This is a genomic window from Neoluteolibacter marinus, assembly GCF_014904755.1.
In the GTDB taxonomy this organism is placed as follows: domain Bacteria; phylum Verrucomicrobiota; class Verrucomicrobiia; order Verrucomicrobiales; family Akkermansiaceae; genus Haloferula; species Haloferula marina.
This window is the reverse complement of sequence record NZ_JACZFQ010000079.1, coordinates 1-57671: the sequence shown is the minus strand read 5'-3', so window position 1 is coordinate 57671 and position 57671 is coordinate 1. Positions and strand designations below refer to the sequence as shown.

39 protein-coding genes and 1 tRNA gene (1 of these 40 running past the window's edge) are annotated in these 57671 nt (G+C 65.0%); 30 read left to right on the top strand and 10 right to left on the bottom strand.

The genetic code is table 11. The features are described 5' to 3' along the window. Window positions 1-1652, top strand: partial view of a purple acid phosphatase family protein gene (locus IG178_RS15475; protein ID WP_193213472.1) — the 3' portion only. Its footprint begins 1111 nt before the window's first position; 1652 of the gene's 2763 nt are visible here — the last part of the coding sequence; the start codon falls outside the window, past its left edge; the stop codon is at window positions 1650-1652. Here the strand turns inward: IG178_RS15475 and IG178_RS15470 are convergent. Further along, complete coding sequence (locus tag IG178_RS15470) at window positions 1628-2953, bottom strand: DUF5690 family protein (RefSeq protein WP_193213471.1); 1326 nt, start codon at window positions 2951-2953, stop codon at window positions 1628-1630. The genes IG178_RS15475 and IG178_RS15470 overlap by 25 nt on opposite strands. 67 nt (window positions 2954-3020) lie before the next feature. Beyond that, complete coding sequence (locus tag IG178_RS15465) at window positions 3021-5738, bottom strand: endonuclease/exonuclease/phosphatase family protein (protein WP_193213470.1); 2718 nt, start codon at window positions 5736-5738, stop codon at window positions 3021-3023. A gap of 127 nt (window positions 5739-5865) precedes the next feature. On the opposite strand from IG178_RS15465, the gene IG178_RS15460 reads away from it, so the two are divergent. Both IG178_RS15460 and IG178_RS15455 read left to right on the top strand, forming a co-directional pair. Beyond that, window positions 5866-6327: a rhodanese-like domain-containing protein gene (locus IG178_RS15460; RefSeq protein ID WP_193213469.1), complete on the top strand. Its 462-nt coding sequence runs from the start codon at window positions 5866-5868 to the stop codon at window positions 6325-6327. A 136-nt stretch (window positions 6328-6463) separates the two neighbouring features. Further along, window positions 6464-6538, top strand: a tRNA-Cys gene (locus IG178_RS15455). Window positions 6539-6748: 210 nt separating this feature from the next. Here IG178_RS15455 and IG178_RS15450 read toward each other — a convergent pair. Then, window positions 6749-7909 (bottom strand): GntR family transcriptional regulator, encoded by a 1161-nt coding sequence (locus IG178_RS15450; protein WP_193213468.1) that lies wholly within the window; start codon window positions 7907-7909, stop codon window positions 6749-6751. 262 nt (window positions 7910-8171) lie between these two features. Between IG178_RS15450 and IG178_RS15445 the strand changes: the two genes are divergently transcribed. From IG178_RS15445 to IG178_RS15400, 11 genes are all read left to right on the top strand, one after another. Beyond that, window positions 8172-9269, top strand: a complete 1098-nt coding sequence (locus tag IG178_RS15445) for a GntR family transcriptional regulator (protein ID WP_193213467.1) — start codon at window positions 8172-8174, stop codon at window positions 9267-9269. A gap of 29 nt (window positions 9270-9298) precedes the next feature. After that, window positions 9299-10624 (top strand): sugar porter family MFS transporter, encoded by a 1326-nt coding sequence (locus tag IG178_RS15440; protein WP_193213466.1) that lies wholly within the window; start codon window positions 9299-9301, stop codon window positions 10622-10624. Window positions 10625-10755: 131 nt separating this feature from the next. Beyond that, window positions 10756-12891: a glycoside hydrolase family 32 protein gene (locus tag IG178_RS15435; protein WP_193213465.1), complete on the top strand. Its 2136-nt coding sequence runs from the start codon at window positions 10756-10758 to the stop codon at window positions 12889-12891. Window positions 12892-13078: 187 nt separating this feature from the next. Further along, window positions 13079-13204, top strand: a complete 126-nt coding sequence (locus tag IG178_RS25955) for a hypothetical protein (RefSeq protein WP_255518979.1) — start codon at window positions 13079-13081, stop codon at window positions 13202-13204. 134 nt (window positions 13205-13338) lie between these two features. Continuing rightward, entirely contained in the window at window positions 13339-13491 is a 153-nt protein-coding gene (locus IG178_RS15430) for a hypothetical protein (RefSeq protein ID WP_193213464.1), read from the top strand. A gap of 143 nt (window positions 13492-13634) precedes the next feature. Then, window positions 13635-13847, top strand: coding sequence for a hypothetical protein (locus IG178_RS15425; RefSeq protein ID WP_193213463.1), 213 nt, complete (start codon window positions 13635-13637; stop codon window positions 13845-13847). Between the two features lie 108 nt (window positions 13848-13955). Further along, window positions 13956-15380, top strand: coding sequence for a 3-isopropylmalate dehydratase large subunit (leuC, locus tag IG178_RS15420; RefSeq protein ID WP_193213462.1), 1425 nt, complete (start codon window positions 13956-13958; stop codon window positions 15378-15380). Window positions 15381-15419: 39 nt separating this feature from the next. Beyond that, a complete protein-coding gene (leuD, locus tag IG178_RS15415) occupies window positions 15420-16022 on the top strand; it encodes a 3-isopropylmalate dehydratase small subunit (RefSeq protein WP_193213461.1) in 603 nt (200 codons plus the stop codon). Window positions 16023-16100: 78 nt separating this feature from the next. Further along, window positions 16101-16976 carry a hypothetical protein gene (locus IG178_RS15410; protein WP_193213460.1) on the top strand — a complete coding sequence of 292 codons (876 nt, stop codon included), beginning with the start codon at window positions 16101-16103 and terminating at the stop codon, window positions 16974-16976. A 98-nt stretch (window positions 16977-17074) separates the two neighbouring features. Beyond that, on the top strand, window positions 17075-17680 hold the full coding sequence (locus IG178_RS15405; protein WP_193213459.1) for an N-acetylmuramoyl-L-alanine amidase family protein: 606 nt from the start codon (window positions 17075-17077) through the stop codon (window positions 17678-17680). A 55-nt stretch (window positions 17681-17735) separates the two neighbouring features. Further along, window positions 17736-19202 (top strand): NAD(P)H-hydrate dehydratase, encoded by a 1467-nt coding sequence (locus IG178_RS15400; protein ID WP_193213458.1) that lies wholly within the window; start codon window positions 17736-17738, stop codon window positions 19200-19202. An 11-nt stretch (window positions 19203-19213) separates the two neighbouring features. Here the strand turns inward: IG178_RS15400 and IG178_RS15395 are convergent, their stop codons facing one another. The 4 genes from IG178_RS15395 to rdgB all read right to left on the bottom strand — a co-directional run bounded on the left by IG178_RS15395 (window position 19214) and on the right by rdgB (window position 22325). Continuing rightward, window positions 19214-20296 (bottom strand): PIN/TRAM domain-containing protein, encoded by a 1083-nt coding sequence (locus IG178_RS15395; protein WP_193213457.1) that lies wholly within the window; start codon window positions 20294-20296, stop codon window positions 19214-19216. Between the two features lie 142 nt (window positions 20297-20438). Beyond that, window positions 20439-20915, bottom strand: coding sequence for an RNA recognition motif domain-containing protein (locus tag IG178_RS15390; protein ID WP_193213456.1), 477 nt, complete (start codon window positions 20913-20915; stop codon window positions 20439-20441). 180 nt (window positions 20916-21095) lie between these two features. Next, a complete protein-coding gene (locus IG178_RS15385) occupies window positions 21096-21704 on the bottom strand; it encodes an NlpC/P60 family protein (RefSeq protein ID WP_226895483.1) in 609 nt (202 codons plus the stop codon). A gap of 24 nt (window positions 21705-21728) precedes the next feature. Continuing rightward, window positions 21729-22325 (bottom strand): RdgB/HAM1 family non-canonical purine NTP pyrophosphatase, encoded by a 597-nt coding sequence (gene rdgB, locus IG178_RS15380; RefSeq protein WP_193213455.1) that lies wholly within the window; start codon window positions 22323-22325, stop codon window positions 21729-21731. A gap of 78 nt (window positions 22326-22403) precedes the next feature. Here rdgB and IG178_RS15375 point away from each other — a divergent pair, with 78 nt between their 5' ends. After that, window positions 22404-22862 (top strand): thioredoxin family protein, encoded by a 459-nt coding sequence (locus IG178_RS15375; protein ID WP_193213454.1) that lies wholly within the window; start codon window positions 22404-22406, stop codon window positions 22860-22862. A gap of 117 nt (window positions 22863-22979) precedes the next feature. Continuing rightward, window positions 22980-23420, top strand: a complete 441-nt coding sequence (locus IG178_RS15370; protein WP_226895482.1) for a thioredoxin family protein — start codon at window positions 22980-22982, stop codon at window positions 23418-23420. A 25-nt stretch (window positions 23421-23445) separates the two neighbouring features. On the opposite strand, the gene IG178_RS15365 is transcribed toward IG178_RS15370, so the two are convergent. The 3 genes from IG178_RS15365 to IG178_RS15355 are packed head-to-tail and all read right to left on the bottom strand — an operon-like array spanning window position 23446 to window position 27812. Continuing rightward, complete coding sequence (locus IG178_RS15365) at window positions 23446-24768, bottom strand: TAXI family TRAP transporter solute-binding subunit (RefSeq protein WP_193213452.1); 1323 nt, start codon at window positions 24766-24768, stop codon at window positions 23446-23448. Beyond that, on the bottom strand, window positions 24765-26849 hold the full coding sequence (locus tag IG178_RS15360) for a hypothetical protein (protein WP_193213451.1): 2085 nt from the start codon (window positions 26847-26849) through the stop codon (window positions 24765-24767). Before IG178_RS15360 ends, IG178_RS15365 begins: the two co-directional genes overlap by 4 nt. Window positions 26850-26903: 54 nt before the next feature. After that, window positions 26904-27812, bottom strand: a complete 909-nt coding sequence (locus IG178_RS15355; RefSeq protein ID WP_193213450.1) for an oxygenase MpaB family protein — start codon at window positions 27810-27812, stop codon at window positions 26904-26906. 386 nt (window positions 27813-28198) lie between these two features. Here IG178_RS15355 and IG178_RS15350 point away from each other — a divergent pair, with 386 nt between their 5' ends. The 14 genes from IG178_RS15350 (at window position 28199) to IG178_RS15285 (ending at window position 57646) form a co-directional block, all read left to right on the top strand. After that, the gene (locus IG178_RS15350; protein WP_193213449.1) at window positions 28199-28684 is read left to right on the top strand and encodes a hypothetical protein; all 486 of its coding nucleotides are present in this window, start codon (window positions 28199-28201) and stop codon (window positions 28682-28684) included. 120 nt (window positions 28685-28804) lie between these two features. Further along, on the top strand, window positions 28805-36679 hold the full coding sequence (locus tag IG178_RS15345) for a S8 family serine peptidase (RefSeq protein ID WP_193213448.1): 7875 nt from the start codon (window positions 28805-28807) through the stop codon (window positions 36677-36679). Between the two features lie 137 nt (window positions 36680-36816). Beyond that, complete coding sequence (locus IG178_RS15340) at window positions 36817-39201, top strand: leucine-rich repeat domain-containing protein (RefSeq protein ID WP_193213447.1); 2385 nt, start codon at window positions 36817-36819, stop codon at window positions 39199-39201. A 50-nt stretch (window positions 39202-39251) separates the two neighbouring features. Beyond that, window positions 39252-39548 carry a hypothetical protein gene (locus IG178_RS15335; protein WP_193213446.1) on the top strand — a complete coding sequence of 99 codons (297 nt, stop codon included), beginning with the start codon at window positions 39252-39254 and terminating at the stop codon, window positions 39546-39548. Window positions 39549-39934: 386 nt separating this feature from the next. Next, the gene (gene leuS, locus IG178_RS15330; RefSeq protein WP_193213445.1) at window positions 39935-42478 is read left to right on the top strand and encodes a leucine--tRNA ligase; all 2544 of its coding nucleotides are present in this window, start codon (window positions 39935-39937) and stop codon (window positions 42476-42478) included. Between the two features lie 34 nt (window positions 42479-42512). Beyond that, on the top strand, window positions 42513-45893 hold the full coding sequence (locus tag IG178_RS15325; RefSeq protein ID WP_193213444.1) for a DEAD/DEAH box helicase: 3381 nt from the start codon (window positions 42513-42515) through the stop codon (window positions 45891-45893). A gap of 356 nt (window positions 45894-46249) precedes the next feature. Continuing rightward, window positions 46250-46834: a hypothetical protein gene (locus tag IG178_RS15320; protein WP_193213443.1), complete on the top strand. Its 585-nt coding sequence runs from the start codon at window positions 46250-46252 to the stop codon at window positions 46832-46834. 63 nt (window positions 46835-46897) lie between these two features. Next, on the top strand, window positions 46898-48286 hold the full coding sequence (locus IG178_RS15315) for a 3' terminal RNA ribose 2'-O-methyltransferase Hen1 (RefSeq protein WP_193213442.1): 1389 nt from the start codon (window positions 46898-46900) through the stop codon (window positions 48284-48286). After that, a complete protein-coding gene (locus IG178_RS15310) occupies window positions 48283-50838 on the top strand; it encodes a polynucleotide kinase-phosphatase (RefSeq protein ID WP_193213441.1) in 2556 nt (851 codons plus the stop codon). Before IG178_RS15315 ends, IG178_RS15310 begins: the two co-directional genes overlap by 4 nt. A gap of 87 nt (window positions 50839-50925) precedes the next feature. Continuing rightward, entirely contained in the window at window positions 50926-51798 is an 873-nt protein-coding gene (locus tag IG178_RS15305) for a hypothetical protein (RefSeq protein ID WP_193213440.1), read from the top strand. 100 nt (window positions 51799-51898) lie between these two features. Then, window positions 51899-53200 (top strand): hypothetical protein, encoded by a 1302-nt coding sequence (locus tag IG178_RS15300; RefSeq protein WP_193213439.1) that lies wholly within the window; start codon window positions 51899-51901, stop codon window positions 53198-53200. Between the two features lie 67 nt (window positions 53201-53267). Further along, window positions 53268-54521: an MFS transporter gene (locus IG178_RS15295; RefSeq protein WP_193213438.1), complete on the top strand. Its 1254-nt coding sequence runs from the start codon at window positions 53268-53270 to the stop codon at window positions 54519-54521. Between the two features lie 156 nt (window positions 54522-54677). Next, window positions 54678-56870 (top strand): TonB-dependent siderophore receptor, encoded by a 2193-nt coding sequence (locus IG178_RS15290; protein WP_193213437.1) that lies wholly within the window; start codon window positions 54678-54680, stop codon window positions 56868-56870. Next, window positions 56852-57646, top strand: a complete 795-nt coding sequence (locus tag IG178_RS15285; RefSeq protein WP_193213436.1) for a class I SAM-dependent methyltransferase — start codon at window positions 56852-56854, stop codon at window positions 57644-57646. Before IG178_RS15290 ends, IG178_RS15285 begins: the two co-directional genes overlap by 19 nt. The last annotated feature ends 25 nt before the right edge of the window (window positions 57647-57671 follow it).

Genomic DNA, 57671 nt, shown 5'->3' with positions numbered 1-57671 from the left:
ACGACGACGTCCAGAAGACCATTCCCAACTGGGCCTGGCAACTGATCGAGTTCGACCTCGACGCACGGACCATGGACGTCCGCTGTTTCGCCGAGGCCAACGTCAAGTTCCCGACCAGCACCCGCTGGTCATACAACAGCCGGCTCATCGACCGCTTCAGCCGCAAGCTCGGGCAGGCGCCGCCGGATGCCCCGGCCCTGACGAATGTCTTCGCGAGCCCGGCCACCCTGCCCCTCGTCCTGCAGAGTTCCCCCTTCTCCACCACCACCGGCGAGTCGTTGAACAGCTCGTGGTTCCAGGTCGCGACCGATGCCGCGTTCAGCGACCTGAAAGTGGATGACCTGCGCGACTTCGAGAACATCTACGGGGACACCGGTGCCCCCGACTACGAACCGGTCGACACGCGGGCCGGCATCGACATCCTGCAGAGGACGCTGGCGGCCGACGGGCTTGCGAACGGCAGCTACTTTGCCCGCGTCCGCCACCGCGACAGCAACACGCTCTGGTCGGATTGGTCGCCCGTCGTCGAATTCGGGGTGACCGGCAGCAGCTTCACCGGCGACCCGGCGATCCGCCTGGAGAAGAGCGTTTTCGCGCCCGGTGAAGACATCGCCGTCACCTACGAGGGCGGCCCGGGACTGGCGACCGACTGGATCGGCATCTACAAAAAGGGCCAGAACCCGGGGCCGGTCGCATCGACCACCTGGCAGTATGTCACCGGGACCAGCGGCATCCGCCACTTCACCACCAACCTCCCGGCGGGCGAATGGTTCGCCGCCTTCTTCACCAACGACGGCTACACCGAGATCGCCCCGCGGGTGGCCTTCTACGTCGGCGACAAGCCGGTCCTCGCCCCCGACCGCACCAGCTATGATGAAGGTCAGACCGTAGATCTTTCGTTCTCGAACGCCCCCGGCGGCGCGAACGACTGGGTCGGCATCTACAAGGAAGGCACCACCCCGGGAGCCGCCAACGCCAGTGCCTGGTACTACCTCAATGGCACCCGGACCCCGGGCGGAGCCGGCACAAACAGCGGCTTGATCCCGTTCAGCGGTCTCGCGAAGGGCTACTACTTCGCCGACTACTTCCTGGACGACGGGTACTTCGGGATCGCCGGAAGGGTACGCTTCTCGGTGGGCACCGAGATCACCCAGGTGTCGATGAGTTCCCCGACCGTCCAACCGGGTGCCGACTTCACGGTGAACTTCACCGACGGACCCGGCACACCCAAGGACTGGATGGGCATCTTCAAGAAGGGCGAGACGCCCGGTATCGACGTGCTGACCGCCTACCTCTACGTCGACGGCAACACCCAGGGCAGCGTCACCTTCAGCCTGCCGGATCTCCCGCCGGGCGACTACTTCGTCACGCTGTTCATCAACGACTCCTACACCGAGGTTTCGAACCGCTTCTACTTCAGCGTCCCCGGCAACGAGGCGCTCCATCTCGACCAGTCCAGCTTCGACGGTTCCGCCATGCTCCTCGCCTGGCGCAGCCGGGCCGGCGTCGACTACGAGATCCAAAGTAGCACCGACCTCGACGAGTGGGAACCGGTCCGCACCGTGCGTGGCACCGGCAGCTTGATCGAGGAGACGGTCACCGCGGACCCCGAGGTGCTGCCCAAGCTCTACTTCCGGCTGTCGACCCCCTGAAGCGGCGCCGCGGGTGGACCCTGGCGGACGAAGTAGGCCATCGCCGCCCCCAGCAGCGGAATGCCCGCCAGAACCATCCCGCAGGTGATCCGGTGGAAGAACTCCAGCTTCGCCGAGCCTCCCGCGAACAGGTCTTTGTACAACTGGATCGCCACGGAGCCGGTGTAACCGAGGGCGTCCGCGACATAGATCGCGAAGACCGCGGTTCCGGCGAAGCGCGTCACCGCGATGGTCCGGTCGAACAGCACGCTGCCGAAAGGCACATAAGCCAGGTAGGCGCCCAGGCCGGTTGCGATCATCCACATCTCGCCCCCGAGCCGGCCGCGGTCGAACAGGAACGTCGAGCCGCCCATCAGAACCAGGCCGCTAATCATCACCAGGTAGGTCACCACGAGGCCCGCCCGGTTGTTGCGGATCATGAAAATCAGCGCGAGCACCAGCAGCACCAGGAAGGCGATGGGCCGCTCGGTGCGGGAGAATGCGGCGGGATCGGAGATCCCCATCTCCAGGAAAATGTCGGCCTGGTAGTTGTCGCGGAAGTCGCGGTAGGCGGTGAGGCAGAAATACGCCAGGCACAGTGGCACCAGCCCCGGCAGGAAGCGCCGGATGAAGGCGTGGCGGCTGCTGCGGTCCATCGTGACCCGCTTCGACCTCAGCGCCTCGTCCGCCGCGCTCGGCGCGGGAAGCAGGGCCAGCAAGCCGACCGACAGCGCGAACAGCGGCAGGAACAGCGCCCCGGCCACGAACGGCATCCAGAACTCCGGCACCCCGGCATTCATCAACATCAAGCCCACCCGCTTGACCTCCCCGCTGGAGAGGATGAAGGAACAGGACAAGGCCGCCAGCAACAGCTCCGAGGTCCGCCGGCCTTCCAGGTAGCGGACGACAAATCCCCAGACCAGACCCAGCGGCAGCCCGTTGAGACAGATCGCCGCGACCTTCAGCGGCGCCGGCAGGACCGCGAACAGCAACAAGGAAAACAGCGCGAACAGGATCGCCGCCATCAAGGCCAGGCCGAGGCGCCGGTGGGGCACCTGCGGGCACACCCGCGCGCCCAGGTACTTCGACAGGCAGTAGCCGATGATCTGGGCGATCACGAACAGCGTCTTCGGCTCGATCACCCGTCCGCTCACTTCCAGCGCCAGCGGCACCTCCGCGTAGGTCGCCGCGGTGAACGGCTTGCGGAAGGCATACATGCTGAAGTAGGCCGAAAAGGAGGCGATCGACGTGTAGATTGCCAGCGCGACCGGGCTGCCATCCAGGAAGTGGGTGATTCGGCCGCGCCACGAAGATTTGCTCACTGGCCGGCATTCCTAACCGGCGGCACGCCGGAGTGCCAGCACCGAGACCGGTGACAACATCGACACTTCATCCACCCGCCCGGATCCTCGCGAACAAGCGCCCGGTTTCGGGCAGCACGAACACCGCCGGCGCCCCTTCCCCCGGCACTTCGGCGGAATGGTCCCACGACTCGAGGTCGTCGCACCACTCGATCGTGTAGGTGACCCCTGCTGCACCCGGGAAAGCCAGCGCGAAGCCGTCCGGCGTGGTCACCAACTCCACCCTGAACACCGACCCGGCGTCCAGCGGGTCGGTCCCGAAGGCGATCTCATCGCCGTCGGCCATGCCGTCGTTGTCGTCGTCCGGATCCTCATCGTCTGCAAGTCCGTCGAGATCCCGGTCGGCCACGAAGGTGACGCTGAGGTCGTCGATCGCCAGGCCCTGCGCGGGCAATCCCGGCAAAATGAAGCTTTGCCCCTGGTTCGGTTGTCCCCGGCTGTGTTCCACACCGGTGAACTTCATCCAGCTAAAGTCGGCCGCGCTTCCGCCCGAACCGCTCAGGCCCAGGGCATTCGTCCCCACGGGTTCACTGGTTCCCTGCGCGACCCCGATGTCGGTCGACGTCATGCCATTCGCCGGCCCGTTGCTTGCGGTGAAGCTGCCTTCATACGAGAGGAAACTCGTGACGACACCGTTCACCGTGACCGCGAAGCCATCGGGCGAGCCGTTCTGGATCCCCGCGATCAGCTTCGAGAACAAACGGTGCCCCGAGGCGGTCGTCGCCCCTTCCGTGAAGGAGCTGAGGAAATGCTGACCGGCATCATAGACCTCGCCGTTGCTGCCGTTGTAGAGCACGAGTTCGACCTCGGCGGGATTCCCGGCAAATCCCGGCCCGACCGCGATTTCGACGAACTCGCCGCTATCGGTACTATCGTTGTCGTAGTGAAACTCGTTCACGAAGACGTCCGCCGGCAATGCTCCCGAACCTGGCCCGGGGGTGAAGGTGAAGCGCAGCGTGAATTCCTCGTCCGCGGCGACCGACAATCCGTGGACCCGCAGCATCCTCGCGGTCGCGGCACCGCCCGGCACCGGCCCGGTCGGCAGCGTCGTTGAAGCCGTGAACGCGAGATCAGGCAGCGGCAAGATCCCGCCATCTTTCACCAGGGCGACCTCGATCGTGTCCTCGCTGCCGCCGGACACCGCCCGCCACTGTTCCACCTGATAGGCGACGTCGAGCATTGTCAGGGTTGTCCCGCTGGAGTTGATGAACCGGGCCTCGGCGACCATTCCCGAGGCCCCCGGGAGGAAGCCGAAGGCCACTTCATTTCCCTCACCGTATGCCCGCGCGCCGGAAAGCGGCGACGAGCCGTCGTCGATCCCGGTCCAGCCGCCCCCCGCCGTCGACCACGAGGCTGGGTCATGGGCACCGTCGAAGCCGTCGAAGTTCTCTGCCACCGTTTCGCCGGCCACGGTGAAGACATAGGGCCCGTCGACGTCCAGCACGTTGAGGATCGCCTCGGCCCCGTCGAAGCCGCCCGTGGTCGCGGAAAACGTCACCGCCCCGCTGCCCGACGGCAGGAAGTCGCGGGTGGTCACGATCCCCGTGGTCGCACTGCTTTGCCCGGCGGGAATCACCAGCGACGCCTGCTGCGGAACGGCCCGGGGATCGTCCGAGACGAAGTCCACCGTGACGTTGGAAACCGCCGGTTCCGGCAGGATGACCGTCAAACTCGCGGTGCCAGGCGGATCGCTTTCACGCACCACCTGTGCGGAAAGCGCGAGCCCGAGATCGGAGTAGTCCTGGTCCAGTTCCAGGTCCGCGAAAACCGCGAAGTGGTCCGAGGCCGTGGCACTCGTGGAGGAGGCCAGCGGCGAGCCCGCTTTCGGCAGGCCGATGCTGTTCGAGGTATCGAGCGCCGAGTTGTAGACCTCCTCCGCGTGCGGACGTCCGGCAAGCGCCGGCGAGACGAGCATTACATCCAGGGCATAGCCGTTCCCGCCCGGAAAGGTGACCGGCGAACCATTGGTCTGGCGCGGATCTAGCAGGGTCACCCCGGCCGGGGGAAAGTAGCTCAGCGGATTGGTCGAGTAGGTGATCGGAAACGGGAAATCCGCGCCCAGCACGTAGGTGCTTGGCAAGCTCGACGGAAGGGATTGATAGGTGGTGTTGCCGTAGTTCGGGTTGAGATTGAAGTCACCGGTGACGATGAAGTTGTCGTTCCCGGTCAGGCCCATCCCCGCCACGTGGGCGGCGATCCGCTTGAGCTCGACGCCCCGGCGGAACCGATCGGTGCTGCCCCCCGGCTTGAGATGCGCGGTGACCAGCACCGGGTCGCGATCGGTCCCCGGGACATCGACCTTTACCACTGCCGGCAGCCGGGTGAGTTCCTTCGCCCCGGCCGGCGAGCGGATTTCCGATGCCAACAGGTACGGGAACCGGGACAGGAAGGCCACCCTCAGGTCGGTGTCGAAGGATCCCGACAAGCCGCCCGACGCCGAGTAGGTCGCGACGTGCACATACGGGTAGGCCAGGCTGGCCGCGAGGGCCGCCACATCGTTCGGACTACCCGACATGTCGGCCGAGTCGATTTCCTGCAGCGCCACCACGTCGGCATCGATCCGCGCCAGGATCTGCTTCACCGTTTCATGATCGGGCGTCCCCGGATCACCGAGGCCGAATTCCGGATAGTAAACCCCGCCCGAGCTCTGCGTGAAGTGGGCGCCGACGTTGAACGTTGCCACACGGATCTCCACGGCACCGGCCGGGGCCAGCGCGGCGAGGAACAGCAGGATGGGTTTCAACATGACGCGGATCGTCGCCAACGTAGCAGAACGAATGCCGCTGGCGACCCGCGAAAATCCACCGCCGCGACGGCACTCCGGACGATTCGGATTTGCGGTGTGGGAAGGGAGACGATGGAATCCGCCCGTGATGCCGCGCGCTTGCCTCCTCGTCGCCCTTCTGTTCACCGCCTGCCAGAGGCCCGCCCCGGAACCGCCGGTCGTCCCCGCGCCGCGGCCGGCGCCGACCGTCGTCCGCACCGCCCCGTCCCCCGGCGAACTGACGGCCATGCCTCTCGACAAGCTTTTCACCCGCCAGCAGACCGGCTCGGTCCTGATTTACGACGCCCGGCCGGCATTCGTGTCGTCGTTCGGCGCCATCCCCGGCGCCATCTCGTGGCCGCGCCGCGACTTCAAGCGCGGTCTGCCGCAGCACGAGGAGGAAATCCGCGCCGCCGAGTCCGCCGGCACCCCTGTGGTGATCTATTGCACCGATGCCGACTGCCCCGATGCCAAGACCGTCGCGAAGCAACTGGTCGCGCTCGGCCACGACGTCTCGGTTCTCGAGGGCGGCTTCGCGGAATGGAAAGGCGCCGGCTTGCCCGTCGAGTGAATCCCCCGGCGAGCGGGCGCGGCCAGGCACGATCCCCCCGGGAACCGCGTCATCACCGGGGAATCAAGGAAATCCCGGCATTGACAGCCTCGCGCCCGCGACTTACGGAATCCCCCCCGCACGCGCTGAGCGTCACGGCGGAGTAGCCAAGTGGTAAGGCATCGGTTTGCAAAACCGCTATTCGTGGGTTCGATTCCCACCTCCGCCTCCAGCTTCAATTGCTGGATCTTCGTTCCCCCGGGTCCTGCGGCTTCGCCGTCCCTCGCGATTTTGAACTGAATGGGATGAGACTGCTTTGCTTCCACCCCTGACGATCGCCAGCCTTCTTTTTCGCAGCTGACGTTCTGCGTCTTGCCATAGCGGAAACTCGATCGTTTTGGCGCACAGGAACATCTTCTGCCAAGGTCGCAGACACCAAGGACTAACTGGCAAACGAATACTCCGATGCGGCCGGCTTCTCGTGCCGGACGTAGGCACCGCAGGAATCCCTGACGACGAGGCGGGGTGCCAGCGAGAGGTGGCAGGCGGGATGGCTGGCATCCGACAAGCGGTCCATCATGGTCCGGAATGCCGTCAATGCGATCTCCCGGCACGGTTGCTGGATGGTGGTCAGCGCCGGCGACACGAGGGTCGCGAACTTCACATCGTCGAAGCCGACGACCCGGACCTCGTTGGGGACCCGGATGTGGCAGCGGTGCAGCTCGCGCGACAGCAGGGCCGCGGTGTGGTCGTTGGCACAGACGTAGGCTTCCGGCCGGAGCGGCCCGGTGAGGCTGCGGAGGAACTTGCGGTCCTCCATTTCCCCGATGTGGATCCAGTTCGGGTCGGGCTTCACCTTCCACCGTGCGAGGGCTTCGCGGACCCCGGCAATGCGGGCCTCCACCGTGGGCGCGGACAGCGGACGCGCGACGAAGTGAATCCGCGTGCACCCCAACTTCAGGAGGTGCTCGGCGAGCAGGAAGCCGCCGGCGACGTTGTCGATTCCGACCAGGTCGAAGTCGCTGCGAGATGGAAAGGCCGCGAGGTCGCGGTCGAGCAGGACCACCGGGATCCCGGACTCGCGGAGCATTTCCGCCATCGCCCGGTTGGCCTCTTCCTTGCCCTTCACCAGCTCCCGCGGGGCGAAGAAAACCCCCGCGACCTTGCGCTCGATGAACTGCCGGCACAGCTGCTCGGCCTGGCGCAGGCTCAGATCCGGGTCGCCCTGCGGCTGGTCGGATCCGCCCCACACCAACCCGTAGTCGTGCATCCGCGCGAGGCTGGCGATCTCGCCACAGATGTGCTGGAAAATCTCGGTATTCCCCAACCCGGGCACCAACAGGGCCAGGAGCTTGCTTGCGGGCCCCTCCTTGGGCGCCTTGCGAGCGAAGGTGCCGGATCCGGCCCGCCGCTCCACCAACCCTTCGTCAGCCAGCACCCGCAAGGCCCGTGCGACGGTCGGCCGCGAAACCCCGAAGCGCCGCACCAACTGCGCCTCGCTCGGCATCCTGCCCTCCACGCCGTAGCGGCCGGACAACACTTCGTCGCGCAGCTGCCCGGCGATCTCGGGAAACCGCACACTGGGATTTTTCGGGGACTCCATGGGTTTAATGAGAAACAATCACATTCAATACCGCCGTCAATCTGTTTATCATTTGCGACAAATCAGTCATTTCATCCCTTTGTCAGATCTGACTTCTTCGAGGCCCTTGGACCGAGAAAATAGGCAATTGCAGGCGATTTGAACAACTTCCAGCGGACCGACGTCGGTTCGCGGCTTTTACGACAGGAACCCGTGTGACTGATCATTTTCTTTTCATTTCATCGTGAATTGTCAATCTGCCGCTCCCTCACCCCGGCACACGATGAAGCACAAGCGCGTCTACGATCACCTGCACGACCTGATCACCCGCGGTGAACTGGCGGCAGGCGACCGGCTTCCCACCGAGGTCGAGCTGGCGGAACGCTTCAAGACCTCCCGCCCCACCGCGGCCCGTGCGCTCAACCTGCTGGAGGCCCAGGGCATGATCTTCCGGCGCGCCGGCTCCGGCTCCTTCGTGAGCCGCAGCGCCAAGACCCGGGCGCCCGGCAACCAGGGCACCTTCGGCCTGCTCGTGCACGGCATCGGCCACACGGAAATCTTCGAACCGACCTGCGCCGCCATCGCCGCCGAGGCGGAGCGCGACGGCTGCATCCTGCGCCTGAGCAGCGGTGCCTCCGACAGCCCCGACCTGCTGACAACCTGCCGCCGCTTGATCCGCGACGGGGTCGACGGGGTCTTCTTCGCGCCGGTCGAACTGGACGAGAATACCGGGGAGGCCAACCGCGCGATCATCAGCGAACTCGCCGCCGCCGGCATCCCGGTGGTCCTGCTCGACCGCGACTACCTGCCCTACCCCGGCCGCAGCGAACTCGATCTGGTCGGCCTGCAGAACTATCGCTCCGGCCACGCGCTCGGCAGCCACCTGATCGCCCGCGGGGCGCGCCGGATTGAGTTCCTCGCCCGGCCCGGTTCCGCCGCCACGGTGCGCCAGCGGCACAACGGGATCATCGGCGCGATGTTCGACCATGACCTGATCGGCGGTGCCTCGCCCACCCGCTTCGTCGAGCCGGGCGACCTGAAGGAGCTCCGCAAGCTGACCGCGAAATGGCGCAAGGAGCCGACCGCCGTCGCCTGCGCCAATGACATCACCGCCGGGGAACTGCTGCAGTCGCTCCGCGAGCTCGGCTTCCAGGTCCCCGGCGACCTCATCGTGGGGTCCTTCGACGACGTGCGCTACGCCAAGCTGCTGCGACCGGCGCTGACCAGCGTCCGCCAGCCGGTCGAGGAGATCGGCCGCCTGGCCTACCATGCCATGTCGACGCGCCTCGCCCGGCCCGACCTGCCCGCCCGCGAGATCCGCGCCGAGGGCACCCTCGTCGTCCGCGACTCGACCGCGGGATTCGGAAAGGAATTCCGCTGACACCCGTTCTCAAGACCCAAGCAAAACCCATGAATAAACTGTTCTTCTGGTCCCTGACCTCCGCCCTCGCCGGCTTCCTGTTCGGATTCGACACCGTGGTCATTTCCGGCGCGGAACAAACCATCCAAAAACTCTGGGGGCTCGACAGTATCCTCCACGGCGTCGCGATGGGTGCCGCGCTCTATGGCACGGTGATCGGCGCCCTGGTCGGCGGATGGCCCACCGAGCGCTTCGGCCGGAAGAAGACACTGTTGTGGATCGGCCTGCTCTACTTCGTCTCCGCGATCGGGTCCGCCTTCGCGCCGGAAGTTTATTCCTTCATCCTCGCCCGCTTCATCGGCGGACTCGGGGTGGGCATCAGCACCGTCGCCGCCCCGCTCTATATTTCCGAAATCTCCCCGCCGGACAAACGCGGGCGGCTGGCCGGGATGTTCCAGTTCAACATCGTCTTCGGTATCCTCGTCGCCTTCCTGTCGAATGCCCTGCTGGCGAAGACCGGCGACAACGCCTGGCGCCTGATGCTCGGCGTCGAGGCGATCCCGGCGATCATCTACACGGTGATGACCTTCGCCATCCCGGAGAGCCCGCGCTGGCTGATCGGCAAGAAGGGCGACCGCGAGGCCGGCACCGCGGTGCTGCGGATGGTTTCGCCCCAGTCGTCGCCCGCCGAGGTCGACACCCTGGCGAATGAAATCGAACACCACTATGCCCGCGGCCGCGCCAAGACCCCGTTCTGGTCCTCCCACCTGAAGGTCCCGATCATCCTCGCCTTCCTGATCGCCTTCTTCAACCAGCTCTCCGGCATCAACGCCATCCTCTACTTCGCGCCGCGCATCTTTGAAATGACCGGCCTCGCCAAGGAAGCCGCACTGTTGCAGTCGATCGGCATCGGCCTCACCAACCTGGTGTTCACCTTCGTCGGCCTGTGGCTGATCGACCGCCTGGGCCGTCGAACGCTGCTCTACATCGGCTCCTTCGGCTACATCCTGTCGCTGGGCCTGGTTTCGTGGGCCTTCTACAGCGAGACCTACAGCATTGTCCCCGCCTGCATCTTCGCCTTCATCGCCGCCCATGCGGTCGGCCAGGGCGCGGTGATCTGGGTCTTCATCTCGGAGATCTTCCCCAACGAGCACCGCGCCAGCGGCCAGTCGCTCGGCTGCGCCACCCACTGGATCTTTGCCGCGCTGCTGACGACGGTCTTTCCGAAAATGGTCGACTCCTTCCACCCCGGCGCCGTGTTTTTGTTCTTCGCCGGAATGATGGTGCTCCAGCTCCTGTGGGTGAAACTGATGGTGCCGGAAACCAAGGGCGTGCCGCTGGAAGATCTCGAGGCCAGGCTCCTCGGGAAAAGCTGAGCCGGCCGGCCGCGCTTACAGTTGAGCGCGGCTGTCATGGCAGCTTTGTTGTCCTGTGCTTCCTTTGACGTTCCGCACCCGGAAACCGGGCCGGATGCTTGCCGGCCGAATCACCAAACACCAACCATCTCATGACCCGCCTCAGCCGACTGCTCCTGCTCGCCCTCCTCACCGCCCGTCCCGCGTCCGCCGCGGACGATCTCCTGGTCGCGGATTTTGAATCCGCCGGATTCGGGGATTGGAAGATCAGCGGCGATGCCTTCGGCCGCCAGCCGGCGACCGGCGCCCTCGACGGCCAGATGAAGGTGGAGGGCTTCCTCGGGCAGGGATTCCTGAGCGGCTTCCACGGCGGCGACGACGCCACCGGCAAGGCGGCATCCCCGCCGTTCAAGATCGAGCGCAAGCACCTCAACTTCCTGATCGGCGGCGGCGGCCACGCCGGCGAGACCTGCATCAACCTGCTCGTCGGCGGCGAGGTCGTCCGCACCGCCACCGGCCCGAACGTCCAGCCGGGCGGCAGCGAGCGCCTGGCCTGGGCGACATGGGATCTCTCCGACCTGGCCGGTGAAAGCGCCCACCTCGAGGTCGTCGACACGCGCAAGGGCGGCTGGGGCCACCTGAACATCGACCAGATCGTCCAGAGCGACCGGCCGATGGTGATGGATGTCCGGCGCGAGTTCACCATCAACAAGCGCTACCTCATTTGGCCGGTCAGCCGTGACACCGCGACGCGGGAGCGCTTCTACCTGACCCTCGACGATCAGGACGAGCCCTTCGACTTCTCTTACATTTGCCTCTCCGGGAAGCCCGACTTCTGGGTCTTCACCGACCTGGCCAATTTCCAGGACCGCAAGCTGACCGTCACCGGCCGGATCCCCGGGGCGCTGGCGGAGGCCTGGGACCAGGTGACCCTCAGCGACAGCTTCCCCGGCGAAGAAGACCTCTACCGGGAACCCGAGCGCCCGCAGTATCACTTCACCAGCCGGCGCGGCTGGCTGAACGATCCCAACGGCCTCGTCTATCAGGACGGCACCTGGCACCTGTTCTACCAGCACAACCCCTACAACCACGGCTGGGACAACATGCACTGGGGCCACGCCACCAGCACCGACCTGCTGCATTGGAAAGAGAATCCGGACGCCTTGTTCCCCGACGCCGAGGGCTTCATGTATTCCGGTTCCGGGATCGTGGTCCCGAAGGACAAGACGACGCTCAAGGTGGAGGGCGACAGCGCGCTGGTCCTCGCCTACACCGCGGCCGGCGGCCACAGCTACGTGCCCGGGGTCAAATTCACCCAGGCGCTCGCCATCAGCAATGACGGTGGCAAGACCTTCCAGAAGTTCGAGGGCAACCCGGTGGTTCCGCACCACGTCCATGAGAACCGCGACCCAAAGGTGTTCTGGCACGAACCCACCTCGCACTGGGTGATGGCCCTCTACCACGACGGCAACGAGTACGGCATCTACACCTCGCCCGACCTGGTGAAGTGGACCCGGACCTCGACCTACCAGATTCCCGGCGACGCCGAGTGCCCCGACCTCTTCGAGCTTCCGGTCGACGGCGACCCGAAGAACACCCGCTGGGTCGCCTGGGGCGCCAACGGGAAGTACCTGCTCGGCGACTTCGACGGCCGCGAGTTCAAGCCCGACGGAGCCCCCTTGCGCCACTACTTCGGCAACACCTATGCCGGCCAAACCTACGACAACGCCCCGGACGGCCGCCGTGTCCACTTCGGCTGGATGCGCGAGGGCGGCGGCATGCCCAACTCCCCGTTCAACCTCCAGATGTCGGTCCCGATGGACTTCCAGCTGCGCAAGGTCGACGGCAACACCCGGCTTTGGATCGAACCCTCACCGGAGCTCGCGACCCTGCGCCGCGATTCCCGGGAGTGGAACAACCTTGTAATCGGGAAGGACTCCGATCCTTTCTCCACTTTCACCGGCTCCCGCTTCGAGCTGGAGGCGGTGATCGATGCCAGCACCGTGTCGTCCGAGGCGGGCTTCAGGATTTTCGGCGAGCCGGTCGCCCTGTGGAAGCGCGCCGACCAGAGCTTCACCGGCATGGAAGGGCCGCAGCCTCCGGTCGATGGCAAGCTTCACCTCAAACTCTTCGTCGACACCGTCTCGGTCGAAACCTTCGTGAACGGGAGTTACCACGGCCGCTACCTCACCCCGAAACCCGGCACCCGCACCATTGGCCTGTCCGGGAACGATGGCGTCCGCTTCGAAAGCCTCCGTCTCCACCGCCTCGATTCCGTCTGGAAGTGACCTCCGGGAGGGCCCGCCCACCCCGGCCGGCAGCCCCGGAAATCATTGCAGCGCCTAGCGCCCGCGGCCTCCGCGCCCCCCGGAGACCGGGGAGATTTGGCCTTGCACCAATGATGCAGCCAGTTAGACTCGCCCCTACGGTCGGACTAGTTCCGGTTCGTGCAACCAAACAACTCAAGCAACCATTATGAAACTTGTGAAAATCGCCGTCCTCGCCGCCGCAGCCGCCGGAACCTTCGTCGCCGCATCCTGCTGCTCCAGCAGCCCGGCTCCCGCTCCGGCCGCTCCGACCTACGTCGCGCCCGCCAAGTAAGCCGGCCGGCCCGGCCGTCCCCGGATGGCCGGAAATGACTCAAAGCAGGGTGGCCGGACCGCCGGACCACCCTGCATTTTCTCGGGAAGACATTTTTTCTCGCGAAATCTGAAAAACCTCACTTCACTCCCGCCATGTTCCGCGTAATTGCTGCCGTCTGTGTTTCCGCCTTCGCACTCGTGTCCGCCTCCTGCTGCTGCACCGGGGAGCCCAAGGCCAAGCCGCTTCGCCCCCTGCCCCAGTTCCAAGAGGTTCCGGCAGCGCCCCAAGTCGAGTACTCGAAGTGAGCCTCGTTGCTTGATTCGATCTTTCCAAAACCCCGTCCGAATGTTCGGACGGGGTTTTTCGTTTTCCACGTAAGCGACCTAGCGTGAACGATTCGATGGTTGCCAAATGTCCGATTTTGGGTATCCCACAGAACCTCATACCGATGAAAACCCCAGATTCGCGGCCGCGGTTCCAATCCTCGAACCGGCACTACCACCGCTATCGCCAGGACCAGCCCGAAGAGTGGCGCACCTGGATCGACGGCTCTCATGGGACGCCGGGACGCCGCCGCCGGTCCACGACCCTCGGCCGTTGGGCGATCGCCGCGCTGCTCGCCACCGGCGCGACCGCCGTGGTTTGCTACCACATGCTTTGACCCGGCCGTCCTCCCCCGGGAGCACGGAGACACACTTGATCGCGCTTTGACATTCCCCCGCGGCTGACCCACGTTGCCCGCCCGCCGCGAAAAAGCGGCTCATTGATCATGGGCAAGAGCCTCTACCAAAAAGTGTGGGAAAGCCACGCCGTCAGCACCCTGGCCGACGGCCGGACACAGGTTTTCATCGGAACCCATCTCATCCACGAGGTGACGTCCCCGCAGGCCTTCGGCATGCTCCGCGATCTCGGCCTGAAGGTGAAATACCCTCAGCGCACCTTTGCGACCGTCGACCACATCGTCCCGACGGAGAACCAGGATCAGCCGGTCGACCCGCTTGCCGCGGAAATGATGGCGGCCCTGCAGAGCAACGCCGATGATTTCAACGTCACCTACTTCGACCTGAAGTCGGGCAAGCAAGGGATCGTTCACGTCGTCGGTCCCGAGCAGGGCATCACCCAGCCAGGCACCACCATCGCCTGCGGCGACTCCCACACCGCCACCCATGGTGCCTTCGGTGCCATTGCCTTCGGCATCGGCACCACCCAGGTCCGCGACGTCCTCGCGACCCAGACGATGGCCATGGAAGCCCTCAAGGTCCGCCGCATCGAGGTGAACGGCAAGCTCCGCCCGGGAGTCTACGCCAAGGACGTCATCCTCCACATCATCCGCCAGCTCGGCGCGAAGGGCGGGATCGGCTACTGCTACGAGTATGCCGGCAACATCTTCGACGAAATGTCGATGGAGGAGCGCATGACCGTCTGCAACATGTCCATTGAAGGCGGTGCCCGCTGCGGCTACGTCAACCCGGACGAGAAAACCGTCGCCTACCTCAAGGGCCGGCCCTACGTTGACATGAGCGACTTCGAGGCCACCGCCGCCCGCTGGCTCTCCTTCGCCTCCGATCCGGATGCCACCTTCGATGATGTCGTGAAGATCGACGCCGGCGAGATCGAGCCCACCGTCACCTGGGGCATCTCCCCCGACCACGGCATCGCCATTTCCGAAACCATCCCGGACCCGGCCGCCGCCGCGACGCCGGTCGAGAAGGCGAGCATCGAGGAAGCCCTTGCCTACATGAAGCTGCCCGCCGGCACCCCGATCAAGGGGGTCAAGGTCGACGTTGCCTTCATCGGCTCCTGCACCAACGGCCGCCTCTCCGACTTCCGCGAGGTGGCGAAGTACATCCAGGGCCACAAGGTCGCCGAGGGCGTCAAGGCCATCGCCGTGCCCGGATCCCAGATCGTCGCCCAGCTGTGCAAGCAGGAAGGCATCGACAAGATCTTCACTGCCGCCGGCTTCGAATGGCGCGAGGCCGGGTGCTCGATGTGCCTCGCCATGAACCCGGACAAGCTGGTCGGCGACCAGCTCTGCGCCTCCTCGTCCAACCGGAACTTCAAGGGCCGCCAGGGCTCCCCGACCGGACGCACCGTCCTGATGTCGCCGGTGATGGTCGCCGCCGCCGCCATCCGCGGCAGCGTCGCCGACGCCCGCGAACTCTTCGACCTCGCCCCGCAATCCGCGGTTGCCTGATCCCACCGACTTCCCGTTCCAACCTTTTCATCCGCGACCATGGCACTTGCAAAAGTCACCTCCGTCTCCGGCACCGGCGTCTTCGTCCCGGGCGCCGACATCGACACCGACCGGATCATCCCGGCCCGGTTCATGAAATGCGTCACCTTCGACGGTCTCGGCGAGTTCGCCTTCTATGACGTCCGCTTCAATCCGGAAACCGGCGAGAAGACCGAACACCCGCTCAACGACCCCCGCTTCAAGGAAGCCTCGATCCTGCTTGCCGGCGTGAACTTCGGTTGCGGATCGTCCCGCGAGCACGCCCCGCAGTCGCTGTCGAAGTACGGCTTCCAGGCCGTCATCGCCGAGTCCTTCGCCGAGATCTTCTTCGGCAACTCGACTACCCTCGCGATGCCCTGCGTTACGCTCACCGCCGCGGAAATCGCGCAACTGCGCGAGGCGGTGGAAGCCGACCCCGCGGTTGAGATCACCATCGACCTCGCTGCCAAGCGCGTCCGCTCGTCCGCCGGCCACGACTTCGCCCTGAACATCCCCGAGTCCGCCCGCGATGCGCTGGTCTCCGGACGCTGGGATCCGATCCAGGAACTCCTCGACAACGAGTCCAAGGTGTCCGCCACCGCCGCGGCCCTCAGCTACGTGTAAACCGTAGCAGACGTTAGAAGGAACTTCCGGTCCGTTGGATTGACGGGCCGGAAAGCGTGCGCTAGGGCTTCCCGTCCAATGACCGGAGCACGACTCTTCCTATCACTCGGCGTCCTCTTCCTGCTCGCGGCCAAGGCCTCGGCCCAGATCGACGTGGCCCTCCAGATGGCCCGCAAGACCTTCGTCGCCGGGGAACAGATCTCGGTTTCGGTCAGCATCACCAATCACTCCGGCCAGGACCTGGTCTTCCAGGGCAACGACCGCGCCGGATGGATCGATTTCACGGTGACCTCCAGCCGCGGGGTGCCGATGACTCCCCTCGGCCGCCCGGCCTTCGGAGCGGTGAAGATTCCCCTGGGCCAGACGATGACCCGCACCATCGATCTCTCCAGCCTCTATCCGCTGCAGTCGATGGGGAATTACTCGGTCTACGGGGTCGTCCGCCTTCCCGGCCAGACCACCGACGGATTCATCTCCAACCGCCTGCTCTTCAACGTCAACAATGCCCTGCCCTACTGGACCCAGAAAGTCGGCGTCCCCGGCAAGGCGGGCCAAAGCCGCGAGTACCGCGTGCTGAACTTCACCGGCGGCCAGAAGAACACGCTCTACTCGCAGGTCGTCGACCTGCGAACCGGCACTCCGCTCCAGACCCATTCGCTGGGCGAGGTCCTGATGTTCCGCAAGCCGTCGGTGACCCTCGACAAGAACCAGATCATGCACGTCCTCTACCTGGTGGGCCCCACCGTCTGGGCCCACACCCGGGTTGGCCCGGACGGCTCGCTGCTGGGCAGGGAACTCCACAAGCGCGGCGCCGGCCCCGACCCGCAACTGATCACCACGCCACAAGGCGTCGTCCAGGTGGTCAATGGCATCGCCTACGACCCGAGAGCCGAAGCCGAAGCGCGCGGCCGGGTTCGCAAGGCATCCGACCGGCCCGCTTTCATCTTCCAGTGAGACCCAAATCCCGCTGCAAATCCGATTTGGACTTTACATCGACTACCCCAATATCTAAACATCCCGTAATATTTGGTTAATTTAACCACCATTGCTTCATGAGAAAGCTTTTTCGTCTGTTCCTCCCCCTCTTTGCCCTCCTTCTCTCCAGCGCTGCCCTCCAGGCACGCGGATTCCGCACGGTCGTCATCGACCCCGGCCATGGCGGCCATGACAAGGGAGGCCAATGGGGCCTCGTCTACGAAAAGCATCTCGCACTCGACACGGCCACCCGCTTGGAAACGGAGCTCAAGAAGCGCGGCTTCCGCACGGTGATGACCCGCCGCAGCGACTACTTCATTTCCCTTCCGGAGCGCGTTCGCATCACCAAGCGCTACTCGGACGCGATCTTTGTCAGCGTGCACTACAACTACACTTGGAAGCAGCAGGTTTCCGGCCTCGAGACCTTCTTCTGCACCGGACAAAGCCGCTCCCTCGCCTCCAACGTCCATGCCGGCATGATGTCGAAAGTCCGGGTGGTCAACCGCGGCGTCAAGTTCGCCCGCTTCTACGTGATCCGCAACAATACCTGCCCGGCCATTCTCGTCGAGTGCGGCTTTGTCAGCAATGCCGACGAGCGGGCGCGGATGAAGTCCGCCTGGTTCCGCCAAGCGCTCGCGGAAGGGATTGCCGACGGCATCGTGCGCTATCGCCGGGCTGGTTGAGGCCCCGCATGCAGGCGGCTTGCCGGGTTCCCCCACGGCCTGTTAGCGTGCCGCCATGTCCTTTGTTTCAGCCGCAGTCATGCGGTCGCTTGAAGAAGCGGCTTTCCAACGAGGGGTTGCCGCCGAACGGCTGATGGATCTGGCCGGGAAAGGCATCGCCGGCCGGCTGGCATGTCAGTTTCCAAAACCGGGCCACGCGGTGGCCTATATCGGCAAGGGCAACAACGGGGGAGATGCACTGGTGGCGCTCCGCCACCTCCGGCTCGCCGGTTGGAGCATCTCGGTCAGGAGCGCGTTCCCGGCATCGGAATTGGGAGAACTCCCCGCGCGCAAGCTGGATGAGCTGGCGATCGAACCCAACGCACCGGTTCCCGCCTCGGGTGCCCCCTTGCTCTTGCTCGACGGACTGCTGGGGATCGGAGCACGGGGACCGCTCCGCGATCCGCTCGCCCGGCTGGCCGAGGAAATGGCGACGCTCTGGAGCCACCACGGCGCGACCGTCGCCGCAATGGATCTGCCATCGGGCATGGACCCCGACACCGGGGATGGCGACGGCCCGACCGCGGACCTCACCTTGACCGTCGGCGTCCCGAAACGCGGCCTCGCCACCCCCGCGGGCGTCCTCCGCTCCGGGCGGATCGTGCTGGTCCCGCTTCATGACCTGCCCGTTCCCGCCCCCGGGGACCTCGAGTTCTTTTGCCCCGATACCTCGCCGCCGTTGCTGCCACCGCGGCCCCACGAGTTTCACAAGGGCAATGCCGGACGGGTCGGGCTCCTGGCCGGCTCGCCCGGAATGACCGGCGCGGCGGTTCTGGCAGCCACGGCGGCGGTGAAAGCCGGCGCCGGCCTGGTGACCCTCCACGTGGAACCCGGATTCTTGTCCTCGCTCGCCGCCCCGATGCCACCGGAGGTCATGGTCCGCCCTTCCGATGATCCCGTTTCGGACGCCTCTGATGCATCGCACGATGCCTTGGTCATCGGTCCGGGCACCGGCAACTGCGGGGAGCACTGGCGCAGGTCACTGCTTGAGAAGCTCGCCAGCTGCAACCTTCCCGCCGTTCTCGACGCCGACGCGTTGAACCTGATTGCGACCAAAGGGCGACATGACCTGCTAGGTCCGCACCATCTGATCACCCCCCACCCCGGGGAGTTCCGCCGGCTGGCGCCGGACCTTGAGCCGGATCGCCGCGTTGCCGCGGTTTCCGCGTTCGTGACCCGCCATCCCTGCACCCTTCTTCTCAAAGGCGCGCGCAGCCTGGTCGGCGCCAACGGGTTCACCACCCGCTTCAATCCCACCGGTCACGCCGGCATGGCGTCCGGTGGTCAGGGCGACGTCCTGGCCGGAGTCGCCGGGGCCCTGCTCGCGCAGGGTCTTTCGACCGTGGACGCCGGTTCGCTCGCCGCGTGGCTTTGCGGCCGCGCCGGGGAACGCGCACTGACCGACGGGCCAATCTGCCCCGCAAGTTCCACCCTCACCCGCTTGGGTGCAGCCATGCGGGACTGGCAGACCCGCAGTCGTTAGAAGCGATCCTTCTAAGCCCCCGCCAATTCCGCGAACACCATCAGCCCCCCGCTCGTCTGCAGGGTGCTGATGACCACCACATCCTGGGACGTCCCGATCTTCGAAACCGCATGGTTCACCACGATCATGGTCCCGTCCGGTAGATAGCCGACGCCCTGGTGCTCGTCCTTTCCCCCGCGCACCAGCGCGAGCCTGACCCTCTCCCCCACCCTGACCGTCGGCCGCAGGGCATCTAACAATTCATCGAAATTCAGCACGTCCACGCCGCGCAGTTTCGCCACCTTGCAGAGATTCTCGTCGGTGCTCATCAGCCGCGCGCCGAGCAGCTGCGCCATCTGGACCAGCCTTCCGGTGATCGTTTCATCCCCGCTGACGTCGGACGAGTCCTCGATGCTGATCTGCAGGTCTTTCGCGCCCCGCATCTCTTCCAGGCAAGCAAGCCCCCGCTCCGCCCGCTGGCGCTTGGCCGGGGTCGGCGAGTTGGCGAGCACCTGGATTTCATCCAGCACGAAGCGCGGCACGACCAGGCGACCGCGCAGGAAGCCGGCCCGCACCACCGCCGGAACCCTGCCGTCCATCACGGTGTCCCCGTCCAACACGACGGGCTGGCCCGTGCTGCTGTCCTGGCGAAAGCGGACATAGGGGAGAATGAACGCGAAGTCGTCCCGGCTGCTCCTCAAGGCGAGCACCGCCCCGATGAACCCCAAGCTGGCGTAGAGGATCATCTGGATCGTGAAACTGATCGTGGTCACCAGCGCTTCGCCATCGACGACGTCGGCGGAGTCGCGGGAGGCCAGTTTGTCCCGCACCGCAAGTGAGACGAGATTGGAAATGTCGATCCGGGTGATCAGCCAGGCGCAAAACATTCCAACCAGGAGCCCGAAGGTCGCGGTCGAAAACCCCCGCAAGCTGAACCCCTTGATCAGCGATTCGATCCAAATGAAGAATCCCCCGATCACCAGCCCACCCACCAATCCGGCACCCATCGAGACCTCGGCCGCCGTGCCCTGGGTGCTGAGGGCGATGGTGGCTCCGGCCGCCTCGCAGACCAGGAGATAGATCAAGCGGGCGACGTTGACGGAAGCAGGAGCCATGGATTGGGCGAAGCATTCGGTATTCCCGGCGTGGCCGCAAGCTCAAGCGAGATCATGCAACCTGCGATCCACGGGACACACAAAACCCTGCCCCGGAATCCGGGACAGGGTTCTTGAAATTCGATTCTGCAAAGACAGGGGATCAATCCCAGTCGCCGCCGCCACCGTAGCCGCCCTTGCCGCCACGACGATCGCCACCGCCACGGCGGTCACCGCCGTAGCCACCACCACCACGGCGATCACCACCGTAGCCGCCGCGACGATCGCCGCCGCGGTCACCACGATCTCCACCGTAGCCACCACCGTAGCCACCACCGCCGCCACCGCGACGCTCACCACCGCGACCACCACCACCACCGAAGCCACCCGGGCGGCTTTCGCGCGGCTCGGCCGGGTTGACGCGAAGCGGACGACCGCCCATTTCCTGGCCGTCAAGCGCTCCTGCCGCTTCCTTGACCTTCGAAACGTCGGCCAGCGTCACGAAGCAAAACCCACGCGGGCGACCGGTTTCCCGGTCCGTGACGATTTTCACTTTCTCCACCGGACCGTAGGCCGCGAAGAGTTCAGCCACTTCTTCTTCGGTGGCGCTGAAGGGCAGGTTGCCCACGTAGATGTCCATTGTCTGTAGTCGCAACGCCAATTGTCAAAACCACTTCATCAGCCGATGGCGTAGAGACCGTAAGAAGCGTGCCCGGTAATTTGCGCCGGACATTTCCCCCGCTACACGGTCGGGCGCGCGACGACAAGCGTATAAATCGTGCGCCGGCATGGCGCCAAATCGTCGTCAAGCCGCCGCGGCTCAGAGTCCGGAGGGATGGCGCATCACATGACCGGCGCCCGGGCGGCTCTGCGGCTTCCAGCGGGGACCGGATCGTCCACCGGATCCACCCGTATCAAGTCTCAGTCCGGCAACCGTCATGAAGACATGTCCGTTCCGGACATAGACCGTGATCCAATCGCCCTCCCCCTTCTTGCCATAGCTGAAGAAACCGCTGCTGGGCATCGACCCCTGCATCAAGCCCGCTTCCCGCAATACATAGGACACCGTGCCGGAGCAGTCGTATCCCGTGTCGTTGTGACGGGCGTGGCCACCGCCCCATTTGTAGGGTTTGCCTTGCAAGCGGTTGCCCGCCGCAATCGCCCGCTTCACCGCCAGCGGCGCCTTCTTCGGCGCATAGGCAATGCCGTTGCGCAGCAGGGCGGTGCGTCCACTTTCAAAGCGATAAGAAACCGGTTGCCTTGCCTTCACTTGGCTCGAGCAAGCGCTCGTCGCGATGCAGGCCATGACCGGCAGGATCCAGAGAAATCGTTTCACGATCCCGATCTTATGGATCAGTTGATTTTTTTCAAAAGCTTTCTGAATGCGAAAATGCGGCCAATTTTCCCCACCGGATCCGTTCCCGGCCAAGGTGCCGGAGTCGGCGAGATTCCGTCACGCCTCCCGCTCCAGCCACGCCGCGACTTTCTCCAGCGCCCGGCCGCGGTGGCTGAGGGCATTCTTCACCTCCGCACCCAATTCAGCGAAACTCCGCTCGTGGCCCTCGGGCGCAAACAGCGGATCATATCCGAAGCCTCCCGCGCCGTGGGCGTCCTCGAGGATCCGCCCCTCCACCGATCCGCTGAAATCGGCCAGCACCTCGCCGCCGCGGGCCAGCACCATCGTGCAGCGGAAACGCGCCGACCGGTCCTCGCTGCCCGCCATTTCCGCCATCAGGCGGGCGTTGTTCCTGGCATGATTGCCCTCCTCCCCGCCGTAGCTGCTCGACCACACACCGGGTGCCCCGCCCAAGGCATCCACCTCCAGCCCCGAATCGTCGGACAGGACAATGCCCGCAACCTCGCGGCTGATCGCTACTGCCTTCAGCGTCGCATTCTCAAGGAAGCTGGTGCCGGTTTCGTCAACTTCCGGCATCGCCGGGAAGTCGTTCACATCCATGACCCGGTAGCGGTCCCCGATCATTTCCCGGATCTCGCTGGACTTGTGTGAATTGCGGGTGGCGACAATGAGCACCGGTAGATTGGACGACATGCCACGGCCTAGCCGAGCCGCCGGCGACGTCCAAGAATTTTGAAATATTTCGCGCCGGTGCTACGCCTATAGACGAAGATGAAAGCAATCACCTACCTCGCCGCCTTCACCCTCGGGACCGCCGCCATGGTCAGCTCCGCCTTTTCGAAGGAACTGGAAGGCTGGTCGACCGATCTGGAGAAGGCTTTCGTCCAGGCCAAGAAGGAGAAGAAGCCCGTGCTGGTCGAATTCACCGGTTCCGACTGGTGCCCGCCCTGCATCGCCATGCGCAAGAACGTGTTCTCGAAGAAAGAGTTCATCGATGGTGCCAGCGAGAAGTTCATCCTGGTCGAGCTCGACTTCCCGAAGGGCGACAAGGAGCTGAAGAAGAAGAACGATCCCTATGCGGAGAAGTACAAGATCGAAGGCTTCCCGACCGTCATCCTCTTCAATCCGGACGGCAAGGAGTTCGACCGCTTTTTCGCCTCGCAGTTTCCGAAGACCGACGAATTCCTCGCCCACCTGGACGAGGCGCTCGAAAAGAAGGAGCTCGACTGACCGATTTCACAGGAGCGCTGTTCATGGCAGCCCGACCCCGCCCGGAGTTCGCGCCGCGGCGGGGTTTTCTTTGGAATATTGGCGGCCCTTGCCGCGTCCCAAGCGTTTATGAAGACCTTGTTCCGCTCACTTGCCGTTCTCGTTGCCACTGCTTCCCTCGCCCTTGCCGGCGGTGACGGATGGATGACCGACTGGGAAGCCGCCAAGGCGAAGTCGAAGACGGAGAACAAGCCGATCCTGATCAACCTCACCGGGTCCGACTGGTGCACCTGGTGCATCAAGATTGAGAAGGACGTCTTCTCGAAGAAAGAGTTCAAGGATTTCGCCGCGGAGCACCTGATCCTGATGGAAGCCGACTTCCCCCGCAAAAAGGAGCAGCCAGCGGAGATCAAGAAGCAGAACGCCGCCCTGAAGAAGGCCTACCTCAACGGGGGCTACCCCACCGTCCTGCTGCTGGACGCCGAAGGAAAGAAACTTTCCGACGACCTTGGGGAGCTGAAAGGCGGTTTGGACGGCTACCTGAAAACGCTGGGCGAGCTGCTGAAGAAGCCGCGGTGATGCACCGCACTTCGCACGGAGAGCCTTAGTCTTTCCGGAGCTCCTGTAGCTTGTGACGAACTTGGAATCCCGCCTCGGCCAGCACGGTCTGAAAAATCCGGAACGACTCGTCCGGCTGCAAGCGCTCCTTCGCCAGCAGGTGCAGCGCCGTGGAGCGGATCGACTGCAGGCGCTTCTGGATCTCGATCAAATCCTCCTCCGACTGCGGCGCCAGCATCCGGTCGAGCAGGCGGTTCAGCTCCAGGTAGTAGGCGTCGATCCGGTCCTTCTGCCGCTGCGTCAGCCACTTCCGCCCCGCCTGGAACAAGCCGTAGGCCGCGATCAACAGCGACACCATCAGCCCGATCACCTCGGCATACCGGACCAGAAATCCCGGCTCGTTGCGGTTGAAATACTGCGCCGCCCCGTCGTGCAGCGGGAACTGCAACAGGCCGGGGTCCTGACTCGCCCCCAACATCGACACCTCATGGTGCGCCACCGTCAGCTGGCTCCGGTTCTCCATGATCTTGCGCGTGATCTTCCGGGCAGCGGGATCCGGAAGATCGCGGCGAGCCGCGAGCACGGTTCTCACCGCGACCGTCGGCACGGGCACCGCGGGCACCCCGGGAGAACCATGGTGCGGCATCGCGTAGGCATGGACCGGGATCAGATAAGGTTCGACATACGGATAACTCAGGCGGAAACCCTCGATTTCACTCCCCGGCCCGACGCCTTCCCCGATCCCGACCAGCCGCACCCCGCCGCCCTCGACCAGCCGCTCGACGGCTTCCGACTTCAGGCTGAGAACCATCAGCAAGGCATCGATCTCGCCCGCCGCCAGTTTCTCGCAGCCCTTCTCGATCCGCATCGGCATGATCCGGGTGCGTGATCGGTCGACCTCGAAGTGGCGCATCAACTCCTCCACCAACCGGTGGCTGCCGCTGGAGGGCAGACCGACTCCCACCCGCTTGCCCTCGATCTCGCCGAAGCGCTTGATCCCGGAGTTTTCGTTCACGATGAAGTGGAGGGACCCGAGGTGGAGGGGAACCAGGGTCCGCAAGGCGTCGTTGGCCAAGGTGTCGTTCTGGATCAGCGCCAGGTCCGCCTCCCCTGACCTCAAGCGTTCCGCGTTGGCCGCGCTGCCATCGCTTTCCAGCACCTCGACGACCACCTTCTCCTCGCCCTCCCCCACCACCGAGGCGATCGACTTCGCAAGCGGCAAATACACCCCGCCCGGCTGGCCGGACGACAGCCTCAACCCGCGCTCCGGCTTCGACGAAAGGGCGACGAACACCAGCAGGCCCAGCAGCGCGGCTGCAAATGCCACCGTCAGGGCCGCATACGGCCGGCGTAGTTCCGCTGCCTTCATGGCAGGAAGTCAAAGCCGCCAATGACCGCCTTGGACAGCTTCTCGGCCGCTGCCGGCTGCCCGGCATCGACGATCATCAGGTAGATCACACCCTGATGGGAGAACGTGATCGCCCGCCCGTGACGGTCACCGATCTCAAAACTCATGACCTTGGCCGTGGCCCCCTTGATGACGGTGCTCGATTCCGTCGATCCGGAATTTGAGGCACGGTCGTAGTTGATCTTCAGCATGTTCTCGATGATCGCCCGCATGGTCGCCTGCGCCTGCCGGCTGTCGTTGATGTTCAAGCCCATCAGCATCACCGACTCCCTTCCCCTCGTGCACGACACGGAACTGCCAATCGGGGCGATGGTCGGATCCATGTCCTCGCGGATCCGCCAACCGATCCCTGGCAGGCTGATGCGGTAGCCGACCCGGTGATCGTGATAGGTGTTCGAACTCTTCTCGGTTTTCACCAGCGTCTCGCCGGGAAATGTGAAGCCGGCGACGCACTTGCCGATGAGTTCGGGCGTCCCCTTGACGCCATCCCCCCAGGACCAGAACTGCATCTGGTGCCCGAAGCCGCCCCTCACCGTTGTCACCACGAAGCGCTCCATCGTCATGCCCTGGATGTCCTGGCTGACTTTCGAAACCAGCGCCGGCTTGCCGTCCACGTCCACGGGGTCGAATGAAACCGGCTCCCCGAATCCTTCTTCGGGCGCGAAGTTCGACAACACCGCGACATGGTAGTCTTCCTCGCTCCAATCCTCGGCGGACTCGCTGACCAACTGCAGGTAGAGACCATGGGACAGCTCCTCGGCCTGGAAGCTGATCACCGAGTTGTTCAGGGTCGCCTGGTCCCCGCTGGTGATCCGCCAGAATCCGTCGGGTTTCCTCCACACCACGCCGGACTCGAAGTCCCGGTAGACGCCCCCGCGCAGGGAGAACTCCGGACCAACCGCGGACTGATGGTCGGGCACCTTCGCCAGATCCGTGCCGATCGCCGCGGCCTCCTCCGCGGTCAACAGGCTCACCCCGCCAAGCCCTTCCTGGATGGCAGGGGCCAGCTCGCCGGAGCGCTGCTCGAAATGCCACGCGGTCACCTTGTAGGAAATCTCGCCTTCAAAGAACAGCCCCTGGTACATCCGCAGCGGCAAGCCCGCGTCGACGACAAACCGCTGGAACTCGACCTCGCGCCCACAGACCTCGAAGCGGCCGGGCTCCAACACCTCGCCCCCGTCCCCGACAGACGCGGTGACGTCTTCAAGCATCGCCGCCTCGAGCGCCTCCCGGCGGCTTCCGGCGGCATGTTCGGGAGCAATGGCGACATAGGCCCCCAGGCCGTCATGCTTCAGCCCCATTTCCGCCCCGTCGGTTTGCTGCAGGAGCTCGGTCTCGCTCATCAGCTTCCAACCTTCGGCCGGTCTGACCGCGAGGCGGAATACCGGGCTCTCGAAGCGCCCTTGGTGCACCCTGCGCCCGATCCCGTTGGAGTCCGCCAGCGCCACCACTGGCGGCGCCGTGATCTCCCCTTCGACGATCTCCACGGCATCAAAGAACTCCTTGCCGTGGCCGCCTCCGCTCTTGGCCGTGGTCTCCCAGGTCAGGACCTGGTAGCCGAAGCCCTGATGGACGAAGGCTAGCAGCCTGTAGTGGAAAGGAATGCCGTTCACCTTCACGTCGATCTCCACCACCCGGGCGTCCTTGCCCTTGTACTCAAGCGTCTCGGTTTCGGAGAACTCGGGATCGACCAGGGATGCCGTCATGTTCGAAACCAGCAGCTTGATGTAGTTGGAAGGATCAACGTCCCCCAGCGGTTCCACGACGATCCCGCCATAGATCCCGCCGATCCTCATCGCGACCAAGGAGGCATCCGGCAGCACATTGCCCGCTTCTTCGCCCACCATGATCTTCCAGCGGTCATCGAGGCCCTCGACCTTGAAGCGGTAATTCGGATGGGTGAAGCCGGCCACCGCCGTTTCACTCGCCACCATGTTCTCGGACCTGAGGGCGGAGGCATTGCCCTTCTTTTTGCAAGCACCCGCACCCAGAACGATGGAGCACAGGAGAAGGACGGAGGAAACGTCTCGAAGCGATCGCATGCGCGGAGCCTAGGCAGGCGATTTCCGGGTGTCGACTCCGGCGGAGATGACAAATCACAACTCGCGCCGGCACAGATAGTCCGCGGGAAGCCCGAGCCTGCAGCAGGCCTGCGCCGCAGGGTGCGAATCCAGCCTCAGGTGCTCGATGCCGGACCCCATGACTCGCAATGCCGCCCGGCTACCGGCCGACGGGCCCTTCCATCGGCCGAGACCAAGCGTGTCCTTGACCGCGGCCGGCAACAGCTGGACGGCAGCCCGCACCATCATCCGGTTCAGCGGCCGGAGGCACGGCGGGAACAGCGACAAGTTCCCGATGATCTCCAGGAACTCGAAAACAATCTCCGAACGTTCAAGGCCAGGTTGCATGTCTTCGAACAGGGCCCTCATCGCCGCCTCCGACGCCGGCGGGTCGATCGCCCCATACAGGCGGGCGGCAGGCACCCCCTCCGCGACGAACCGGTCCCGCTCCTCCGGCGGCAAGGGCCGGACGTGGCGGTGATACGCTTCCATGAAACCAAACAACGCCGTGGCATGAACCCACCGTAGCAAGACCGGATCGTCCGCCCGGTAGCGGATTCCGCCCGGGGTCACGCCTTCGATTCTCGAGTGCATCTTCCCGACCCCCTCGATCATTCTCCCGGCCACGCTCCGCGCGCCATAGACCGTGACCATCGCCGCCATGCCGGTCCTCCGCATGCGCCGCAAGGGATCGCTGCGGAACGTGGTGTGGTCCCAAACCCCCGATCGCACCCTCGGCTCGGCCAGCTCCATCAGCACGGCCGCGATCCCCCCGAGATAGAGTGCGACCGGATTCCGGAAAACCCGCCAGGAAACCGAGTCCGCCGCGGCCAGCGCCGGTTCGCCCTCCGGCTTGCTGAAGTCGACGGTCGGCGCACCCGTCCCGCCCACAAGCTGTTCCCGCAGGAAGGCCTCGAGCCGCGAAACCAGGAAAGGTGGGATCATGGGCGGGAAGATTCCTCTTTCATAGCGTCGCAACCGGTGCAGGCAAGGCCGCCCCGGCGGATCTTCTTCTTCGATGCGAAGCTCCGGCGGTGACAGGGACAACCTTCGATCGGGTTGCGGTGGATCGGTCGGAACAAGGGGGTCCGAGCTTCACGCAGAGCCGGCAGGATCATCTTCATCGGCTGCCAGGTGACCACAGGCAGATGAAATCCGGATGAACGCGAGGCGAAGAATTCGGGCGAGACCCCCCTATCCACCAATGACTTGCGCCAGATCAAAGCAACCTGAAGCCGCCCTGCCGCCGGCAATTCAAACAGGTTAATTATCCGTTCATCTTTGGTTCAGGTTCAATTCGCTAATTTCCCCGCACTGCCACCCATCGCCCCATGAACACCATCCACCTCTCCCGCATGTTCCTCTGGACCGCCGTTGCGGCCGCAATCTCCTGCGGAACCTTCCACCTACTGCGTCCGTCCTCTGCCCCCCTGGCCCTGGAGTTGGAGCAGCCTCCCGCCTTTTCCCCCGACTCGACCCCGGCGCCGGCCCTCGACGGCTCGGGAGTCACCGCCTCGTCCGGCCGTGCGGATCGGGTCGACCAAGTCGCCGGCGATCTTGCCACGGTCCGCCGCTCCCTCGTCGAGCTGCGCGGGAAAATCCGCGACCAGCCCGGTGACCCGGCCATTGCCGCCGGTCTCGCAAAACTCACGCAGGATGAACTGCGGCTCACCCGTGAGAAGGCCCAGCTGGAAGGCAGCCCCCTCGCCACCATCGACGGTTCACACTTCTCCCACGTCGAAAGCGAGCAGCCGGTTTACATCCTCGATCTCGACGCGAACGCGGCCATCGCCATCGAGGCGGCCGGGAATCGTTAGGCCGCAACCGGCGTTCTCGATCCGGCGCTGATGAACGATCTCCCTCATCGTCCCCGCCGGGGCCCTCTCTTGTTCATCCCGGGGAATCGCTTGCCCTCCTCTCGCTCCACCCTTGATCCCATGAAACGTTCGTACTCCCGGTTCCGCTTGGCCGCCGGCCTGCTCCTGTTTTCCCTCCTCGCCGTTTCGCTTTGGCTCGCCTTGCAATCGCAGCGTCCGGGAGAGCAGGCCCCTCGCACCGCGTTGGACCCAGAGCCAACTCAAACTCACGGCGCTGCCTCGCGGATCTCCCCGACACCCGGTTCCACCAAGGTCGCCGACAGAAACGAGCCGGAGGTGCGAATCGAGACCCGCCTCGCCGCCATCCGCCTCCGGCGCGAGGAATTCCGGGATCTTCTCAACAAGACACCGGAGGAGACGGAAATCCTCCAGGCCCTCAAGAAACTCGCCGATGAAGAGCAGGAACTGACCACGGAAATGGCCGGGCTGCGGGAGATTCCTCTCGTCACGGCGGACGGCTCGCGTCTCTCCCATTTTGAGGGCGACCGGCCGGTGTATCTCAGGGATCTCAACGCGAACGCCGCCATTTCCAGCGCGGCCTCCCAGATCCGCTCGACCTCGCCCTACAGCGTGGACGGCGACGGCGTGATCATCGGACTGTGGGAAGTGGGTGGCGTGCCGCGCGATACGCATGACGACCTCACCGGCCGCGTCACGCTGGCCGAGACGGCTTCCACGTCCTATCACGCCACCCACGTCGCCGGCACCCTGATCGGTGACGGGACCTCCGGCTCCTCCGTGAAAGGCATGGCGCCCGCCGCAACGATCAGTGCCTATGCGGTGTCGAGCACCAGCGACTACGCCAGCGAGTCGAAATCCGCCGCCGCGACGGGCGAAGGCAGCACCACCAAGATCTACCTCGCCAACAATTCCTGGGCCGCCAGCTCGGGCTGGGTGTACAGCTCGACCACCGGCAGCTATTCGTGGTACGGCACGTTTTCCGACGACGGAAATTCCGCCAACGATCAGGTGGACAACTACGGCCGCTATTCGTCCGACGCCCGGTCGATCGACATCACCGCCGCCGACCGCCCGTATCTCGCAATCTTCTTCGCCGCCGGCAACGACCGCGGCTACAGCACCCCCGCGACCGGCGCGACCTGGTATCACAACGGCAGCACTCCGTATACCTACGACCCCGCGACCCATCCGAAGGACAACGAGGACTGGATGGTGGACGGATCGGTCACCGGGTTCGGGACGATGTCAACGCAGGCCTCGGCGAAAAACGTCATCGCCATCGGCGCCGTGAACGATGCGGTTTCCGGCGGCTCGCGCAGCACCGCCGCCGCGACAATGTCCACCTTCAGCTCCTACGGCCCCACCGACGATGGCCGCATCAAGCCCGATCTCGTTGCCAACGGAGTGAGCGTCACCTCTCTCTCCAGCGCCAGTGACAGCGCGACCAGCACCGAGAACGGCACCAGCATGGCCTGCCCGAGCGCCGCGGGCTCGGCGGCGCTGTTAGTGGACTATTTCGACAAGAAATTCTCCGGCCAGTCGATGCGCGCGTCGATGCTCAAGGCGCTGCTCATCCACACCGCCGACGATCTCGGCAATGCCGGGCCCGACTACCGCTACGGCTGGGGCCTCATCAACGTGAGGACCGCCGCGGACCTGATCAAGGACACAGCCTCCGACACGACCAAGGCGCGTTTCCTCGATGGCAGACTCAGCACCACGGACAGCAGCGACACCTTCACCTTCGACTATGACGGCAGCGGGGAAATCCGCGTCACCCTCGCGTGGACGGACCCCGAGGGGACGGCGAACAACGCCCACAACAGCCGCACTTCCTGCCTCATCCACGACCTGAACCTGAAGCTCACCGGACCCGACGGCACCCACTATCCGTACGTCATGCCGTGGAAGGGAAACTGGTCGGATTCGAAGCTCAACGACAACGCCACCACCGGCGTGAACGACTCGGACAACGTCGAGCAGGTCTATCTATCCGCACCGGTTCCGGGCACCTACACGATCACCGTCGATTACGCCGGCTCGCTCACCGCGAACCAGACCTACTCGCTGGTCCTGACGGGTGGTGACTTTGCCTCCGAGGTGCCGGACGGCGGATCCGACCTGAGCTACACCAAGGTGGTCGGCTTCGGCTCGATCCAGCCGTTCAATGTCTATGACCGCTTCAATAGCGCGCACGAAACGACCTACTCGATCAGTTCGGATGCCACCTCCATCGCCACAGCAACCATCGACGGATCCGGAAACGTGATCATCACCGAGGCGGGGACCACCGGCACCGCCCACGTCGATGTCACCGCCACCAACGACCTCGGCGGCAGCGACACCGTCCGGATCACGGTCACCGTGAAGGCGAATGTCATCTACGTCGATGCTTCCCACACCTCTGGAACCAAGAACGGCAACTCATGGTCGACCGCCTACGACAAACTCTACGATGCGATTTCAGCCGCCAGTTCCGGCCAGGAGATCTGGGTGGCGGACGGGGTGTATTACCCCACAATAACCTCCTCCAGCCCGAGTCCGACCCAACGGCTGACGTCGTTCACCCTTCCCGCCAGCGTTTCGATCTATGGCGGATTCTCCGGTAGCGAAACATCGCTCGACGAGCGCGATCCGGACACGAACCTCTCGATTCTCTCCGGCGACCTGGACAGGAACGACGCCAATCGTTCCGACAATATCACCGACAAATCGAGTGAGCTTTCCGGCAGCAACAGCACGCGCGTGGTCTATGCTTCCTCTTCAAGCGACAGTTTCCTGCTGGACGGCTTCACGATCACGGCTGGCCAAACATCCAGCGGCCCGTTGGGTAGCAATGATGACGGACCGGGCATGACGATCGACTCCGGTTGCGTCGGAGGCATCGTGTCGAACTGCCGATTCATGGGCAACGACGCCGAGGATCAAGGTGGCGCGGTGTACAACGGAGGGACCAGCACCACCTTCGAAAGCTGCACTTTCTCCGGAAACGAAGCCGGCACCGATGGCGGAGCCCTTTCCGGCAACAAGGCGGTCACCCTGGTTGACTGCACCTTCCAGTCCAACGACGCGCTCGGCAACGGCGGCGCGCTCTACCTCACCGGCAGCACGCACCTGGTCCGCCGCTGCATCTTCCAGGCCAACACCAGCCAGGCCGACGCCGGCGCGATCAGCTTCAACGGCGGCGGCAACGCGGTGTTCACCAACTGCCTCATCACCGGCAACGATGCGGCCGGAAGCGGTGCCAATGGCGGTGCCTTCGGGGTCGGCAACGGCTCCACCATCACCATCACCAACTGCACGATCTGCTCCAACAACAGCAAACTTCCCGGCGGCGCCTTCTGGGTGTTCGGCTCGTCGAAAGTCTACATGCGGAACACCATCGTCTATCGCAATGCCGTCTCCGACAACGAATCCCACGGCAACGCGTTCTACTACATCTGGGACTCCGCCTCGAGCACGATCTACTGGACCTACTCCATCAACCCCTCGACCACCAGCGGGGGAACCAACCCCGATCTGGAGAATGTGCCTGCCGCATCCGCCGCGCCCACGACCGCCGGCGATTTCACCTGCGTCGCCAATGGCAATGCCGTGGACCATGGCAGCGTCTCCGTCACCATCGACGCCACCGGCGTCTACTCCGGCACCGCCAGCGAGGAGGAAAGCGATCTGGCCGGAAACACCCGCGTCGTCGACGGCAACTACAACGGCACGGTCTACATCGACGCCGGATGCTACGAATTGGATGAACCCGTCGCCATCGGCACGATCGCCGACATCTCGCTCGATCCGGCCGCCGGCAGCGCCACCGGCACGCTCGATCTCGACGACTACTTCGGCGGCACCAATCTGACCTACGACGTCGCTTCCTCGTCCCCCAACCTGCTGGTGGAAACCGACTCCGAAAACAATCTCACGGTTTCCCTCGCGAACACCGCTTTCGGCGACGGCAGCTTCACCGTCACGATCACCGCGACGGACGAAATCGGTCAAACCGCGAGCCAGACCTTCACGGTGACCTTCGGGCTGACGCGGATCTACGTGAGCGCGACGGCCACCGGCACCGGCACCGGCCGCTCGTGGACGAACGCCTTCACCGAACTGCGGGACGCGATGGCCTACGCCTCGTCCGGCGATGAAATCTGGATCGCGGAGGGGGTGTACAAGCCCTCCGAATCCAGTGCCACCACCGGGTTCACGATCTCCACGAACCTGTCGCTCCACGGTGGATTCGGTGGCGGCGAAGCGACCCTCGCCGAAGCCGATCCCGAAACCCATGTCACCGTCATCAGCGGCGACATCGACGGCGACGACACGCTCGATGACGACGGGGTGACGCTCAACTACACCGACCAGGGTCCTGCAGGCGGCAACACCTCGGTGCCGCTGATCACGATCAACAGCAACATCACCGCCACCCTGAGCGGCCTGGTCATCTGCGGTGGGGCGGGCGGAGGTGTCCTGACCAACAGCGGAAGCGTGCCGACCATCGCCGATTGCGTGGTGCGCGGAAACAAGAAAACAGGCGACGGCGGTGCCTTCGATTGTCAAGGGGGCAACCATATCTTTACGGATTGCAAGTTCCTCCAGAACTACGCATCCGCGCACGCCGGAGCGATCCGCAACGGCGCCGGTGGCACCACGATGACGCTCGACCGTTGCGTCCTTTCCGGAAACCGCTCCAACAGCAACGGTGGCGCCTACGCGGTCAAGGGCGGCAGCGGCTCCCGCACCATCCGCATGCGCGATTGCCTGCTGAGCGGCAACTACGCGGCGAATGACGGGGGCGCGATCCACTCATGGAGCGGCGGCACCTCGTTCTACCTGACCAACTGTACGCTGGCAGCGAACAAAGCGGCCGACGAGGGCGGATCGATCTACAAACTCTACGGCGGCACGGTTGCCATCAACAACACGGTGGTCTGGGGGAACTCCAGCGACCCCGCGATCAAAACAGGCGCTTCGGCCACCGCGACGTGGACGTCCTGCCTGGTCGAGGGCTGCGGCGGCAGCTCGGCGTGGGACAGCTTCGAAATGGATACCGATGGCGGCAACAACCTCGATGCCGATCCGTTCTTCATCTCGCTGCCGGATTCATCCACCGCACCGACCCTCGAGGGAGACTTCACGTTCAACGCCACGTCTCCGGCCCTCGATGCCGGCAGCGATGCACTCAGCACGAGCTCCACCGACCTCATCAACAACGCGCGGGTACTGTACACCGCCATCGACATGGGTGCCTATGAGAACATCTCGTTCTTCCGCCCGACCTTCGGCTTGGACTCGGACGAGGTCATCGTGGACGAGGATTGCGGTCCGCATACCGAGAGGGCTTTCGCCGAAGAAATGTCCGCCAACGACGACGGCCAGACCCTGACCGGCTTCGTCCTCACCACGGACAACGACGCCCTCTTCAGCGTCCTTCCGGCCGTCGATCTCAACGGTGACCTGACCTTCACACCGGCCGACGACGCCTACGGCACCGCCAACGTGACCATCGTTCTCCAGGATGACGGAGCGTCGGTGAACGAGTCGCTGCCACAGACCTTCCCCGTTGTCATCAACCCGATGACCGATGCGCCGACCAACATGGCGATCTCCAACACCTCGGTCGAGGAAGGCAGCACCTTCATCGGCACCGTCACCGCCACCGAGCCCTTCGGCCGGGCCATCACCTGGTCCATCGTCAATGCAGAGGAAGGCCAGGCTTTCACCATCGACGAAACCACCGGTCAGCTGAGCTTCCACGATGCTCCCGATTTCGAGACCCCTCTCGAAGGAACCAACAACATCTACAACGTCGTCATCATGGCCACCGGCAGCGACGGCGCCCAGACCGCGCAGTTCAGCATCACGGTGACCGATTTGAACGAGGACTTCACATGGGTGAACACCACCGGTGACAACCTCTGGACCACCGCCGCAAACTGGGACGTGGCGGCACAGCCCAATCACCTGGCCACGGTGAATCTTGGAGCAGCCGGCACGGTCCTGCTGAATGACGGCTCCACTCAAGACATCACCAACCTTTGGGTGGGCGACACCAGCAGCCACGGCGACCTGCAACTGAGCAACGCCAGCCAGCTCAACGTTTCCTCCCGGCTCGTCATCGGCAATGGCGACGATGACCAGCTCCTGCTTTCGGGGGGCAGCAACCTCGCCAGCGCGGGGCGCCTCCAGGTCTTCGGCCAGGAGGATGTCACCATCACCCTCTCCGGTGCCAGCCATTGGACCCACACCTACAGCGGCACGGTCGACACCTTCGGCTCGGTCGGCGGAGTCGATCTCGACATCCTCAGCGGTTCAAGCCTGACCCTCGGCCACACCCTCGGCGGCCAAATCCTGAAGATCGCGGGCAATACCAGCACCGTCAACATGACCGTCAGCGGCGCAGGCTCCGGCTTCGACTTCGGCGCACACTCCTTGCAGCTCGGCCTGGGCGGCGATCTCACTCTGCTCGTGAGCGACGGCGCGGACTTCGGCGGAAACAGCGGCGGCAACATCATCCTCGGCCAAACCTACGGGGGAACGGTGACCGCCCAGGTGCTGTCCGGCTCGAATCTCGGGTCCGGCGGCAGCGTGAGCATCAAATACGGCGCGAGCCTGCTCATGGACGACGCGTCCCTCTATGCGGAAACACTATCCCTCATCGCTGGCAACGCGACGCTTCAGAATGGAACCACAGGAACGGTCGGCTGGATCAACTTCACCAATCCGAACACCCTGACTCTCGATGGCACGGACACGTCCCTCACCGTTTCGGGTTCGTCACAATCACTGGACGACGGCGGCACCATCACCGTGCAGGGCGGAGCCTCGATCCACTACACCCACGCATCCGATTTCAACCTCTACAGCAGCGATGGCGGCGGCACGTTCACGGTGACAGGAAGCGGATCGCAGGCCACCTTCGCCGGTGGCTTGACCAACTCCGGCACCGGATCGACGGCCACCTTCACGGTCGCCGATGGCGCGGACGCCAGCTTCGCCGGTGCGATCAGCCTCACCGGCACGCACGGCCTGAACTTCACCGGCGCGGACAGCTCCGTCTCCGCCACCGGCGATGTCTCCTTGACCGGCAGCAACACCGTCACCCTCGACCAGGCCGCCACATTCAAGATCGGCGGTGTTCTCTACTTCATTCCGTCCACCACTTTCAACCTGCTCGGCGGTGCCACGCTGGATGTCGTGACCATCAACAACAGCTTCACCAACACCTCCGGCATCCTCCACCTCGCCGACACGGCCGCCGCTGGAACGATCGATGGCAACTACACCCAGGAACTCGCCGCCACCCTGCGTTTCGGCATCGGCGGCACCACTCCCGGCACCGGCTTCGACACGCTCTACATCGACGGCACCGCCGACCTCGCGGGCACCATCGAGGTCGATCTGCTCGACGGCTTCACGCCCGCCCTCGATGACAGCTTCACCGTGCTCACCGGCAGCAGCGTCATCGACAACGGCCTTGTCTTCGACCTCCCCGCGCTCGACCCCGGTCTCGCTTGGGAAACCCAGATCAGCAGCCATTCGCTCACGTTCGTCGTTGTTGCCGGCGACGCGCTCGCCACTTTCCGCGCGACCTACGGTCTCGCCGAAGACGGCAGTGACGATGAGGAGGACTGGTCGCAAAATGGTGTCGAAAACATCTTCTATCACCTCTTCGGCCTCGGGGATCCGAACGACTCTGACATCGACCGCAGCCTGCTGCCGACGCTTACGCCCAGCGAAACGGAAGGCTACATCGTCTTCAGCTACCGCAGCCCGTTCCCCTTCGAGCCCGTCTATTCGCTGCCAATCACCTCGACCGACCTCGAAAACTGGTCGCGGGTCGATGAACTCACCGGCGACGACGCGCCCGTCTCCGTGAGCGCCTCCATGGAGGCCGACGGATATCTCCGCAACACCTTCATTCTCCCGAAAAGCGCCACCGCCCGCTTCTTCTCCGTCCGTCCACAGCCGACCGACTGAGAGGAAGGATCAACGCCCAACAAACCAGCGCCATCATGAGAACCCCAACATTCTCCAAGCTTCCGTCGATGCAAGCTGCTCCACGTCGTCGGGTCGCCGGCATTCCCGCGGGTCCGGCGCTTCCGCTCAAGCTCCCCATGAAGAAATTCACCCTGCCCGCCCTGCTTCTTTGCCTTCACGGAATCGTCCACGCCCAGACCGAGATCGCGCTGAGCGACCTGAGCTACACCAGCAACGGCAGCAGCATCACCATCACCGACTGCAATGTCTCCGTGAGTGGCGACGTTTCCGTCCCGGCCACCATCGAGGGCTTGCCTGTCACAGTTCTGGCAAAGGACTCGTTCTTCCTGTGCAATCAGATCATCAGGATCACCATCCCGGATGGTGTGACAAGCATCGGATCCTACGGCTTCCAAAGTTGCACCGCCCTCGAACAAATCGTCCTCCCCGACAGTGTCACAACCATTGACAGGCACGCCTTCCGAAACTGCACCGCACTGACGAGTTTCACCTTCCCTCCAAAGGTCACGAAGGTCACCTCCTACGTCTTTCTCTATTGCCACGACCTGCAAACGGTCCACCTGCACAACGGGATCAAGACCCTCGAACGCTACGCCTTTGACACCTGCGAAAGCCTGCAAAGCATTACCATCCCGGGATCCGTCAAAACCATTCCCTTCCATTGCTTCGAGGATTGCACTGGCCTGACCAGCGTCACCTTCGAGGAGGGCACCACTACCCTTGAGCCCGTGGCCTTTGATGGATGCAGCGCACTCGCCACCCTCAACCTGCCCGCCTCGCTCACCAATGTTTCCACCGCTCTGCAGAGTCTTCCGGGCCTGACCACCCTCAACCTGGCGGCCGGAAGCTCCACCTATCAGGTTGTCGATCATGTGCTCTACGATGCCGCCCTCAGCCAGCTGATCGACCTTCCCCGCGGCCGCGACACGGCCTACGTCATTCCGGACAGCGTCACCTCCATTGTCTCCGGAGCGTTGCAGAACTGCGCCCTCCTGCCCTCTCTGACCATCGGCAGCGGCTTGCTGAGCCTGGACGGAGCCGAGCTAATCGGCTGCAGCTCATTGCTCCAGATCGCCACCGCCCCCGGCCACACAACGATGAGTGCCAGCGGACTGGAGGTCACCGATACCTCACTTTCCACCCTGCTGTTCGTCAGCCCCGCCTTCGCCGGTGACTACGTCCTCTCACCGGCCATCACGTCCATCGCTGACAATGCCTTCAACAACCGCAACTTCGTCACCAACTTCGCCGCCGGACACGCCATCAGCAGCGTGGGAGCCGACGCACTCGCCAACTGCAACATGCTGGAAGCCATCACCTTTACCGGCACGGTGACTTCCCTCGGCGAAGGATGTTTCAGAAGCAACCCCGCGCTGACCGGCATCCAGCTGCCGGGCAACCTCACTGCCCTGCCCGACAGCGCATGTCGGAACTGCCCGGCCCTGCCTCAGCTCACCCTGCCTGCCAGCCTCACCGAGCTCGGCGCCTTCGCCTTCGCCGGTTGCACGCAACTCACCACCATCAACCTCGATGCGGTCACCAGCTTCGGCGACTACGCCTTTGACGGCTGCCTCTCGCTGGGGAATCCCACCTTCAGCTCAGACACCGTCACCTTCGGATCTTTCTCATTCAGAAACTGCGATTCCATCAAATCGCTGCTCATCCCCGGCACCACCAACATCCCCGAAGAATGCTTCGGGCACATGGACCTCCTGGAATCCGTTTCACTCCCCGACGACCTCACCCAGATCGGCTCCCAGGCCTTCACCCAATGCTACAATCTGCGCTCCATCCGGTTCGGAAGCGGCCTGAAGATCATCGGTAGCTCTGCCTTTGGCGAATGCGGCTTCGAGACCCTCAGCCTGCCGGCGGGGCTTGAGACCATCTCCTCGACCGCCTTTGAGGAAACCTCCTCGCTTCGCCACGTCGAACTCCCCGCCTCACTCATCGAGTTCCACGGCGAATGTTTCTTCGATTGTGAAAACCTCATCTCCGTGCTGTTCCACGGCAATGCCCCGGACCCCGGCGACGGAGCCAATTTCGAGGGCAGTCACCCCGACCTGACCCTTTACTACTTCAGCGGGGCTACCGGCTTCGGCGCCTCCTACGACGATTCCCTCACTCAGGTAATCAACCCGCTGAACACCCCGCACGCCGATTGGTCGCTCGAGCAGGGACTTGCCCATGACCAGGACCTGGAGCAAACCCATCCCGCGACGGGTGCCGCCTACCTCATGCTCTATGCGCTCGGCATCCCGGTGGCGGATGCCACCCCCGCCGACCTCCCTCAAGCCAGCATCAACGCCGGCGAACTCCAGTTGACCTACCAGGCGGCCCGCAACGACTGCAGCTACACCGTCGAGTACAGCACCAACCTGCAGGATTGGTTCACCGAAGGGGTCATCTTCGCCAACGGCGGCTCCGGGACAACCGCCCACATTCCGGACACGGGTTCGCAGTGCTTCACCCGCCTGCGCGTCGATTACAGCCCGCTCAACTAGGGCTTCTCGAGTTGCCACCCTCGGCCTCAACGACGCCACCCACGACACTCATGCAAGCTGCATATCGTCATCCGCTTTCCGTCTTCCTCCTCGCCTCCGGCGCTCCAGCGCTGCTCGCCGATGAAGTCCTCATCGATGCCACGCATCACAATGGCAGCTTCGAAAGCGAGCAGACCAAACAGACCAGCTGGGACACCGTCACGTCGTGGCAAAACTGGGACAGCGGCGTCGGCGGCAACAGCACCGCCAATGACGACTCCGGCGTCGAGCCCGCTGGCACCGACGGACCCTGCCCCCCCAGCGCGACACGCCGGTCCCCGGAACCACTCGCGTCAGCATTGGCCTGAGCGGCGAGCCGTCCGAGCTCTTCTTCCCCGTCCAAGTTGAGGAAGCCGACTAGGCCGGCGGCGAAGGGCTGGCAACGCACCCGGGAACAACGACTTGCTGGTTATCAATCACCCGCAACTCAACCACCCTCCACCCCACCTTGTCCACCCGGGCGAGCAAGCCCACGGTACCGTCTGGGACCGAGGCTTCGCGCTCCGGAAATGGAGGGCGAGGCCAAGCAGCGTGCCGCATCGATCGCCGGCCAAAACCCCTGCTTCCGACCCTCCCGGCAGCCGGCCGCCGGGGGCAGCCCGGGGGTTTTTCTTTTCAAGCTCAGGCCGTTCCGCCAAGTTCCGCGGCCCGCGGCGGAGACTTTCCGCACCACGACTTTCAGCCGTTCCGACCCATGTCCACCGACAAACGCAAACCGTTCCCCTTCGACCAGTTCGAGCCCGAGTGGCAGGCCCGCTGGGACTCGGAGAAGACCTTCCGCACCCCGAATCCGGGCGATGTCGATTTCGACGCCTCGAAGCCGAAGTTCTACGTCCTCGACATGTTCCCCTACCCCTCCGGTTCCGGCCTCCACGTCGGCCACCCCGAGGGCTACACCGCCACCGACATTATCGGCCGCGCCAAGCGCCGCCAGGGCTTCAATGTCCTCCACCCGATGGGCTGGGACTCCTTCGGCCTGCCCGCCGAGCAGTACGCGATCAAGACCGGCCAGCACCCGTCGATCACCACCGTCGCCAACATCGCCACCTTCAAGCGCCAGCTGAAGTCGCTGGGCTTCGGCTACGACTGGGACCGCGAGGTCGCCACCACCGACCCCGAATTCGTCCGCTGGACCCAGTGGATCTTCCTGCAACTGTATTCCTCGTATTTCGACGAGGAAAGCGGCAAGGCCCGTCCGGTCGCCGAGCTCGAGGCCAAGGGCTGGACCCGCGAACAAATCGACGCCGTCCGCCTGGCTTTCGTCCACGAAGCCCCGGTCAACTGGTCGCCCGACCTCGGCACCGTCCTCGCCAATGAGGAAGTCGAGGAGTGGCGCAGCAAGGGCCACATCGTCGAACGCCGCCCGCTGCGCCAGTGGATGCTGCGCATCACCAAGTATGCCCAGCGCCTGATCGACGAACTGGAGCCGCTCGACTGGCCGGAAGGCATCAAGCTGCTGCAGAAGAACTGGATCGGCCGCTCCGAAGGCGCCGAGGTCCATTTCCAGCTCGACGGCCACACCGTCACCGTCTTCACCACCCGTCCTGATACCCTGTTCGGTGCCACCTACATGGTGCTCGCGCCCGAGCACCCCTATGTCGCGGAAATCACCACCGCGGAACAGAAGGATGCCGTCGAGGCCTACGTGAAGGCCTGCGCCACCAAGTCCGACATGGAGCGCGGCGAGCTGAACAAGGACAAGTCCGGCGTCTTCACCGGCGCCTACGCCACCAACCCGGTTAACGGCGAACAGATCCCCGTGTGGATCGCCGACTACGTGATGATGGGCTACGGCACCGGCGCGATCATGGCCGTGCCCGCGCACGACGAGCGCGACTTCGAGTTCGCGAAGAAGTTCGACTTGCCGATCGTCCAGGTCGTCCAGCCCAACGGCGACGCCGACTGGCAGGGCTACACCGATCCCGGCACCGCCATCAATTCCGGCTTCCTCGACGGACTGCCGACCGCCGAAGCGAAGGCAAAGATCATCGACTGGCTGGAGTCCGAGGGCAAAGGCACCCGCAAGATCCAGTTCAAGCTGCGCGACTGGTTGTTCAGCCGCCAGCGCTACTGGGGCGAGCCCTTCCCGCTGACCTGGAAGGACGGCGAACACCACCCGGTCGCCGATTCCGAGCTGCCGCTGCTGGCCCCGCCGCTGGACGACTACAAGCCCAGCGGTTCGCCCGAGCCGCTGCTCAGCAAGGCCCGCGACTGGGTCGAGCTGCCCGACGGCTCGATCCGCGAGACCAACACCATGCCCCAGTGGGCCGGTTCCTGCTGGTACTACCTGCGCTACTGCGATCCCCGTAACAGCGACCGCTTCATTTCCAAGGACGCCGAGAACTACTGGGGCTCCGGCGACAAGCCCGGCATGGTCGACTTGTACGTCGGCGGCACCGAGCACGCCGTGCTCCACCTGCTCTACGCCCGCTTCTGGCACAAGGTCCTCCACGACCTCGGCCACGTCTCGACCAATGAGCCATTCCAAAAGCTGGTCAACCAGGGCATGATCCTCGGCGAGGACGGCCAGAAGATGTCGAAGTCCCGCGGCAACGTGATCAATCCCGACGACGTCGTGAAGAACTACGGCGCCGATGCCCTGCGCCTCTACGAGATGTTTATGGGCCCGCTCGACCAGGTGAAGCCCTGGCAGATGAAGGGCGTCGAGGGCGTCTCGCGCTTCCTCGCCCGCGTCTGGCGGGTCGGCTTCGAGGAGAACCAGGCCGGCGAATGGGTCACGTCCTCGAAGATCCAGGACGTCCCCTGCACCGACAAGGCGCTGCTCAAGGTGGTCCACGAAACGATCAAGAAGGTCACCGACGACATCGCCAAGATGTCCTTCAACACCGCGATCTCGCAGATGATGGTCTGCACCAACGCTTTCACCCAGGCCGAGGTGGTTCCGCTCAAGGAGTTCACGATGCTGCTGCACGTCCTCAACCCCTTCGCCCCGCATCTCAGCGAGGAGATCCATGCCCGCCTCGGCGGCACCGAAATGCTCGCCAACCTGCCGTGGCCGGAGCATGACGAGGCCGCGCTGGTCACCGATGAGATCGAGCTGGTCGTCCAGATCAACGGCAAGCTGCGGGACAAGATCACCGTCGCCAAGGACGCCGACAAGGACAGCGTCGAAGCCACCGCCCTCGCCTCGGCGAAGGTCAAGGAGCAGATCGAAGGGAAGACCGTCCGCAAGGTCATCGTCGTCCCGGGACGACTGGTGAACATCGTCGCCAACTGAAGCCCTTCGCCCCGGCGAAGCACCCCTCCATGCCATGCAGGACGCCCTCGAGCACATCGCCGAGCGGCCGGCCCTGCGGGCGTGGATGGTTTCCGGCGGCTGGACCGACCACTTCGACCAGTCGACCCTGAAACGGGCCCGCGGCTACGCCCGCCCCGGCACGGTCAGCGATGTCGAATGGGTCGACCTCGACAGCACCGGCGAGCTGATCGTCAACGCCTCGGTCCAGGGCTCCCGCCGCGCGCCCTACGAGACCTCGATCGTCTTCAGCGAGTCGCGCGGCGAGTGGACGATCGAGACCGAGTGCACCTGCCCGGTGGTTCACGAGTGCAAGCACGCCGCCGCAACGCTGCTGCTGCTGCAGGAGCACCTGCCCGACGAGGACGCCCCGCCGCGCCACCTCCAGTTCGAGCTCCCTTTCGACAGCTGGCTGAACGAGGTCGAGCAAGCTGGTGCCGCGCCCGGCGACGATGACGAGCCCTCCCCGCCGGCCGGCCACGAGGAATTCCTCGCCTACTGCATCGAGGAAGCACCCGGCTCCGACAGCCGCTTCCTCCAGTTCGTGCTGCGCGTCGGCCGCCGCCTCGGTGACGGCAGCGTGCGGATTCTGGGCGGCGTCGCCTCGGTCGATCCCGACAAGCCCGCCAGGTTCATGACGGCGGACGACACCGCGCTGGTGACGCTCTTCCAGAAGCGCCAGATGAAGCACGGCACCTTCGGGGCCATGCCGCTTGAGGGGCCTGATTGGGACGAGCTTCTGGCCGGCGCGCTTGTCACCGGACGCCTCTACTTCGGCAAGGAAGCCAACGACCATCGCGGCACCACCTTGCACCGTCCGCTCGAAGGCGGCGAATCGCTGCATGTCGACGCCTACTGGGAAAGCCTCCCGGATGGCAGCGTCCGTCCGAAACTCCGCGGAGCCCTGCCTGGGAACCTCTTCCTGCCGGTCGTTCCTCCCCGCTACATCAACCCGAAACGGCCGTCGCTTGGTCCGTTGACCAGCAGCCTCCCGCCGGCCGTCCTTGCCACCTGGACCCGCGGGCCGGTGATCCGGCCGGAAAACATCCCGGGCTTGATCGAGCGGCTTTCGCGCTTCCCCGGCGCCACCCTGCCGAAGCCAACGCTGGTCCAGACCGTCTCCCGGCCGGCCACGCCGCCCCAGCCCGTCCTGCGGATCACCAAGGTGGCCTTCGGTCCCTCCTGGGAACGCGTCGACTGGATCATCGGCGAAGTCTTCTTCCAATACGGCGACAGCCCGCGATTGCGGCCGCTCTCCGCCAATGCCTCGCGCCAACACACCGCCATGGTCGAAGGCCGCCGCGTGATCTGGAACCGCGATCCGAAGGCAGAGCGCATCGCCGAAACCGAGCTCCTCCGCTATTCCCTGATCCCGCTTTCGAAGAAGGTCCCCGAGCGCTCGCTCGACTCCGCCACGCGCCACGCCGTCATTCCGGACGCACCCCACCCGGACCAGCCGATGGCCTGGCTCGATTTTCTCCAAAGCAACGACATCGGGGAGCTACGTGGCCGCGGTTGGAAGATTGAGGTCGACCCGCGGGCCGGCCTCACCGCCCGCAACGCCTCCTCCTTCGTCCCCGCGATCGAGGCCGAGACCGCCCATGGCATCGACTGGTTCCGCTTCGACATTTCCTACGAGATCGACGGCAAGCGCTTCAGCCTGATCCCGGTCATCGCGCAGGCAATCGCCAAGGACTACCCGCCCGCCGATTCGCCCGACCTTCCGGAGCAGATCTTGATCCCCTGCGAGAACCCGGAAGACGGCTACATCCGCTTTCCCGGAAGGCAGCTGATGGAGATCGTCGACCAAGTCCGTCACCTCTTCGTCGGCGGCCATGAGCTGGGAACATTCCGCATCGACCGCCTGTCCGCCGCCGCGGTGGCCGACTCGCTCCAGCTCGACGGTTCCGACACCGCCCGCTCGCTTGCCCGGCTCGGCCGCGGCCTGCGCGACATCAAGGAACTGCCGGACATCGAGGTCCCGTCCACCGTACAGGCCGGGCTGCGGGCTTACCAGCTCGAGGGCTTCCGCTGGCTGCAGTTCCTGACCGCCCAGGGACTGCACGGCATCCTCGCCGACGACATGGGGCTCGGAAAGACGCTGCAAACACTGGTCCACCTTGCCACCGAGCACGCGAGGCAACCCGGCCGGCCATCGTTGGTCGTGGCTCCTACGTCCGTCGTACCAAACTGGGCCGCCGAAGCCGCCAAGTTCGTGCCCTCGCTGAAGGTGGTTACCCTGCACGGTCCCAACCGCGCCTCGCGCTTCGACGAGGTCGCCGGTGCCGACCTGGTCCTCACCTCCTACCCGCTGCTCGGCCGCGACCTCGCGGAGCTCGGGCGCCACGATTGGCATGTCATCGTGCTCGACGAGGCCCAGCATATCAAGAACCCCAAGGCCATCGCCGCCCGCAGTGCCTGCCAGCTCAAGGCCAGCCACCGGCTCTGCCTATCCGGCACGCCGATGGAAAACCACCTCGGCGAGTTGTGGAGCCTGATGCGCTTCCTCATGCCCGGCTTTCTCGGCGATGAGAAGTCCTTCAACACCCGCTTCCGCAAACCGATTGAGCGAGAACGCTCCAGCGACATCCAGCTCGCGCTCAACCGCCGCGTTTCCCCGCTCATCCTGCGCCGCACCAAGGACCAGGTCGCGACCGAGCTGCCGAAGAAGACCGAGATCGTCCACCACATCGACCTCACCAAAAAGCAGACCGCGCTCTACGAGTCGGTCCGCGCCTCGATGGACCGGCGGGTGCTCGATGCCATCGCCGCCAAGGGTTTGGCCAAGTCGCACATCATCGTTCTCGATGCCCTGCTCAAGCTGCGCCAAATCTGCTGCCACCCGCAGCTGCTCAAGAGCCCGGCGGCGCAGAAGGTCGAGGAGTCCGCCAAGTTCGACTACCTCACGCAGGAACTGCTGCCGACCCTGCTGGAAGAAGGCCGCCGCATCCTGGTGTTCTCGCAGTTCACCTCGATGCTGTCGCGGATCCAGGCGGAGCTCGAAACCGCCGGCGTTCCCTTCCTCAAGCTCACCGGCCAGACCCGGAACCGGGGCGAACTGGTGAAGCAATTCCAGGACGGCACGGCGCCGGTGTTCCTGATCTCGCTCAAGGCCGGCGGCACCGGCCTCAACCTGACCGCCGCCGACACCGTCATCCACTACGACCCCTGGTGGAACCCCGCCGCCGAGAACCAAGCCACCGACCGCGCCCACCGCATCGGCCAGACCAAGCCGATCTTCGTCCACAAGCTCGTCTGCCGCGGCACCATCGAGGACCGCATCCTCGACTTGCAGAAGCACAAGGCCGCCTTGGTCGAGGCCCTGCTCTCCGACGAGACTGCAAAGCTCAAGATCGACCCCGAGACCTTGTCGCACCTGCTGGCACCGCTTGAGTGACGCGGAGCGAAGTAGCGCAACTTTTCAAGTTGCGTGCTTCTTGCGGCCGCACGCCATCACTTGGCGACGAACCATCCCCCCGGCTACCAGCGCCTCCGGGAGAATGATCCGTATTTCGGGTTGCCAGCCGTCCAACAGTCGCGGGCCGCCCCATCCGCAACTTGCAAAGTTGCGCTACTTCGCTCCGCGTCCTTGTCGCAGCGTGCGACAACAACGAAACTCGTCCAATGGATCACCCGCCCCAGCCGCCACCCAACGTCCCGGCCCCGCCCCCGGGAAAGGAAGCCCTGCGTTCCCGACGAAAGATGATGTGGATCTATGGGGTCGGCGGCTTCTCCGTAGCTTATTTTCTGCTCGTGATCCTCTTTCCTCGTTTGGTTCGCGCTCGTGTAGCCCCCGACAGGACCGAAGCCATCAGCAACGCCAAACAGATCGGACTCTGCCTCTACGAATTCGAAGATGAATATGGCCGGTACCCCGATGGATCCACGAGGGCCCGGGTCAAAGCCGACACCGCCACCCTCCTCACCCTCGGCGATCACAGTTCCAATGCCCTGTTCCGTCAGCTCATCGCCAACGGAGCAAAAACGGAGAAGATCTTCTGGGCCAAAACCGCGACCACCTCGCGCAGACCCGACAACATCTTCACCTCGGACGCCACGGCGCTTGCCTCCGGCGAATGCGCCTTTTCCTACATCGCCGGCTTGGCGTCCACTGACGATCCCGAGTCACCGCTCATCGTCTGTCCGTTGATCCCCGGCACCACCCGATTTGATCCAAAACCCTTCGGAGGCAAGGCCATCATCTTCCGCGTTGATTTTTCCGCCCGCTTCGAACCCATCGACAAGTCCGGCAACGTCATCGCCAACGGCATGCCGATCTTCGACCCCCGCCAGCCCTTCTGGAAAGGAAAGGCTCCGGATATCAAATACCCGGAATAGCCCGCCGACAATTCCATCACCCGGAGCTTGCCCGGGATCTCCCAGCAGTTAGACCAAGGTCTCGTGCTGCTTTCCATCACCAACCGCACTCCCGACGCCACCGACCTCGGCCACCTGCTGCACAAGCATCCGGCCCGTTGCCATGGGGTCGAACTCGCCTTCGGGACGGGCACGGTCTTCTACCCGGTCGCCCGGGCGGAGGAATGCACCGCGGTGCTGGCAGTCGAGGTCGATCCCGTCGGACTCGTCCGCTCGGAAGGCGCGCGCAATGGCGGCTGGGCGCTCGGCCGCTATGTCAACGACCGGCCCTACACCGCCTCCTCGTTCCTCTCGGTCGCGATTTCCCGCATCCTCGGGACGGCCCTCAACGGCCGCTGCCCCAAGCGCCCCGAGCTGGTCGACCGCCCGCTCGAACTCGAGGCGAAGCTCCCGGTCGTCCAGGCCCCCGACGGGATGCTGGAGCGGCTCTTCGCGCCCCTCGGCTACACGGTGACAAGCCACCGCCTGCCGCTCGACCCCGCCTTCCCGGCCTGGAGCGAAAGCCGCTACCACGAGCTGACGCTGCGTGCGCAGATCCCGCTGCACCTCCTTCTCAAGCATCTCTTCGTGTTGATCCCCGCGCTCGACCGCGAGAAGCACTACTGGGTCGGCCGCGAGGAAATCGACAAGCTGCTCGCCAAGGGCGAGGGCTGGCTGGGCGACCATCCGGAACGCGAATCGATCGTCCGCCGCTACCTGAAATACCAGAAGCGCCTCGCCCGCGAAGCCTTGGAACGGCTGGCCCCCGAACCCGATGACGACGAGGAAGAGGAAGCGGCCGGGAAGGAGCCCGAGGTGGAGCGGAAGATCTCCCTCCACGAGGTCCGCCTCGACCGCGTCGCGGAGTGCATCGCGGCCTGCGATCCGAAGTCGGTCATCGATCTCGGCTGCGGCGAAGGCAAGCTGGTCGCCCGCCTGCTGCGCCAGACCCGGATCCCGGTCATCCGCGGGATGGACATCTCCAGCCGGGCCCTGGAGATCGCCGACGAACGCCTCGAGCGCATCCCCGCGGCCCGGCGCGAGGGCCGGGTGAAGCTTTTCCTCGGCTCCCTCATCTACCGTGATTCCCGTCTCACCGGCCATGACGTCGCCGCATTGGTCGAGGTCATCGAACACCTCGATCCCGACCGCCTCGATTCGCTGGAGCAGGTCGTCTTTGCCAGCGCCGCGCCGGGCAGGGTCTTCGTGACCACGCCGAACCGCGAGTACAACGCGCTCTTCGAGGCCATGAAACCCAGCGCGCTTCGCCACTCCGACCACCGCTTCGAATGGACCCGCGCCGAATTCCGCAACTGGGCGGAGCGGGTCGCCGCGGACCATGGTTACGCGGTGAGCTACGAAGGGCTCGGCGAGGAACACCCCGAACACGGCCCGCCGAGCCAGATGGCGGTCTTCACCCGAACTTTCCGATGACCCTCCGCCTCCCGGAACTCTCGCTCGTCCTCCTGATCGGCCCGTCCGGTTCGGGCAAATCGACCTTTGCCCGCCGCCTCTTCAAGCCCACCGAGGTGGTCTCGTCCGACGTTTGCCGCGGCATGGTGTCCGACGATGAGAACGACCAGTCCGTCACTCCGCAGGCGTTCGAGCTGTTGCATTTCATCCTCCGCCAGCGGCTCGCCCTGGCCCGCTTCACGGTGGTCGATGCCACCAACCTCAATCCCGAGGACCGCGCGAAGCTGGTGGCGATCGCCCGCGAGTTCCACGTGCTGCCGGCGGCACTGGTGTTCAAGATCGACGAGAAAACCTGCCACGAGCGCAATGCCCTGCGCCCCGACCGCGACTTCGGCCCGCATGTCGTGAAGCGGCAGTTCGCCCAGCTGCGCCGCGGCTTGCGCGGGCTCAAGCGGGAGGGTTTCCGCAATGTCGTCCATTTCCGCAGCCCGGAGGAGATGGATGCCGTCGATGAAGTCATCCGCGAGCCGCTGTGGAACAACCGCAAGGGCGACAGCGGTCCCTTCGACATCGTCGGCGACGTCCACGGCTGTTACGAGGAACTCCGTACCCTGATCGGCAAGCTCGGCTACACGGTCGCAGACCACGTCGTCTCGCACCCGGAGGGCCGGCGGCTGGTCTTTGTCGGCGACCTCGTCGACCGCGGGCCCGACTCGCCGGACGTGCTGCGCCTCGCGATGGCATCGGTCAAGGCCGGCACCGCGATCTGCGTGCCGGGCAACCACGACGCGAAGTTCCTGCGCTGGCTCAACGGCAAGAAGGTCCAGCCGACCCACGGCCTGGCGGAAACGATCGCCCAGCTCGAGGCCGACCCCGTCGACCGCGACGAACTCCGCGGCTTCCTCGACGGGTTGGTCAGCCACTACGTCTTCGACCACGGCAAGCTGGTCGTCGCCCACGCCGGGTTGAAGGAAAGCATGCAGGGCCGCGGCTCGGGCAAGGTCCGCGAGTTCTGCCTCTACGGCGAGACCACCGGCGAGCGCGATGAATACGGCCTGCCCGAGCGGCTCGACTGGGCCCGCGACTACCGCGGCAAGGCGCTGGTCGTCTACGGCCACACCCCGTTCGCCGAACCCCGCTGGCTCAACAACACGGTCAACATCGACACCGGCTGCTGCTTCGGCGGCGAGCTCACCGCGCTGCGCTATCCCGAACAGGAAACCGTGTCGGAGCCCGCCCTGCAAACCTACGCCGAGGCCGTCCGGCCACTGCGCGACGAATCCGCGGCCAGCGCCCAGGCCGAACACGACCGGCTGCTCGACCTCGACGATTTGTTGGGAAGGCGCCAGATCCACACCTCGCTGCGCCCGGCGGTGAGCGTCCGGGAGGAGAACGTGCTCGCCGCCCTCGAGGTGATGAGCCGCTTTGCCGTCGATCCCCGCTGGCTGATCCACCTCCCGCCGACGATGTCGCCCTGCGGAACCAGTTCCAGGGAAGGCTGGCTGGAGCGGCCCGAGGAGGCCTTCGACTACTACCGCCAGCAGGGCGTCATGCAGGTCGTGTGCGAGGAGAAGCACATGGGGTCGCGCGCGATCGCCGTGGTTTGCCGCGAGCCCTCGGTGGCCGTCACCCGCTTCGGCCTGAAGCAGGAGCGGCGCGGGGTGATCTACACCCGCACCGGCCGGCCGTTCTTCTCCGACAGCTCGATCGAGTCCGGCCTGCTCGACCGCCTGGCCACGGCGCTGGAGAGGGCGGGGATCTGGGACGAACTGGACACCGGCTGGCTCTGTCTCGACGCCGAGTTGATGCCGTGGTCGGTGAAGGCGCGGGATCTACTGGAGTGCCAGTACGCTGCGGTCGGGGCGGCCGGCGGCGCCCATGCCGCGGCGGCCTCTGCCGCCTTCCAGTCGGCCCTCGGCAGCGATCACCTGGAAGCGGAGGCGAAAGCCATGCTGGAACCGCTGCTCGAACGCAGCCTTTCCCGCGGCACGATGATCGAGCACTACCGCGGTGCCTACCGCCACTACTGCTGGGACGTGGTCGAACTCGACGACCTGAAGCTGGCACCGTTCCACTTCCTCGCCAGCGAGGGCGGCAGCCACGTGAAGCGCGACCACATTTGGCACATGGCCTTGGCCGAGCGGCTCCAGGCCACCGACCCGGCCCTGTTTCCCGCGACGCGTTGGCGCGAGGTCGATCTCACCGACGAGGAGGCGGCCGCCGCGGCCATCGCCTGGTGGGAAGAGATGACCTCGGCCGGCGGCGAAGGCATGGTGGTGAAGCCGCGCGATTTCATCGCCACCGGACCCCGCGGACTGGTGCAACCGGCCGTCAAATGCCGTGGCCGCGAATACCTGAGCATCATCTACGGCCCCGAGTACGATCGTCCAGAGAACCTGGAGCGGCTCCGGCAGCGCGGGCTCGGCCACAAGCGGTCGATGGCCGAGCGCGAATTCGTTCTCGGTGTCGAGGCACTCGACCGTTTCACCGCCCGTCGGCCGCTGCGCGAAGTCCACGAGTGCGTGCTGGCGGTTCTCGCGATGGAAAGCGAACCGGTGGATCCGCGCTTGTGATGCTCCGTTGAGTTTTTCCGTCGCGCGGCAAAGTAGCGCAACTTTTCAAGTTGCGTGATTCTGGTGGCCGCATGCCACCAAGCAGCGGTGAACCATTCCCACGGCCTGGCAGCGCCTCCGGAAATCGGCATACCCTCCAAGTTGCGGGGCGCCCTGCCGATGTTTGCCGCCCCCAGACGCAACTTGCAAAGTTGCGCTACTTCGCTCCACGATCTTGTTGCGGCACGTGAACTCGACGATACTTTCTCGATGGTTCACCCGCCACAGCCGCCTGCCGACGCCCCTCCTCCGCCTCTGGCTGGCGAGGTGATGGGTTCTTGGGCAAAGATGAATCGGATCAAGCTGATTGGAGGAATCTCGATCTTGTTCCTGATTCTATTCTTCTCATTCAAACTCAAAGGTCGCCGGAATCAGCCCAACCGAAGTCTAGCCCAAAGCCACGCCGAAGATATCGGTGCTGAACTTCTCCGCTTCGAAACCGATTTCGGACGATTCCCCGACTCGAGCACGATTGCCAAGGTAGCGAAGAACACTTCTCCCCCGTTCTCTCTTGGCGATCACAGTTCGAACGCGCTTTTCCGGCAACTGCTCGCGATGGGAAGAACCGGCGAGCTCCCGTTTTGGGCATCAACAGGTTTAACACCCCGAAGGCCCGATGATGTTTTCAGTTCCGACACCACGGCACTTGCCCCGAGGGAATGCGCCTTCTCCTACATCGCCGGATTGTCGTCCAAAGGTGACCCGAACACCCCGGTCGTCGTCTGCCCCCTGATTCCCGGCACCACCCGCTTCGACCCCAAGCCTTTCAAAGGCAAAGCGATCATTCTCCGCCTCGACCTTTCCGCCCGGGCCGAGCCCATCGACAAGTCCGGCAACGTCATCGTCAACGGCATGCCGATCTTCGACCCCCGCCAGCCGTTCTGGAAAGGCAAGGCTCCGGACATCAAGTGGCCGGAGTAGGCGCCGGCGGTCCCCGTCTTCATCCGAACTTCACCCGTCTTCATCCGAACTTCACCCGTTTCTCATACGGATTGCCCGGCGCGGCGGTTTTCTCAGGAGAATGAAGCGTCCCCTGCGGAAGATCTCCGGCGTCCTGATCCTGGGATTCGCCCTGGCCTTCGTCGTCTACCCCTTTGCCAAGACGATCCGGCACTTGACCACGGATCCCGGGCTGCGCTCCGCGGCTCCGTCGAAGTTCGCCTACAGCCTCCACGCCTCGCTCTCCCGCAGGCTGCCCGGCTATGTCGACGAGCGGATCGCAGCCGGTGTCGCGGAGACCCTCGGCGTCCACCAGATCACCGCGACCGAGTCCCCGGTCTACGGCCCCTTTTTCTATCTGGTGGCAACGGAGAACCTCCAGCGCCTCTGGGAGAAGGACCGCTCACTGGCTCGCCGACCGCCGAAGGAGACCGGTGCCGCGGCGATCGAGGCCAGCGTGCGGATCCTGCTCGACCCCGGTCACGCCCACTACATCCGGACCTACTGGGGCGACGACTACCTCGAGGACCCGAACTGCTTTTTCCGCACCCTTCTCATCGGCGGCCTGAGCGCCCACCATCACCTGACCGGGAACGGCCGGCACCTGGCCTTGTTGAAGCGGTTGACCGATGATCTGGCTGCCGACATCGATGCCTCGGCCACGGGTTTGGTCGATGACTATCCGGACCAGTGCTTCCCCTGCGACGTGGTCGCGGGCATCGAGATGATCCGCCGCGCCGACCCCGCCCGCGAGGCGTGGGCAAGAGCCGCCTTCAAACGCCTGGGCGCGAACTTCGACGGCGGGCTGCCGCCATACATGGCGGACGACGATACCGGCGAGGCGCTCGGACCTTCGCGCGGCTGCACCAATGGCTACTACTTCTCCTTTGCCCGGGCGCTCGATCCCGCGGTCGCGGATCCGCTCTATCAGAAATGGATCGACGGGTACTGGCAGGAGGGCAACTGGGCGGCCGGCTGGCGCGAGTTCGCCAAGGACTCGAAACATCCCGACTACTACATCGACCCGGACTCCGGCCCCGTGTTGTGGGGCTACGGCACCGGCGCAACCGGACTCGGCATCGGCGCCACCCGCCTCCACGGCGACCACCACCGCGCCGGCCTGCTCGGCGCGGAAATGATCACTGGCAGCCTCCCCATGCCGGATGGTTCACTGTTGCTCCCGCGGCTGGTTTCCGACCGCACCCATGCGCCTTGTTTTGCCGAAACCGCCATCCTCCATCAGCTTTCGCTAACTGGTGGAACCACGGATACCAAGGCGCCGCTGACCGGAGCGGTCTGGCTGATCCTCGGGGTCGAGGCGCTCTTCGCCACCCTGCTGCTGCGGCTGTCGAAGCACCTGATCGCCCCGAAACCGCGACCCTGAGGAAGCACCACCGCACCACGAGGCATTGCATTTCGGCAGGCTTGGGTTCTGATCGCCCGACGGCCCGATGATCTTCCGCTTTTCGCTGTATGGCTTTCTCAAGAACCTGAGGTTCTTCGAGGCCTTCCTGGTGCTCGCGCTGCGCCAGCGGGGATTCGACTTCCTGTCGATCGGCACGCTGATCGCGATCCGCGAGATCACCACCCACGTGCTCGAGATCCCGTCGGGCGCCGCGGCGGATGCCTGGGGGCGCAGGCTGTGCATGGTGGGCAGCATGGCGGCCTACGTCATTTGCTTCCTGCTCCTCGGGGCTGGATCGACCTTCGCCGCGATGGCCGTGGCGATGGTCTTCTACGGCCTGGGTGACGCCTTCCGCTCCGGCACCCACAAGGCGATGATCTACGCCTGGCTGCGCGAGCAAGGCCGGGAGAAGGAAAAGACGCGCATCTACGGCTACACCCGTTCCTGGTCGCAGAAGGGCTCCGCGCTCTCCGCCCTGGTGGCCGCGTTGCTGGTCGGCTGGTCGGGCACCTACGCCTCGGTCTTCTACTGGAGCGCCCTGCCTTCCTTCCTGAACCTCATCAACCTCGCCACCTACCCGGCCTCGCTCGATGCTGGCTGCCACGGCTTCCGCAAGGGCATCTTCCGCGCTGCCTGGACGACCCTGGCCGACTCATTCCGCGAATTCCGCCGGCATGCCCCGCTGCGCCGGCTGGTGGCGGAGTCGGTGGCGATGGAAGGCGGCTATTCGGTGATCAAGAATTACCTGCAACCGGTGCTGCAGACCGCCGCCCTGACCCTGCCGGTCTGGCAGGGAACAAGCGACGTGCGCCGGACGGCATTGGTTACCGGAGTCGTCTATGCACTGGTCTTCTTCGGCAGCAGCATCGCCTCGCGGCGGGCCCACCAATGGGAGTCGTGGTCGGGCGGCAGCGAGCCGGCCACGCGCCGCATCCTTTGGATCACCTGGTTGCTGATGGCCGTGCTCGCCGTGTTCCTGCTGGGAGGAATGCCGTGGCTGTCGGCCGCGATCTTCGTGCTGCTCGGGCTGTTTCAAAACCTGTGGCGACCGATCCAGATCGCCCGCTTCGACGACGCATCGAGCGAGGGCGTCGGGGCGACGGTGCTCAGTGTCGAGGCCCAGGCCCAATCCGTGGCCGCCGCGCTGTGGGCCCCCTTGCTGGGCGCGCTGATCGACTCATCGGCCCACAGCGAGGGCACTGCAGCCATCCCCACCCCGGCGCTGTGGCCGGTGTGCTTGATCGCCATCCCGGTCCTGCTGGCCTGGGGCCTCCGGGTCCGCAGCAACAAGGCTGCCTGAGGAGATGCGGGGGCTTCACCCGTGACCCGCGGGATTATTCCGGAAATTTCCCCAAAGAGAAATTCCGACCCCGCGTTCCCCAAGGCATCGCGTCGCCGGCCCCCCTGCGCCGGCGCCACACGAAGCAATTCCACACACTTCCACATTGTCCGATTCATGAGCCAGCACCCGGGCCAGTCGCGCCAAAACCCCATCTCCGTTCCATCGTTCACCCGCCTCAAGCTACTCGCCACCGCTTCAAACATCGCGCCCCGCGGGCCACTGGCCGCACTCGGGCTCGCCGGCGCCGCGGTCTGCCTGGGCATCCCGGCTGCACGCGCCCAGGACAGCAGCAGCAGGGAGCCCCGCCTCGATCCTCTGACGGTCCAGGCCGAAAACGAAGACAAGGACTACAAGGTCAGCAATGCCTCCACCGCGACCCGGACCGACACGCCAATCGCCGAGACACCGCTTTCGATCCAGGTGATCCCGCGCGAGGTCATCGAGGACCAGGGGATCTCCCGGCTGAAGGATGTCTACCGCAACGTCAGCGGTGTCGCCCCGGTCCGCACCGAAGGCCGTGGCATCCAGTTCGAGGACGCCTCGATCCGTGGTTTCTCGCAGCTCCTTTCGGTCGACGGCTTCCGGCTCTACACCATGCCGCCGCTGAACCTCGCCGGCCTTGACCGCGTCGAGGTCCTCAAGGGCCCTGCTTCCTCGCTCTACGGTGCGATGGAGCCGGGCGGCCTGGTCAACGCCGTGGCCAAGACCGCCAGCTTTTCACCCCGCTCGGAAGTCTACGGTGAGATCGGCAGCTTCGACTCCTACCGCGCGGGTGTCGATCTCGGCTGGGCTTCGGGCGACGACGTCGCGCTGCGCTTTGTCGGCGACTACCATGACACCAACTCTTTCCGCGACTACCTCGACTACGAGTCGCTGTTCCTCGCGCCAGGCCTGACTTGGAACATCACCGACTGCACCCGCCTCACCACCTGGCTGTGGTACCAGGACCTCGACCGTCCGGTCGACAACGGCATCGCCTTCGCCCGCGCCGGCGGACCGGTGGGCGACATCACCTGGAACCTGACCGGACCGGGCCACCACACCCAGTACATCGAGGACTTCCTCTACAGCGTCCAGATCGACCACGAGGTCAGCGAGGACTTCTCGCTGCGCGCCCGGGCACTCGTCCACCATTTCGACGGCCAGAACGATGCCTTCCGCTGGTCGGCCGGTGCCGGCAACACGGTCAGCGCCTACCTCGACGCCTCCTCCTTCGGGAATTGGGAATACGACGTGGTGACCGACGCGCTGTGGAAGTTCGACCTCGGCCCGACCCGGCACCAGCTGCTCGGAGGCTTCGAATTCTCGCGCTCCGACTATACCTACGACCGCCTGGTCTCGGCCCGGTTCCCCGTCTCGATTTTCTATCCGTCGAGCCCGACCGGCCCCTTCCCCCTTACCCCCGGAACCGTCCGCCAGAACGTGGTGACCGAAACCTGGTCCGGCTACCTGCAGGACCAGATGGACGCGTTCGACGACCGCCTCCACTTGCTGGTCGGCGGTCGCTACGACTATTACGACCAGTACTCCCGCTCCTTCTCCAGCACCGCGGAGAACTGGCAGGACGATACCGGTCTGACCGGACGGGGTGGCTTCGTCTACGACCTGACGCCCTGCGTCTCGCTCTTCGCGAATGCCGCCCGATCCTTCAATCCGAACAGCGCCGGCCGCAGCCTCAGCTTCACCGGCGAGCCGATCGACCCGACCACCGGCGTGCAGTTCGAGACCGGCACCAAGTTGTCGCTTTTCGACGAGCGGCTGGCGATGACCGCGTCGGTCTATCAGATCACCAAGGACAACGTCCCGGTCAGCGACCCGCTGAACCCCGGCTTCTCCGTCAACGGCGGCGAACTGCGCAGCACCGGCTTCGAGTTCGACACCCTCGGCAAGATCACCGAGAACCTGCAGGTGATCGGCAGCTACGCCTACACCGACACCGAAGTACTAAACTCGTCGTCGCTACCCCTCGGCGCCCGCTTCGCCAACATCCCGCTGCATTCCGGCAGCCTGTGGCTGAAATATGACTTCACCTGTGGTCCGCTCGAAGGATTCGGCTTCGGTGCCGGCGTGTTCGCCTCCAGCTCGAAGGCCGGCGACAACAACAACAGCTTCGACCTCCCGGGCTATGCCCGCTTCGACGCGGCGGCATGGTACCGCACCGAGCTGAACAACGGCGACGAGCTGAAATTCCAGGTCAACGTCCAGAACCTCACCGACCGCACCTACTACGAGTCCTCGACCAGCACCGCCAACGTGCAGCCGGGAACACCCCTTGCCATTTCCGCGCGATGCAGCCTGAAGTTCTGAACGGCATCACCGCCGACTTCGAAACGGCGCGCCGCCTGAAGGCGGTGTTCCGCGAAGGCTGGAGCCACCCGGAACGGGTGGCCGGCTGGGTCAAGGGTGGCCTGCACGCCGAGTTCCACGACGAAGCCTGCCGCCAGGCGTGGAAGGACGCGCTGTGCCGTGCCGTCGAGCTGGCCCCGAACGACCGCGCCCTGGACCTCGGTACGGGCCCGGGCACGATATCCTCGATGTGGGCCGAGCTCGGCTTCCGCACTACCGGCATCGACTTCTCCCCCGGCATGCTCAAGGCCGCCCGGGGACTTGCGGACCAGCGCGGCTTGTCGCTCGAATTCGTCGAAGGCGACGCCGAGGACCCGCCGGGCGAAGAGGAAGAATACGGCGTGATTTCCACCCGCTTCGTACTCTATACCCTTCCCCACCCCGGCTACGCCATCCGCCGCTGGGTGCAGCTCCTGGCCCCCGGCGGCCGGCTGATCCTGATCGGCCACGAGCGCGACGGCGAGCCCCCTCCCCAGCCATCGAGTGGCACCGCGCTCAAGGCCCAGGAAACCCGTCCATGGAACGTGGACGGCCGCTACCGTGAAGCCCTCGACCAGCTGCCCTTCATGGATCACAAGCCGACTGACCTGCAGGTCGTGATGGAAGCCGCCGGCTTGAACGAAATCCGCCGGATCAACATCGACGGCCTGGACGAGGCACGCGAGGCATTGAAGCAGCGCGACCCCGAAGTCGCCGTTGGGAAGACCCGGCCTTATATCGTCGCGGGACGCAAGTGAGCAGGACGACGACAGGACCGCGCAA

Excerpts from the sequence above, each read along its gene's own strand:
- IG178_RS15465 (WP_193213470.1), bottom strand. The coding sequence starts at position 5,738 with ATGTTGAAACCCATCCTGCTGTTCCTCGCCGCGCTGGCCCCGGCCGGT.
- IG178_RS15460 (WP_193213469.1), top strand. The coding sequence starts at position 5,866 with ATGCCGCGCGCTTGCCTCCTCGTCGCCCTTCTGTTCACCGCCTGCCAG.
- IG178_RS15450 (WP_193213468.1), bottom strand. The coding sequence starts at position 7,909 with ATGGAGTCCCCGAAAAATCCCAGTGTGCGGTTTCCCGAGATCGCCGGG.
- IG178_RS15445 (WP_193213467.1), top strand. The coding sequence starts at position 8,172 with ATGAAGCACAAGCGCGTCTACGATCACCTGCACGACCTGATCACCCGC.
- IG178_RS15440 (WP_193213466.1), top strand. The coding sequence starts at position 9,299 with ATGAATAAACTGTTCTTCTGGTCCCTGACCTCCGCCCTCGCCGGCTTC.
- IG178_RS15435 (WP_193213465.1), top strand. The coding sequence starts at position 10,756 with ATGACCCGCCTCAGCCGACTGCTCCTGCTCGCCCTCCTCACCGCCCGT.
- IG178_RS25955 (WP_255518979.1), top strand. The coding sequence starts at position 13,079 with ATGAAACTTGTGAAAATCGCCGTCCTCGCCGCCGCAGCCGCCGGAACC.
- IG178_RS15430 (WP_193213464.1), top strand. The coding sequence starts at position 13,339 with ATGTTCCGCGTAATTGCTGCCGTCTGTGTTTCCGCCTTCGCACTCGTG.
- IG178_RS15425 (WP_193213463.1), top strand. The coding sequence starts at position 13,635 with ATGAAAACCCCAGATTCGCGGCCGCGGTTCCAATCCTCGAACCGGCAC.
- leuC (WP_193213462.1), top strand. The coding sequence starts at position 13,956 with ATGGGCAAGAGCCTCTACCAAAAAGTGTGGGAAAGCCACGCCGTCAGC.
- leuD (WP_193213461.1), top strand. The coding sequence starts at position 15,420 with ATGGCACTTGCAAAAGTCACCTCCGTCTCCGGCACCGGCGTCTTCGTC.
- IG178_RS15410 (WP_193213460.1), top strand. The coding sequence starts at position 16,101 with ATGACCGGAGCACGACTCTTCCTATCACTCGGCGTCCTCTTCCTGCTC.
- IG178_RS15405 (WP_193213459.1), top strand. The coding sequence starts at position 17,075 with ATGAGAAAGCTTTTTCGTCTGTTCCTCCCCCTCTTTGCCCTCCTTCTC.
- IG178_RS15400 (WP_193213458.1), top strand. The coding sequence starts at position 17,736 with ATGTCCTTTGTTTCAGCCGCAGTCATGCGGTCGCTTGAAGAAGCGGCT.
- IG178_RS15395 (WP_193213457.1), bottom strand. The coding sequence starts at position 20,296 with ATGGCTCCTGCTTCCGTCAACGTCGCCCGCTTGATCTATCTCCTGGTC.
- IG178_RS15390 (WP_193213456.1), bottom strand. The coding sequence starts at position 20,915 with ATGGACATCTACGTGGGCAACCTGCCCTTCAGCGCCACCGAAGAAGAA.
- rdgB (WP_193213455.1), bottom strand. The coding sequence starts at position 22,325 with ATGTCGTCCAATCTACCGGTGCTCATTGTCGCCACCCGCAATTCACAC.
- IG178_RS15375 (WP_193213454.1), top strand. The coding sequence starts at position 22,404 with ATGAAAGCAATCACCTACCTCGCCGCCTTCACCCTCGGGACCGCCGCC.
- IG178_RS15365 (WP_193213452.1), bottom strand. The coding sequence starts at position 24,768 with ATGAAGGCAGCGGAACTACGCCGGCCGTATGCGGCCCTGACGGTGGCA.
- IG178_RS15360 (WP_193213451.1), bottom strand. The coding sequence starts at position 26,849 with ATGCGATCGCTTCGAGACGTTTCCTCCGTCCTTCTCCTGTGCTCCATC.
- IG178_RS15355 (WP_193213450.1), bottom strand. The coding sequence starts at position 27,812 with ATGATCCCACCTTTCCTGGTTTCGCGGCTCGAGGCCTTCCTGCGGGAA.
- IG178_RS15350 (WP_193213449.1), top strand. The coding sequence starts at position 28,199 with ATGAACACCATCCACCTCTCCCGCATGTTCCTCTGGACCGCCGTTGCG.
- IG178_RS15345 (WP_193213448.1), top strand. The coding sequence starts at position 28,805 with ATGAAACGTTCGTACTCCCGGTTCCGCTTGGCCGCCGGCCTGCTCCTG.
- IG178_RS15340 (WP_193213447.1), top strand. The coding sequence starts at position 36,817 with ATGAAGAAATTCACCCTGCCCGCCCTGCTTCTTTGCCTTCACGGAATC.
- IG178_RS15335 (WP_193213446.1), top strand. The coding sequence starts at position 39,252 with ATGCAAGCTGCATATCGTCATCCGCTTTCCGTCTTCCTCCTCGCCTCC.
- leuS (WP_193213445.1), top strand. The coding sequence starts at position 39,935 with ATGTCCACCGACAAACGCAAACCGTTCCCCTTCGACCAGTTCGAGCCC.
- IG178_RS15325 (WP_193213444.1), top strand. The coding sequence starts at position 42,513 with ATGCAGGACGCCCTCGAGCACATCGCCGAGCGGCCGGCCCTGCGGGCG.
- IG178_RS15310 (WP_193213441.1), top strand. The coding sequence starts at position 48,283 with ATGACCCTCCGCCTCCCGGAACTCTCGCTCGTCCTCCTGATCGGCCCG.
- IG178_RS15300 (WP_193213439.1), top strand. The coding sequence starts at position 51,899 with ATGAAGCGTCCCCTGCGGAAGATCTCCGGCGTCCTGATCCTGGGATTC.
- IG178_RS15295 (WP_193213438.1), top strand. The coding sequence starts at position 53,268 with ATGATCTTCCGCTTTTCGCTGTATGGCTTTCTCAAGAACCTGAGGTTC.
- IG178_RS15290 (WP_193213437.1), top strand. The coding sequence starts at position 54,678 with ATGAGCCAGCACCCGGGCCAGTCGCGCCAAAACCCCATCTCCGTTCCA.
- IG178_RS15285 (WP_193213436.1), top strand. The coding sequence starts at position 56,852 with ATGCAGCCTGAAGTTCTGAACGGCATCACCGCCGACTTCGAAACGGCG.